The organism is Nocardia sp. CY41 (assembly GCF_009829325.1).
Lineage (GTDB): Bacteria > Actinomycetota > Actinomycetes > Mycobacteriales > Mycobacteriaceae > Nocardia.
Genome location: NZ_VUOS01000027.1, coordinates 1 through 56,524 on the forward strand (window position 1 = coordinate 1; position 56,524 = coordinate 56,524).

Here is a 56,524-nt window from a genome sequence, read left to right on the forward strand (position 1 = left end):
CCGTGAGACACGAGAACCTCCGGGTCCGTGGGCGTGACCTTCGACAAGCCACACCCCACCCGGAGGTTCTCGCCATATCAACCCGACACGCTGTCACCAACGTCCTGACCGGGTACAGCTAGGCGCTGTCCGATTCGTTCAAGACGGTCCTCCACGCGCCTGCCTACGCTGCCGGCATGACACCACAACTCGACGTCGTCGGCATCGTCGTCAGCGATATGGCCGCCGCGATCGCCTTCTATCGCCGCCTCGGACTGGACTTTCCGGAAGGGGCGGCACAGGAAGGGCACGCCGAGGCCGCCCTGCCCAACGGCATGCGGCTCACGCTGGACACCGAAGCGGTCATCCGGTCGTTCCACGCCGATTGGTCGCCGCCGGTCGGCGGCGGCCGGATCGGACTCGCCTTCCGCTGCGCCGATCCAGCGGAGGTCGACACCGTCTACGCCGAACTCGTGGACGCCGGGTACCACGGCGAACTGAAGCCGTGGGACGCCTTCTGGGGCCAGCGCTACGCGGTGGTGCTCGACCCGGATGGCAACGGCGTCGACCTGTACGCCGCTCTCCCGTCCACGAGCAAGTAGCGCCATCGAGCGGTCCGCGCGCAGCGGCTAGGACTCGGCGAGCAACTCGCCCAGCGGGATTCCCGCCAGCGCGCGCACCTCGCGGGAGAGGTGCGCCTGGTCGGCGAAGCCGGCCCGCAGCGCAGTGTCGGCGAGCGGCACGCCGCGGCGCGCCGTGGCCAGCGCGCGTTGCAGGCGCAGCACCCTCGCCAGGGCTTTCGGGCCGTAGCCGAAGGCATCCAGGCAGCGGCGGTGCAAGGTCCGCTCGTGCAGCCCGGCCGCGTCGGCGACCGCTGCCACCGGCCATCCGGCGTCCAGCGCGCCCACCACCTTCCGAAGGAGCGCATCGGCCGGTTCGGTCTCGGCGGCGCGGCACCGCACGATGCGCTCCAGCGCTGCCGCCTGATCGTCGGCGGCCGCGATTCGATCGACCAGCGGCCGGACCACCGCAGAGGGCCACACCTGCGCCAGATCGATCCGCATGTTCCGCAATTCGCGCGCGGGGACACCGAGTAAGGCGGGCGCCGTACCAGGAAAGAACCGGATACCGACGTACCGATCACCGGACGACCCACGGGGGCGGTGGGCCCTGGTGTCCGGCCCCGCGACGACCAATCGGCCGTTCATCCAGATCAGATCCATGCAGCCGTCGGGAAGCACCGGCAGCGGCGGGCGACGGCCGTCGACTGTCTTGGTCCACAACACGGCGCCCTCGTACCCCGACGGCCGCTCGCGGTAGGCGGCCTCGTCCATGACGCCGACGCTACTCCGGACCACCGACAGCACGAGCGACGGCGTCTCGAAAATATTGTCTCAATAAGACACACTATTTGAGATAGCGATACAGCGTCGCCCGGGAGACGCCCAACTCCCTGGCGATGTCCGGGACGCTGCGGCGCTCCGTGTCGCGCATCCGCCGGGCGAGGTCGATCCGCTCGGCGGTCAACGCCGCGGGCCTGCCCTTGGACGCGTGCGCCGTCCGGTCCGCGGGCGCCAGCAGCAGACGCACTCCTTCCAGCACCTCGGCACGCAGCTGGTCGACCGGAGCCTCGGCGTACAGCACCACGGGGTCGCTGAGCCCGGCCACCGCCTGGGTGGCCCGAACCCGCTCGGCGAAGGTGGCCTCCGGGCCCGCCACCAGGGTGTTCGCCTGCATCATGACTTTGCTGAACCGCTCGAAGATGCTGCCCGGAGCGGCCAGCGCCAGGTCACGGACGTTGAGCCGCAGCAAATAGCGGTGCGCGAGGAAGACGTCGAGCAATCCTTCGACCACCCTGCGGCGCGCCTCGCACGGATCGGGATGGCCCGCGTCCGCGACGGTGCGTTCCATGGCCACCAGCAATGGTTCGGCCAACCCGGCGAGGATGTCGTACTTGCTCGGATAGTGGTAGAGCACGCCCGCCTTGGAGATACCCAGTTGCTCGGCGATCGCGCGCACCGACGTGCGGTGGTAGCCGTGCGTCCCGAACAAGTCCATGGCCACCTCGAGGATGCGCGCGCGGGTCGTCGCTTCGGTGCTCACAGGCCGGGAGTCTACCCGTTGACTGACCATTGGTCAGTGCCTTACATTCTTGACTGACCAACGGTCAGCCAATTCACGGAGGCACCCCATGACGCACGAACCTCGCATCCTGATTTCCGGCGCGAGCATCGCCGGACCGACTCTCGCGTACTGGCTGGTGCGCAACGGCTTCCGGCCCACCGTGGTGGAGCGGAGCCCGGAACTGCGCCCCGGCGGCAACGGCGTCGACATCCGCGCCGACTCGGTACGCATCGCGGAGCGGATGGGTGTGCTGCCGCGGTTGCGCGAACGGGCCACCGACATCCGCGAGCTCACCTTCGTCGACGCCGCCGACCGCCGCGTCGCCGGGATGAGCACCCGCACCTTCAACGCGGACGGCGATCTCGAGATCATGCGCGGCGACCTGGCGCAGGTGCTGTACGAGGCCACCGCCGACGACGTCGAGTACGCCTTCGGAGATTCGATCGCCGAACTCATCCAGCGCCCGGACGCCGTCGAGGTCACCTTCGACAGCGACAGGCAGGCCGAATTCGATCTGGTCCTCGGCGCCGACGGGTTGCATTCGCGAACCAGGAATCTCGCCGTCACACCCGAGGCGGACGCACTGCACCACCTCGGCGTGTACTTCGCCACCGCCCGCGTCGACGCCGAGCTCGGACGTCCGCACTCGGTGACGCTGTACAACACGCCGGGGAAGGTGGCGGGCGTCTACCGGTCGGGGACACACGACACCGCGACGGCGTTCTTCGCCTTCCGTGCGTCCCGCACGCTCGAGGTGGATCACCGCGACCAGAACGCACAGAAAGATCTGCTGCGCGACTATTTCGACGACCGGGATTGGCAGGTGCCCGCGCTGCTCGACCAAGCCGTCGCCGACGACGGCTTCTACTTCGACGCGGTGAGCCAAGTCCGCATCCCGGCCTGGTCGAACGGGCGGGTCGCCCTGGTCGGCGACGCCGGTTACTGCGCGACGCTATTGTCCGGCGCGGGAGCGGCGCTGGCCATCGAGGGCGCGCACCTGCTCGCGACGGAGCTCGCCGCGGCGGCCGGCGATCACCGGATCGCGTTCCGTCGCTATGAGCGAACCTTGCGTCCGACGGTCCTGCGAGCGCAACGCTCGGTGCGGGTGAGCAGTGCCATGCTGATTCCGGCCACCGGCGGCCACATCCGGTTGCGCAACCAGCTGACCCGCCTCATGGTGCTGCAGACGCTGGCGTCCCGGGTCTACCGGCCGGTCACCGTGCGCGCCGCCTGAGCCGGGCGCCGGACCGCGGGGTCAGCGCTGCGGCGCGGCGATCGGAACAATTGCACGCGGTACCACACGCAGGTACGGATCGCGTTGTGCCGCAGCAATTTTCGACTCGGGATCGCGGCAGCCGACGGTGACGTCGGTGTTCGGCACGGAAGAGAACGTCCACACCGTCACCCATTCCGTTCCCCCGAACGCGTCGGTCTTCTTGGCGTCCGACGAACGCAGATCTTCATTCCGCCCGGAACTATCGGTCACCGTGCAGCGAATGCCGTCGGCGGCCGGACCCCACGCGGCGGGCGCCCGGATATCGAGCACGACATCGGCGGGTACCGGCACCTTTTTCGATTCACCCAGCAAAATGCGAATCCCGCCGTCGGCCACCTCCTCGTCGCGCGCTCCGGACGTCGTCGCCGGGGCGCTCGGGGCGGCCGCGGCACTCGTCGAGGTCACCGTCTCGCTCGCCGGGGTGTCTCCGGAACACCCGGATACGGCGGCGGCGACCAGCGCGGGAAGCGCCATCCAGCTCAGTCTCACAGTCGAAACCTCTCGTCGCGCCCACTCCTCAGGCGGTTGGTTCGGATCAGCCAGGCACTGAGCATGGCAACGGGCAACACGAAAATCTCGGATACACGCCGAGCAACCGGCAATCGGACCGCAATTCCACGAAACAGACCCACAGAGAATGCCGGAAGGTTGAATTGACCACTTCATCGAGCGGCCCCCGATGGTGTGCGGCAATCGTGATGCAGCCGAGAGGCTCCACTCCGGCTGTGCGGGCACCGCGCTTGGTCCGGTCCGGCCGCCGTCGCACCGGTCGTCCGCCGTGGTCCGACGACCGGACACCGCTGACCACGCCCGTGACGTTCGGGCGATCTCGCGCTGTCCGACGACGTCGCCGGCGCTTCTGCCTCACCCGCTGGATGGGCATGGGCCGCCGGCTCGCCCCGCACACCGCGGCGGGCATCACCACGGAACAGTCCTTCGGCGAAGGAATAGAACATCGCCCTCGTCCCCGTGCCAGGTCTCGTTTCGTGCCGCCTACCGGCTGGTTCGAAAAAGGCATTTCCCCTGGACCGGTGGTGCCGCATAGTGTGTTCGGTAGGCGATCATCTGGAGGGCCACCATGGCGAGACTGTCGTGGGTAACGGAGCGCGAGGGCAGGGCGGAGCCCGCTCGTGCCTGACGGTCAGGAAACCTCCGGCCCCCGCACGCTGCGGGCCACCACACTCGGCGGCTACCGCGCGGCCGCCCTCACCACCACTCCCGGCACTCGCGCCGTGCTGGTCAGCGTGGCGCTGCTGATCGCGATGACCTCGACCTACGAAGCCGACCTGACCGCACACGAGGGCGCCGCCCACGGTTGGTTGGTGGGGCTCGCGCTGTCCGGCGTATTCGTCGCGCGCGGGCTGCACCTGCGCAGGCCGATCACGCTTCCGCATGCCACCGCGGCGGTGCTGGTGCTGGCCGTCGCGCATCTGGCCTACCGCGCCGAGCATCCCGACGCCGGTTTCGTGCTGCTGGCCGCCGCCGGCTTCGTCCTGGTGCTGCCCACAGCCAGCAAACCGCAGCCCGACCAGCTGTACCGAGTGGCCGAGCTGGTCGGCCGCACCGAGGACGATCCGCTGGCGCCGTTCTCCTTGCACTCGTCCAAGACCTACTTCTTCAACGCGTCGTCGACCGCCGCGATCGGTTACCGCGCTCGCTTCGGCATCGCCGCCGTCGCGGGCGACCCCATCGGCGATCGCGCGGCGTTCCCCGAACTGGTCGCGGCGTTCTCCGACTTCGCGGTCAACCATGGCTGGCGCGTCGCCGTCCTGGGCGCGAGCCGGGAAATGGCCGAGTTGTGGCAGGTGTGGGCACTGGAGCATCGTGGCCTGCACGCGGTGCCGATCGGCCGCGACGTGGTGCTCGACGTGGGCGAGTTCGACTTGGTCGGACGCAAATTCCGCAATCTGCGCCAAGCCGTGAGCCGGACCAGGAATTTCGGCGTCACCACGGAGGTGGTGTACGAGTCGGCGCTGACCGAGGCGCGGCGCGAGGAATTACTGGCCATCGTCGACGAGTGGCGGCGGGGCAGGCAGATCCGCGGCTTCTCGATGATCCTGGACCATCTGCTCGACGGGCGGAATCCGAACATGCTGGTGGTCATCGCCAGCGACGCGGACGGCAACCCCGTCGGATTCCAGCGCTACGGCATTTCCGGGCGCGGGCGGGAACTGAGCCTGGACGTCCCGTGGCGCCGCAAGGAAGCGCCCAACGGCCTGGACGAACGCATGATCATCGATCTCGTGGACTATGCCGCGGCGCACGACATCCATCGGATTTCGCTCGCCTTCGCCCCGTTCCCGGAGTTGTTCGCCGAGAAGGAGAGATCACGCACGGCCGCGCTGCTCTACCTGGTGGTGCACCTCGCCGATCCGCTGATCCGGCTGGAATCGCTCTACCGCTTCCTGCGGAAGTTCCACGCGCTGTCGGATCAGCGCTATGCCTTGATCCGCTGGCGCGAAGTGGTGATGGCGGCCGCCGCTCTGCTCACCTTGGAGTTCGTGCCACACCGCCGCGAGCATTGAGCGGCGCGGCACGGTAGACGAGGAAGTCGATGGAACTGACCCACAGCGACGTGAAGGCCGCCGCCGAGCGGATGCGCGGCTTGGTCCGGCCGGTGACCGTGGCGCAGGCCGACCATACCGGCCATTTGTGGTTCGCACTGGAATTCCTGCAGCACACCGGAAGCTTCAAGGCACGCGGGGCGGTGAACTTCTTACGCACGCACCGGGAGAACGGCACGCTCCCGGAGGTGGGCGTGACGATCGCCTCGGGCGGCAACGCCGGTCTGGCCTGCGCGTGGGCGGCCCGCAGTCAGGGGGTCCCCGCCACGGTGTTTCTGCCTGCCACCGCCCCCAGAGTGAAAGTGGACCGGCTCACCTCCTACGGCGCCGACGTCCGCCTGGTGGGAACGCAGTACGCGGACGCGCTCGCGGCCAGTCGCGACTTCGCCGCCGCAACCGGCGCCCTGCTCTCCCACGCTTACGACAACCCGCTCATCGCCGCGGGAGCCGGCACGCTCATGACGGAGGTCCACGCGCTGATTCCGGATCTCGACACCGTCGTGGTCGCCGTCGGCGGCGGCGGGCTGTTCGCGGGTGTGGCCACCACGGCGGAGCACTACGGCATCCGGACCATCGCCGTGGAGCCCACCCGATGCCGTGCGCTGCATGCCGCGATCGCGGCCGGAGAGGTCGTGGACGTGGAGGTCGACTCGGTCGCCGCGGACTCGCTCGGCGCCCGGCGGGCCTCGGAGATGGCGCTGACGGCGGCGCGGCAGTACGACGTGCAGTCCGTGCTGGTCGATGATGCCGCGATCGTCGCAGCGCGCGGCGCGCTGTGGGCGCGGCGACGGATCGCCGTCGAGCACGGCGCGGCGACCGCTCTCGCGGCGATCCTCGGCGACGAGCCCGCGTTCCGTCCCGCCGCAGGTGAACGGGTGTGCGTGGTGCTGTGCGGAGCGAACACCGATCCGTCGGATCTGACCGACTGGGACAGCCGCCACGCCGACTGACGGTTCATCGGCGTATTTCCGACGAATCGGACGACGCGGGGTTAGGCTCCCGCTGTCCTGTGCGATCCCGACGGAAGGCACACCATGGCGCATACCTCACACATGGTTCCCATCGGCACACCGCTACCCGACTTTTCTCTTCCCGACCTCGACCAGCGGATCTACTCCCGGGACGACTTCGCGGACGGGCCCGGTCTGCTGGTCGTCTTCGCCTGCAACCACTGCCCCTACGTCAAGCACATCGAGGCCGCGCTCGGCGAGCTGGTCGATTCGCTGCCGTCCATGCCGACCGTGGCGATCTGCACCAACGACGCCACCGCTTATCCGGACGACGCCCCGCTGCGGCTGCGCGACCAAGCGATCCGCGCGGGCTGGACCTTCCCCTATCTCGTCGACGAGCAACAGCACGTCGGGCGAGCCTTCCGTGCCGCGTGCACCCCTGATTTCTTCCTCTACGACGCGGATCTGCGACTCGCCTACCGCGGCGCGTTCGACGAATCCACCCCCGGGAACGGGAAACCCCTGACCGGAGACGACTTGCGCACGGCCGTCGAAGCCGTGCTGGCGGGTGGACCCGCCCCCGAACCGCACCGGCCGAGCATGGGTTGCTCGATCAAGTGGCGGGACGCCTGAGACCTTTGCCCCGTTCCCGCACGCGACGGATCGCGCTGCGCCACGCCAGCTGCGGCACGGCCGCCGACAGCCGCGCGAACTCCCCGACATTGCCCGGTTCGAGCACGGTCCTGGCCTGCTGAGCGGTGGCGGCCAGCCGCACGGCACGCGGTTTGCGCCTGCTGCGCGCCGAACATCTCTCCGACCAGCCACAGCGCCAGATCGATGCCCGCGGAGACTCCTGCGGCCGTGAGAATCTTTCCGTCGCGCACGACCCGCTCGTCCGGGCGGGCGTCCGCTCCGAGTGCCCGCAAGGCGGACTGCGCCAGCCAATGTGTGGTGGCGGGGCGTCCGTGCAACAGCCCGGCCGCGGCCGGCACCAGCGAACCCGTGCGGACCGACGTCGTCCAGAGGGTGTCGCGATGGGCTCGACGCAGCCAGGCCAGTAGCGCGTCGTCGACGGCGGCGGCCGCCGCGCCAGGGCCACCCGGGACCAGCACGATATCCGGCGCGGGCGTCTCGTCGAACGAATGCGTGGCGCCGAGCAGCAGCACACCACTGTCGGTCGTGATCGGGCCTGGCTCGTGCCAGACGAAGCGAACCTCCACCCCGGCGCGAATCGCAGCACCTCGTACGGGCCGATCGCGTCGAGCGCGGTCATCCCCGGATAGGTCACGATCGCGATCCGCACCGTCTTGCCCGGTGCGCGCTCCTCGATCCGGTCATCGTCGACCCCGTTCCGGCATTCGTGAGTTAAAGCAAGAAATATCGTTTTATTGTGTCGAACGTGTGTCAATCGCCGCCGGGCGCGCCATGATGTGCGCAGTGGAGCAACCGCTGCCGCGCGACGACGAGAGGACTATCGGTGACCAACCCAGGCGACCCGGGCGCGGTCGCGCGTCGTTATGTCGAGGCGATCGGCGAGCAGGATTGGCAGACCGCCGCCGACTGCTGGCGGCCCGGTGCCGTCGATGTGTTCGTCGGCGTCGCCGACTTGCGCGCTCCGGACGAGATCGTGGCCTTCTTCCGCGACGTGCACGCCGCGGTTCCCGATCTGGTGGTGGACATCCTCTCGGTCACGGCGCAGGACGAACGCGCCGTGGTGCACTGGCGGATGCGGGGCCGGTTCGATGGCACCGCCATGCTGATCGGACTGGCGCCGAACGGCAGGCGCCTCGACCTCCTCGGCACCGATGTGTTCGTCGTGCGGGACGGGCTGATCGAGTCGAACACCGCGATCGTCAACGGGCTCGACCTCGCCCGGCAGCTCGCCGTCCTGCCGCCGCAGCACTCGGTCGCCGAGCGTGTGCTGTTCGGACTCACGAATTCGATTGCCCCCCTCGGCAAAGCGATCCGCACGCGGAGCCGTCCCGGACGGTGATCCACGCTGCCGAGGCGGCCCCGAATGGGGGACACTGTTCCCGACACCGGGGATCGAAAGGGGTGGGACGTTGGCGACGATCGTCCTCGTTCACGGCATCGCGCAGGAACAGCAATCGGCCGACACATTGGAGGCGCGCTGGCTGCCCGGCCTCGCGGGGGGCGTCCGCAACCACGGCGCGCCGGAACTCGCGGACCGCTTGTGGCGCAACGGCACTCCGGGCGACCTGTCCACCCGCATGGCCTTCTACGGCAATCGCTTCCTGGTCGAGGGCGCCCAAGGTACCGGGACCGAACTCGACGAGACCCAGCTCGACCTGATGGAGCAACTGGCCGCCGAATGGCTCGCGACGGCCGCCGCGCACGCCGGCGACGAGCGTGACCGCGCGACGGCCCGCAGGCTCGGCACTGCGCCACCGCCGGACGCGGTGGCGCAGGGAGCCCACGCGCGACTGCGGCCCGCGCTCAACGCGCTGATGCGGTTGCGCTGGTTCGCGCCGTTCGGTTTCGGGTTGGCGCAGAAGTTCGTCATCGGCGCGCTGTCCCAGGTCGCCCGGTACTTCACCGAGGACGAGGTGCGGGAGTACGCCCAGCGGCAGGTGCTCGACCAGATCGGTCCGGACACCCGCTTGGTCATCGCGCACTCCCTCGGCAGCGTGGTGGCCTACGAGGCGCTGCACCGCACCGACCACCCGGTGACCCTGCTGACCATGGGCTCGCCGCTCGGCTTGCGCACGGTCGTGTACGACAGGCTGCGGCCCCAGCCGAGCAGCGTGCCGAAATCCGTGACGAACTGGCACAACCTGGTCGATGAGGACGACCTCGTGGCGGCGCACCTGGACCTCACTCCGTTCTTTCCGCCCTATCCCGGCAGTGCCGTCGTTCCGGTCACCGAGCAGCACTTCGACAACGGCGCGGCGCCGCACGACTCCACCGGTTACCTCACCAAAGCGGTGACCGGGGGCATCGTCGCGAAAGCGCTCGGATATTAGATTTTGTCGAGTTCCTTCGCGCGAGATCGCTTCTCCGCGTTCACTCGAATCCGGTGGTCGCGCCACAGCAGATAGGCCGCCAGTGCGACTCCGAGCCCGGTGAGCGCCGCGCCGACCGGATAGAGCGACGACAGACCCGCCCCGTCGCCGAGAACCGCGCCGCCGATCCGCCCCGCGCCCGCCGCGGCGAGCTGATAGCCCGACGCGTTCACCGCGACGGCCAGGGTCGGAGCCGCCGTCGCCGCCGCGATCACCCTGGCCTGCATACCGGGGATGATCGCGAAGGCGAGCGCGCCGAGCAGGAAGATCAACGGCACCACGAGGATCCGGACGTCACCGGCCAGCCGGAGCAGCACGAGCACAACGGCGAGCGCGGCCAGCAGCGCGGTCACCGAAGGCAGCAACGCCCGGTCGGCGAGCTTGCCGCCGAGCTGGTTGCCGACCACCGCGCCGAGACCGTAGACCAAGAGCAGGACGGGCACCGCGGCCGCGGGAAACCCGCCGACCTCGGTGAGCAGCGGTGCGATGTAGGTGAACACCATGACGCCGCCGAGGTTCCCGACGGCGGTGAGCGTCAGGGCCCAGAGCACAGCGCGATCGGTGAACACGCGCAACTCCCCGGTGATCGAGCCCGCCGCCGATCCCGGCATGTCCGGCATGAACCGCAGCACCAGCGGAAGCGCCGCCGCCACGCACAACGCCACGGTCGCGAACGTAGCTCGCCAGCTGAGACTTTGGCCGATGGCCGCGCCGAGTGGAGTACCGAGCACGATGCCCAGGTTCATCCCGAGGGCCACCCGCGCCACCGCCGCCGCTTCGGAGCCCGGCTGCGCGGTCGACACGGCGGTGGCGATCGCGACCGCGAAGAAGGTGGCGACCACAGAGCCCGCCGCGCACCGGGTCGCCAGCAGCACAACATAATTCGGCGCGAGCGCCGAGCCCAGATTCGCCAGCATCGACACCAGCATCAATCCGATGACCAAAGGCTTGCGCGCCACTCGCGCGGTCAGCACCGTGACCACCGGTCCACCGCCGATCATGCCCACGGCATAAGCCGTCACCAGCGCACCCGCCGCGCCCACCGAGACGCCCAAGCCGTCCGCGACCTCGGGCAGGATGCCCGCGATCACGAACTCGCCGGTGGTCAGGCAGAACACCACGAACATGAGAGAGAACACCGTGGACCGCATCACACGCCTTCCATGTAATTCGAACTGTAATGATTTGAACTAGAACTATCACAGTTCGAATCGAAAGCGCTAGACTCGGAGCAATGACGCGGCAGCCGAATCCCGTGGTGGACACCGAACTCGACCGCGACGTGTGCAAGCTGGTCCATCGGTTCACGCACCGGCTCGACGTGCACGTCCGCCGCGTCGCCGAGCAGCTCGAGCTCACCCCGTCGCAGGTGATCGCCCTGCGCGAGTTGTCCGAGCCGATCACCGCCAGGGAACTGGCGGCGCGGATGTCGTGCGAGCCTTCCAACGCGACCTTCGTGCTGGACCGGCTGGAGCAGCAGGGCTTGATCCGCCGCGAGCCGCATCCCACCGACCGGCGCGCCAAACAGATCGTGCTGACACCGACCGGCCTGCGACGGCGCGAAGACGCCGTGGAATTGCTCGGCGCGAACTCACCCTTGACCTCGCTGACCGACGCTCAGCAACAGACCCTGCGCGACCTCTTGCTCACCATGGCCGCGGATTCCCAGAGCTGACCCCCTACTGAACATTCTGGGGCAGATGGACTTTCGCGTCCGCATAGCTTCCGGTGAGCGCGGCCTCGTCCCGGGCGTAGACCAGATGCAACACGCCGGTGTCGAAGGTCTCCGAGGACAGCAGGCGCAGCGGGATCGTGGCTGCGCCTGCTTCGAACAGGCGCTCCCCCCTACCGACCGCGATCGGGTGCACCAGCAAGTGCAGTTCGTCCAACAGCCCGGCGGCCAGCAGCTGACGGACGACCGAGACCGAACCGCTCATGCCGATGTCGCCGCCCGGCTGATTCTTCAACGCCGTCACGGCCTCGATCAGGTCGCCGTCGAGGACTTCGGTGTTGCGCCAGGAGAAGTCGCGGTGCCTGCGGGTCACCACGATCTTGCGCGCGTCGCCCAGTTTCTTCGCGAACGCCGCGTCCGGACCGCCCGCTGCTTCGCGCTCCGGCCACGCGCCCGCGAAACTGTCATAGGTTCTGCGGCCGAGCAACAGGGTGTCGGCGGTTCCGAGCTGGGCGTCGACCGCCGCGCCCATGGCATCGTCGAAGTAGGGGAAATGCCAGTCCTGCGGGTCCTCGACGACGCCGTCGAGGGCGATGAACAGACCGGCGGTGATTTTCCTCATGCGCGTGGCTCCTGGATCGGTGTTCGCGGGGTTGTCGCTTGATCCGACGGGGTGACCCACGAGAACTCATCGGTCGGCCCGGCGCGCCCCCGCGCTAGCCGAGCCGATTCCGGCCGGAGCCGTGGAAAGCCGCTCGGTAGCTGTGCGGACTCGTCCCGACCACTCGCTTGAAGCGGTCGCGGAACGCGGTGGGCGACCCGAAACCGACCTGGCCCGCGATCCGGTCGACCGAGTGGCTGGTGGCTTCGAGCAGATGCTGGGCCTGCCGGATCCGCGCGCGTAGCAGCCACTGCAAGGGTGTGGTTCCGGTCTGCTCGCGAAACCTCCGGTTGAGCGTGCGGGTGCTCATCCCGGCGTGGGCGGCTATGTCGTCGAGGGAGAGATCCCGTGCGGAGTTGTCCTGGATCCACCGCAGCACCGGCTCCAGCGCGGAGCCGCGCGGCGTCGGCGGCAGGTCGTGCACGATGAATTGCGCCTGTCCGCCTTCCCGCTCCAACGGGACGACCGACTTCCTCGCCGCGTCGGCCGCGACCGCCGATCCGTAGTCCCGGCGGACCATGTGCAGGCACAGGTCGATCCCGGCCGCGGCGCCCGCCGAAGTGAGCAGCGCGCCGTTGTCCACGTACAGCACGTCGGGGTCCACCTCGACCTCCGGATAGCGGGCCGCGAGTTCGGCGGCGGCGAGCCAGTGCGTCGTCGCGCGGTGGCCATCGAGCAATCCGGTCGCCGCCAGGATGAAGGCGCCGGAGCAGATCGATGCGATACGGGTGCCCGCGGCCGCGGCCCGGCGGAGCGCGTGGACCACCTCGTCCGGCACCGGCACGGTCGGGTCGGCACAGCCCGGCAGCACGATCGTGTCGGCTTCGGCCAGTGCTTCGAGCCCGCGCGGCGCGCGCATCGTGAACACCCCGGCGTCGACCGCCGGTGTGCCCGCGCAGACCAGCACGCGATAGGCGGGCCTGCCGTCGGGGAGACAGGTCCGCCCGAACACCTCCACCGGCGTGGCCAGATCGAACGCCACCACCTGGTCCAGCGCGAGGACGACCACGGTGTGCATGGCAATAGGGTAGACATCCGGTCGATTCCAGCCAAGCAGCCGTATCTGGCAGTTCATGTCATACCCGCTGTTCACCGTCTTGGCGGGAATCAAACGGTATATGGCACTTTCGCCAATTCCGTCGGCACGCCTCCGTCGTTAGTGTCGACCGCCGTGACGAAGTTCCTGCTCTCGGTCCACGTGCTCGCCGTGATCATCGCCGTCGGCCCGGTAACGGTGGCGGCCAGCATGTTTCCCGCCACCACCCGCCGCGCCCTCGCCGTCTCCGCGACCGGCCACGACCCCGCCGTCCTCGGCACGTTGCATCGCATCTGCCGGGTCTATGCCCTGCTCGGCGTCGTGGTCCCGGCCTTCGGCCTGCTCACCGCGCTGAGCCTGGGCGTGCTCGGCGACGTCTGGCTGGTGGTGTCGATCGGATTGACCGCGGCCGCGGCGGGCGTGCTCGCTTTGCTCGTGCTGCCCGGCCAACAGAAGATCCTCGCCGACCTGACGGAAACCACCCCGGCGCTGATCCGCCGCCTGGCCATGGACACGGGAGTGTTCAACCTGCTGTGGACGGCGGTCACCATCCTGATGATCGTCCGGCCGGGCTCCACGACGGGAGCGTGACGCTCAATCCGGCAGGTAGCGGACCGCCATCGAGACATCGCGAACGACCATGATCGGGCACGCCACCGACAGCAGCAGTGCCTGGCTGGTCGAGCCGAACAGCATGCCGGCGAAACCGCCCCGGCCCCGGCTGCCGACCACGAGCAGCTGAGCCTGTCCGGAGCGTTCGAGCAGACAGCGCTCGGGCCGGTCGGTCACGATCTCGCGCCGGATCTCGACATCGGGAAAGCGCTCCTGCCATCCGGCGAGACTTTCCGCGAGCACGATCTGCTTCTCGGTATCCACCGCGAGTTCGGCGCTCACGGAGGGCATTTCGACACCGGTCCAGACATGCAGGGCCAGCAGCGGCGCACCTCGCGCAGAAGCCTCGTGCAGCGCCGCTTCGATCGCGGGTTCGCTGATCTCCGTGCCGTCCACCCCGACGACGATCAGTCGCTTCCTGGCTTCCGCGGTGAGCGGCGCGCCTTCCCGGACCACGACCATAGGGCAACGGGCGCGCCGCGCCAGCGCGGCACTGACCGATCCCAGCAGAGCGCGCCGCACGGTCCCGCGCTCGCGGGTGCCGACCACCATCATCCGCGCAGCGCCGGTCCGGTCGAGCAGCGCGGGACCGACCGGCTCGTGCACCAGTTCGGTGCTGATCTCGATGTCCCGCAGTGCCCGGACCGCGATACGCGCCTCCTCGGCCGCGGTGTCCAGCACCCAGCGACCGTGCGTCTCCAACCGGGCGTAATCGGTGCTGGTGAGCGGTTCGGTGACGCCAGGTCCGTAGTCGGCGACCGGATCCAGCACGTGCACGAGGCGCAGCGGCGCCCGATGCTGCGCGGCGGCCTGCGCTCCCCACGCGACCGCCGCCCCCGAACCGGCGGACCCGTCCACACCGACCACGATCGGCCCGTTGCTTCGCATGCCGACTCCTTCCCTGCCGAAAAGATCGAGCTCAGCACCGCCGATTCGACACTACCGGCGCCGCGGACCGCCGACCGTCGGCGTCAACCGCCCAGGACGACGCACGCGTAGCCCAGATGGACGCCTTCGCCGACCCGGAGGTCGATACCCGCCACGTAAGGCGCGACCGGCTCCTGCACCGCGCTGACCGTGTGCGGCCCCGGCGTGGCCGGCACCCAGTCGATCAACGCGACTCCGCCGGACGGGCGGACCACCCCGAACGCAATACCGTTGTCGTAGAACGTCACCGGGGCGACAGTGTCGGTCACGGTGGCGCGCGCGGTGTAGGTGCAACCCGTCCCGTAGTTCGTCACCAACCCGAAGTTGATGCCGGGATACATCCCTACCTGGGTCACCGTGGCTCCGGCCGCGCCGGCCGATGCGACTGCCGCGCCGGTTCCGATTGCCGCCGCCACAGCGGCCACTCGTTTTCGCATGCGGTGGTCCTATCGCTCGTGAGTCGCTCTTCGTCGAACGGACGCCGGCCGCGCACCGGCGCGATAACTAGATACTCACTCCCCCGCGCCTTCGGCGGGGTGCGAACCGCCGAATCTCGATCGGACCGCCGCCTCGGTCCGGTCTCGGCACCGTCGTCCGGCGTCACCGCCGCACCGCTGGACTGCGTGTAGTCCCCGGCGATGACGGCCGCGCGCCCGCACGACCGCCGCTCACCCGTCGACCTCATGAGCCCTGTCTGAAGAACGCGGCAACCTCCTGGCGCTGGGCACCCGCCCGCTGCGGGCCGGTTTTCCGGCGGCACGACCCCGGACTGTTCGCGCTCGATCCGACGCCCGATCTGCCGTCTGCCGACATCGATACCGCGCCGCCGAAAGGTCATGTCGGCCCGGCGTGATTGTGTGTCCGAAGGTCTTCCCGAAACGACGGAGGTGCGACGTGGTGGCGATCGACTTCGAGCGGATGGTGCGCGGAGCGAGGCCGGTGTCGGTCTGGCGTTCGGTCGCCGCTCAGGGGCTCGGTGGCGTGCCGCCGACGGCGCTGGTGCTGGCGGGCATCGTCAGCGTGCAAGTGGGCGCGGCGGTGGCGAAGCAGCTGTTCGCGGCGACCGGCGCGGCCGGGGCGGTCACGCTGCGGCTGGTCTTCGCCGGAATCGTCCTGCTGGTGATCTGGCGATCTTCGCTCCGGGTGGCGCGCGGCGCCCTGCCGGTCGTGCTCGGGTACGGGGCGGTGCTCGCGCTGATGAACCTCTCGTTCTACGAGGCGATCGACCGGATTCCGCTCGGGATGGCGGTGACCATCGAGTTCCTGGGACCGCTGACCGTCGCGCTGGCCGGATCCCGCCGCTGGATCGACCCGCTGTGGGCGCTGCTCGCAGGCGCGGGCGTGCGGCTGCTGACTCGGGCGGACGGCGACGTGAACTGGGCCGGTGTGCTGTTCGCGCTCGCCGCGGCGGCATGCTGGGCGGGCTACATCCTGCTCAGCGCCGCGCTCGGCGAACAGACCAGTGGCGGCGGCGGACTCGCGCTGGCCATGGCGTTCGGCGGACTGGTCATGCTGCCGGTCGGCATCGTCGACGCGGGGGCGGCGCTGCTGGAGCCGACCGTGCTCGCCGCCGGATTCGCGGTGGCCGTGCTGTCGTCGGTGCTGCCATATTCGGTGGAGCTGGAAGCGTTGCGGCGGATCCCGCCCCGCGTCTTCGGTGTGCTGATGAGCTTGGAGCCCGCGGTCGCGGCGATCGCGGGTCTGGCCGTCCTGGGTCAGGTCATGAATCTCGGGCAATGGGCGGGCGTGGCGTGTGTGGTCGCGGCATCGGCAGGGGCGACACGGACCGAAGGGAAGGATTGAGTCGGCGCGCGCTGCGCGACTCCTCCGCGCTCAGCCCTTCTGCCGAGACGCGCCCGGTTGCCCGGCATCCTGGCGCTGTTCTCCGGTGGTCTCGGGATCGTCCGCGATCAAGCTGCCGAGCAGGGCCAGAGACCGCTCCGAGGGTGAGCCCGGTTCCGCGTGGTAGGCGATGAGCATCTGTCCCGGCGCGCCGTTGACGCTGAACGTCTCGTAGGACAGCGTGAGGTCCCCGACCATGGGGTTGCGGAACTGTTTGACGCCGGCGGTCTTCACCCGCACGTCGTGGCGCGCCCACAGCTGCCGGAACTCCTCGCTCTTCAGCGACAGCTCCCCGACCAGTTCGGTCAAGCGGGGATCATCCAGGTCCGCGCCCGCGGTCGCGCGCAAGCTGGCGACGGTGTCCGCCGCGATGGTCGGCCAATCCTGGTAGACGTCGCGCGCCTCGGGATCGAGGAACACCATCCGCACCTGATTGACTCCCGGAACAGAGCACGAATTGACGGCGACCGCCAAGGGATTCGCGGCCAGCACGTCCAGGTATCGGCCCAGCACCAGCGCCGGAGTATGCGGCCAGGCGTCCATCAGGCGCAGCAACCCCGGGGCGACGCGTTCGGGCCTGCGCGGAGCCCTCGATCGCTTGACCGTCGGCCGGGCCAGTTCCCGCAGATGCGCCGTACCCTCCTCGTCCAGCGCGAACACCCGCGCCAGCGAAGCGATGACCTGCTCGGAGGGGTGCCGGTCGCGTCCTTGCTCCAGCCGCACGTAATAGTCGGCGCTCACCCCCGCGAGCAAGGCGATCTCCTCCCGGCGCAGCCCCGCCACCCGCCGCTGGCCGCCGCCCGACATCCCGAAATCCTCCGGTCGGACCAGCTCGCGGCGCGCGCGCAGGAAGGCGCCCAGTCGATTGTCGGAATCCATGCATCGAGCGTAGGTCAGCCGCACCCGCCCTGGGTGGCCCCGCGACTACCAGGAAGTCCGCAGCCTGTCAGGCGCGCCCGCCGGGCCGGAAGGTAGTGGACATGACGAACAACCTCACCGACCGCGTCGCGGTCGTCACCGGAGCATCGAGTGGAATCGGCGCCGCCACCGCGCGGCGGCTGGCAGACGAGGGCGCCAAGGTCGCCCTGCTGGGCAGGCGCAAGGATCGCATCGAGGAACTCGCCGCCGAGATCGGCGCGGACGCGCTCGCGGTGGTCGCCGACGTCGGCGATCAGCTGTCCCTGCGCGACGCCGCCGCCACGGTGCGAGCTGCGTTCGGCCGCGTCGACCTCGTCGTAGCGAACGCGGGCGTCATGCTCGCCGCACCGTTCGAGTCGGCGCTCACCGACGAGTGGGACCAGATGGTCGGCACCAACATCACCGGCCTGCTCTACACCGGAAGAGCTTTCATCGACGACCTGCTGGCCGCCGCGGCCGAGGGCGCGAAAGCGGATCTGGTGCTGGTCGGCTCGATCGGCGGGCACACGGTCTTCCCCAACTACGCCGTCTACACCGCCACCAAGGCCGCGGTCGCGCATCTGACTCGCAATCTGCGGGCCGAGTTCGGGCCGCGCGGCGTCCGGGTGAAGAACATCGAACCCGGTTTCGTCGGCACCGAACTCGGCGCCGGGATGCAGGACGAGCAGCAGCGCGCCGGGCTGGAGCAGTGGCGCACGGCGATCGAGATCCTGACAGCCGGCGACATCGCCGACGCGATCGCCTACTCCGTCGCCGTACCCGAGCACGTGAACATCGCCGAACTCGTCGTCGTCCCGACCCAGCAGGGCTGAGACCCGGCCCGGTCGCTGCGACAGTCCGGCGGATGACGGACGTTGCCCCGGTTCTGCGCCGCGCCCGGCCCGAGGACGCCTCGGCGATCGCCGAGATCTGGTACCTCGGCCGGCGCGACGCGCACCTGGGCAACGTCCCCGACACCCTGCTCGCCGTCCGTCCCCGCGACTCGTTCGACGTTCGCGCGGCCGAGCGCGTCGGCGAGAACGTCGTCGCCACCGTGGACGGCATGGTGGGCGGGCGCTAGTCGAGGTCCGCCCACCCGGGCCAGGGTCGCATGCCCTCGTCACCACGGATGTAAGCGAGGCGGCGCAGTGCCTGCCGCTGATAGGCGGGATCGGTGGTGGCCGCTCGCATCGACTGCAAGGCCATGCGGAACTCCTGGATATCGCGTAGCAGGTAGAAACCGTCCCAGCGCATCACGTCACGTCCGTAACCGGCGCAGAACTCGGCATACTGTGCGGCGGTGATCTTCGCGGCGGTCCAGCACTCGATCGCCGTGTGCACCAGATCCCACTCCGGCGGGCCGATCATCGCCCGCCCCAAGCCGACCAGGATCACCTCGCCGTCGTCGCCGACCACCACGCCGTCGTCCCCGCCCTGCACCACCGACCACGGCAGACCGCGCGGCAGCGCCTTCCAGCGACCGCACAATTCCTCCAAGTGTTTGTGCAGCCACCGCCGGTCGTCTTCAGTCACCGTCCGCGCGGCGTCGATCGCGTCCGCCATCCGAGCCAGGGGCGACATCCGGCGTAGCTCGAACCCGGGCAGTGGCAGCCGGTGCAGTTGTGCGAGCGCCCTGGCGACCTCGCCCGGTTCCCCGGGATGATGCGGCGGCAACTCCTGCCAGAAGGTCACCGGACGGCCGTCGACCACGACCGGCTGCGGGATATCCGGGACGACGCGCGCCGCGGGCACACCACAGCTCTCCAGCCATTGCGCCACGGCGACTTCCCGCCCGGTCGCGAGCTTCTGTCCCCGCCCACCGATGCGCACGACGATCCCGCCGTGCAACCGGTAGACGCCCTGCACCTCGATCGGCTCGGCGTCGCTCGCATCGATCCCGACGCTCACACATGCGGCACGCAGGATCGACCGCATGCCGTTACCCGCCACCCCGGCGGTCATGTCAGACCCCCGAGCCCTCTGTTCCCGCTCCGGGAGCAGAGGTACCGCATCTCGGCTTCGAGCATCATGGCAGCCATCCAGATACCGGGGGGCTAACACCCCATTTTCCCTGCTCAGTGGACATTACCCCCGGCATTCCACCACAGTCAGCAACCAAACAGAATCCGCCCGATTCGCCGCAATTAACCCTTTCGGCCGTATCGAGCCCGGCTGCCCCGAACGACGGGAGCCACCCGCACCCGGGGATGGCGCCCGACGAGCAGCGGTCACCGATGAGTTCTGTGGGCGGGCCCGGTCTACACCCGTACAACCCGCAACTCGTGATTACGGCCAGGGAGGACCCCATGAGCACTACGGCACTGCCGCCCGTCGTCGACGCGGACACCTGGCAGCGCGAACTCGAAGCGCTGCGCGTCCGGGAGAAAGCCGCGACCAGGGAACTCGACGCGATCGCCGCCCAGCGTCGCCGTCTGCCGATGGTCCGGATGCCCGACTACACCCTCGAAGGCGAGGAGGGACCGGTCCGGTTGGTGGACCTTTTCGACGGCAGGTCCCAGCTGATCGTCTACCACCACATGTGGTTCCCGGGCGAGCAGTGGCAGTGCGGGGGCTGCACCGGCTTCACCTCGCAGTTCACCCGGCTGGAGTTCCTGAACAACTACGACGCCCGGTTCGTCATCGTCACCCAGGGGCCGATCGAGGAGGCGCTCGCCTACAAGCGGCGGGTCGGAAACAAGATGACCTGGTACTCCACGGCGAACAGTTCCTTCGGCGCCGATGTCGGCGCACCGCCCGGCGGCGGATTCGCGGTCAACGTCTTCCTCCGCGACGGCGACACCGTCTACCGCACCTGGCACACCAACGGCCGCGGCACCGAACAACTCAGCCACTCCTTCGCCCTGATCGACCTGCTGCCCTACGGCCGCCAAGAGGAATGGCAGGACTCCCCCGCCGGCTGGCCGCAATCCCCTACCTACAGCCGCTGGAGCAGCTCCCAGGACATCGCCGCAGCCTACGGCGATCCGGATGCGTGAAGTCAGCAGGACAGCGCAAAACACCCAGCTCCACCAAAAAGGCGAGTGCTCTCCGTGAGCACTCGCCTCCTGTTGGTGGACCTTGCGGGAACTTACTCGAACCATGACCGCCCAACGCAACCACAGGATCGGGGGTCCGGGGGCGAAGCCCGCCGGGCGGGGCGTGGGGGTTGCACCCCCACAAAACACTCAGCGGAACGAGAAAGGCCCATGCCCTCCATGGGCATGGGCCTCGCACTCGTGGAGCTGCCGGGAATCGAACCCGGGTCCTCCGCCGCGTCTTCAGGGCTTCTCCGTGTGCAGTCCGCTGTGCCTCTACTCGGATCTCCGGGTCCCGCGAACAAGCCCGGATGACGATCCCAGTCGCTGTTCGATGTCCCGTCCTACTCCGCGACCGAGTAGGACGGTGAGCCCTCTAGCTGATGCCGGCACCGGAGCCGAGGGCATGCCCCGGGCCGACAGAGACGCTTCGCTGGTTAGGCAGCGAGAGCGTACTCGCGCTGATGAGAATCGGCGCTTAATTGGTTGCAACGACGCTTACGGTGGTCTCTTGCCTGCACCGACACGCTTCCCCTGAATCAACGTACGCAGTCGAAACCGTTCAGCCCCGTACGCCCCGGCGCCTTGCCGGGCTGTTCATGTTAACACCGCCGAGAGCGGGGATCATCCCGATAAAAGCGGTGGCGCCGACCACACCCGCGACCGTCCCGGGAAGAGGCAGTCACAGGACGACGGCGCAGGTCAGCGGCGTGTTACGGGTCGTGACCAGTAGGGCGGGTCGCTGTCATCCCCGGGCGTCTTGGTCCAGCGCCCCGGCGGGATCGTGCACGAAGCAGGGCCGACGATCACAAGCGATCATCCGCGCGGTTCAGCGGTCCGCCGGCCGGACCAGGCTCCGCCGAGATCGCATGAGCACCGCACCGTCGGCGGTGCGCCCGAGCCGGCACGAGGGCCCCACGGTCCTGGCGATGACATCCGACGCCACACACCACATGTGTCGGCACCCGAACGCCATGCGTGCACTACTGCGGCGCAGCACGCAGATACTCGCCGCGTAGGCCCGCGGCGGGCGGACACTCGACAATCTCACCGAGGCAGGCCCAGCAGCCGACCCCGCACGGTCGTGCCCGAACCACAGCGCCGCCATCCCTCGGGGGAACCGCGCCTTCGAGCACCCCCACCCTTCCCGGATGCTGGTAGTCGATTCCCCGGGCCAGGCGACGAACCCGACTTACACTGCACGAGCCGTACGATCGGCTCTGAGCAGCGGATCTCGATTTCAGACTAAGGAAACACTTTGGCAGTTCGCACCATTCGAGACAGGTTGCTGCGCCTGTCCGCCCTCACCGTCATCGCCGGGCTCGTCCTGACCGGATGTTCCGCCCTGCGCGACAAGTCGACCGAAGCGATCGAACCGGGCGTCACCGCGGAACCGTGTCCGAACGCCGTGGACTCCCGCAAAGGGTGTATCTACCTCGGCGTGTTGTCCGATCTGACGAGTGGGCCGTTCGCCGCGCTGGGCAAGGACATTCACAACGGACAGCTGGCGTTCTGGCGAGCGGTGAACGAAGCGGGCGGAATCGGCGGCAAATACGAGGTGGACATCGCCACCTACACCGAGGACACGAACTACGATCTGCAGAAGCACGCCGAGGCCTACCGGCGGATCGAGCCGCATGTCCTCGCGCTCTCGATGAGCTTCGGCACCGTGCAGACGCAGAAGGTACTTCCCGAGATGGACGCGGCGAACATGATCGCCATTGCCGGCACCCTGTGGTCGGGGTGGCAATTCGAAAACAGCGACAAGGGGCTACTACTGGAGTCCGGCTATTCCTACTGTTCCGAGGCGATCATCGCCCTGGACTGGATCGCCGAGCACGACGCGAAGCCGAACTCGATCGCTACGGTCAGCTATCAGGGCGATTACGGCGGCGACTACGCCACCGGTGCCAAGAAATGGGCCTCCGCCAACCGTGTCGACATGGTGGCGCAGATCGACACGGAGCCGAACACCCAGATCGGCAACCAGGATGCCGCGGTCGCCAAGATCCTCAATGCCCGGGCAGACCTCGTGCTGCTGGCCACGGGCCCCGCGGAAGCGGGCGAGATCATGGGCAAGGCGGCATTGGCCGGCTTCTCGGGCAGGTTCCTCGGCTCGGGCCCGACCTGGAACGGCGGGCTGCTGAAAAGCCCCGCCGCATCGGCGATCACGGCTCGCTACAACATGACTTCGCCGCTGGACGGCTGGGACGGCACCAGCGCGGGCGCCAAGAAGGCCAGGGCCTCGGCCACCAGGGAGCCCTCCACCTGGGGTTACAGTGCCGGCTGGATGTTCTCCTATCCGTTGAAAGCGCTGCTCACCCGAGCGGTCAACGAGGGCAAGCTGACTCGCAAGGGCGTCCGTCAAGCCGTGCGCGGCCTGCGCGTCGACTACGAGGGCGCGATTCCCGAACACACCTACGGCACGGCGAAACCCGACCTCGCCCGCCAGCGGGCGGTCATCGAAGCGCCCGATCAGACCGCGCCGCTGGGCGCGAAGACCCTGGCCACCAATTATCACGGCCCGACGCAGGACCGCATCACCCTGACCGAGCCCTGCGTGCAGCCGTAAGCGAGCGAGATATGCCTTTTCACCATGATTTTCGACGGCTGCTACGTCTCGTAGCCGCTCCCCTCGCGCTCGGGCTGGTCCTGGCCGGCGGCTGTTCGACCTCCTCGCCCGCCGCCGCCCCCGGCGTCACCCGTGAAGCCTGCCCCCACGCGATCCACCCCGACAAGGGCTGTATCTATCTGGGCGTGCTGTCGGACCTGAACAACGGACCCTTCGCTCCGCTCGGGAAGTCCTTGCAGGAAGGGCAACTCGCGTTCTGGAACGAAGTGAACAAGCAGGGCGGCATCGGCGGCTACGAGATCGACATCGCGACCTACAGCCGCGACACCGCCTACGACCCGCGCAGGCATGTCACGGAATTCGAGAACATCGCGCCCCATGTGCTGGCCCTCGCGATGAGTTTCGGCACCGCGCAGACGCTGGCTGTCCTGCACGAAATGGACGAGGCGGATCTGGTGACCGGGGCGGGCACACTCTGGTCGGGTTGGCAGTACCGCTCCACCGACCGCGATCTGGTGCTCGACGACGGGTTCTCGTACTGCACGGAAGCCGTGCTCGGACTGGACTGGTTCGCGCAGAACCACTACCAGCCGCGCACGCTCGGGGTGGTCGCCTACCGCGGCAATTACGGCGGTGACTACGCCAGCGGGGCGCTCAAGTGGGCGCTGGACAACGGCGCGACGATCACCGCGCGGGTCGACACGGGACCCAATCCCGAAGTCGGCAACCAGGACTACCCGGTCGCGGAGATCATGGCCGATCCGCCCGACGTGGTCCTGTTGGCCACCGGGCCGGCCGAGGCCGCCGAAATCGTCGGCAAATTGGCGAGAGCCGGCTACACCGGCCGGTTCCTCGGGTCCACCCCTACCTGGAACAGCGCGCTGCTCAAGACGCCTGCCGCGCCCGCGCTCACGGCGCTCTACAACTACACCTCGCCGTTCGACGGCTGGGACGGCACGAGCACCGGAGCCCAGCGCGCCAGGAACGCCGCGCCGAGCGAACCGACCAATTTCGGCTACAACCTGGGCTGGGCGATCTCGTATCCGATGAAGGCGCTGCTCACCAAGGCAGCCGAGACGGGCGTCCTGGACCGGCCGACCCTGCGCAAAGCCCTGGCCGGGCTCACCGTCGATTCCGAGGGGATGGCCGCGCCGCAGATCTACGGGCGGGAAGAACCCGACGTGGCGGCGCAGCGCGCGGTGGTCAATGTGCCCGACACGTCCACGTCACTGGGTTCGCGCACCGTGGTCGCCGACTACCGCAGTCCCACCCTGAAGCGGATATCGATGCGCGAGCCGTGCACCCGGTGATCCGCGGGCTCGGCTCGCGTCGGTGACGACTCGAGATGTCGGGTCGGGCTCTCGGGTCGGCACGGTCGCTCAGGCGGCGGCGATTCACGGCGTCGCCTGGGTGCCCGGCCTCCGCTGCCACCCGGCCCGGTCCTGGGCGACGGCGCTCACCCTCGACGTCGCGACCTAGGCCGCGGCGATGAGCGCGACCGCGGCCAGCGCCAGCACCAAACCGGCCTGCTGCTGCCGGTGGACCCGCTCGCCGAGCAGCACCATCGCCATCAGCACGGTCACGGCCGGATAGAGCGAGCCGATCACGCTCACCAGTGACAACAGCGACCCGTGGAAGGCGTACAGCAGCGCCGCGTTGCTGATCACGTTCAAGGCGCTGATATAGCAGGCCAGCCGCAGCGGCTCGCCACGCAGCCGCCCGAGGTCTCGGGCCGTCAGAGCGGTCAGCCATACCACCGCGGTGGCCGCGAGGCGTTGCATGAGCAGCGGCCACAGTCCCGAGTCCGTCGAGGTCTCGTGCAAGAAGACGAAGGCCCAACCGTACGCGACGCCGGAACCCACGGTCAGCGCGGCGACCTTGCGGGTGAATCGCAGTTCGCGTCCGCCGGTGATCTCCTCCGTCACCTCGTCCGGTGACTCCCGGCTCACCAGGAGCACCGCGACCAGAGCGAACACTATGCCCGCGAAGGCGAGCGGACCGGGACGCTCGCCGGTCACCAGTCCCGCGAGTACCGGGATGCCCGCGACCAGCACCGCGGTCAGCGGAGACACCACCGCCATCGGACCGTTGGCCAGCGCCGCGTAGAACCACCACACCGCGACGCCGCTCGCGACGCCCGCGGCCGCACCCCACCACAGCGACGCGGCGTCCGCGCTCCCCGGCACGAACGGAAGCAGCGCGAGAACGAGCAGCACCGAGAACGGATAGGAGTAGATGACGACGCGCAGCGCGGTCACCCGCCGCGACGCCACCCCGCCGTAGAAATCGCTCACGCCGTAGCCCACCGCGGCTGCCAGCGCGAGCAGGACGGCCGTCACCGCATGCCTTTGACCCGCCGTCCTAGTTCACGGGTGACCTCGCGCTCGGCGGTGCGCCGAGCCAAGTCCTGGCGCTTGTCGTAGTCCTGCTTGCCCTTGGCCAGGGCCAACTCGACCTTCACCTTGCCGTCGGAGAAGTACATCGACAGCGGCACCAGCGTCTGATTGCCCTCCCGCGACTTGCCGACCAACCGCTCGATCTCGCGCTTGTGCAGCAGCAGCTTGCGCACCCGGCGCGGGGCGTGGTTGGTCCAGGTGCCGTGGCTGAACTCGGGGATGTGCAGCCCGCGCAGCCACACTTCGCCGTTGTCCACCGTCGCGAACGCGTCCACCAGCGAGGCCTTGCCCTCACGCAGGCTCTTCACCTCGGTGCCGACCAGCGCGATCCCGGCCTCATAGATGTCCAGGATCGTGTAGTTGTGCCGCGCCCGGCGGTTGGTCGCGATGACCTTGCGCCCCTTTTCCTTCATAACGGTTCACTCTAAGTGACCCGGCAACCGGATTATTCCCGCAGGTCGCGGACGCCCTAACCGCCCTGATGCAGCACGACGTAGAGCGCGAGGACGGCAAGGAACGCGGCGAGCAGCGCCACGGTCGACATCCTGGGTACGCCGGGACGCGGGGGCGGCGGGCTGCGCCGCAGCCGCACGTTCTCGACCGCCGGATCGGTTCTGCTGCGCACATACGGCGGCGCGTCCGGGGTCTCACCCCCCGCCGAGCCGATGGAGACGTCGTCGCCCGCGTCGCTGGAACCCTCACCCGGTGCCATAGCCAGAACGGTAGCCGTCACGAGGGCGCCGCGCCGCAATTCCGGCGCGGCGCAACATAGTTGGAACTCAGGCCAGACGCCGCTGGAAAGCCTCGGCGGACGCGCCGGTCGCCAGGTCGACCGTGTGCACCTGGAGATCGACTCCGTCCTCGGTGAGCTCGAGGACCATGAAGCCCAGCTCGTGGTAGTTCTCGTAGAGCGCGCTGTGGCCGGCGCTCGCCGTGAGCTGTGGCTGGGCACCGACCGTCTTCGCGGCCGCGCCGGACACGATCTGCCTGGTCCCCTTCGAGGTCGCGGTGGGCTCGAGCACCTGGAGCGAGTGGTCGTGCCCGGAGAGGATGAACTGGCACCGGCCGATCACGTGGTCTTCGATGAAGCGCCGCACGTGCACACCGTTGATCGGCTCCAGCGTCAGGCCCTCGTAGCGGCCCGCGTCCCCGTGCGGACCATTGTTCAGGTAGGGGTGATGGGTGCAGGCGATCTTCCAAGTGGCGGGCGACTCGGCGAGGGCGCGATCGAGCCAGTCGCGCTGCTCGTTCATGAACTGGCCGTCGACCGCCCAATAGGGCGAGAAGACCGGCGGCACGTAGGCGGCCAACGGGTTGACATCGAGGACGAAGAATTCGACGACCGGGTTGCGCTCGGGAATCCGCACCGAATAGTAGCGACTCGGCATCCACCAGCGGCGGGAGTTGGCGTGGTACTCCACCTCTGCGTTGCCGCGCAACAGCCACCCACCGTCACCGCCGAGCACCGAACTGTTGTCGTGATTGCCCAGCACCATCAACCAGGGGAAATCCAGCCCGGCATTGGGATGCTCGAATTTGTCCGCGAATTGGACGTCGGCCGCGCCGTCGGGCCCGTGCTCGTAGATGTTGTCACCGAGCCCAAGCGCCAGCGATACGGGGTCGCGGCCGTGGATGGCGCGCATGGCGTCGGCGACCGCCCATTGGGTGCGGGTGCCGGTTCCCGCGTCGCCGGTCACCAGCACCCGCACCCGGCGCTCGCCCGGGAAGGGGAACTTGGTGACCCCCTCGGCGACGGGGACCGCGTGCGCGGGCGTGCGCCCGACCACTGTCGCCCCGGCCGCGAGAGTGGCCGCACCGGTCAGGAACGCCCGGCGTCCGATCGTCTCGCTCCGACTCACGCTGTCCTCCACAGTCTTCGACGGCCGTCGCCGTCGACCATCCTCACCGACCGGTGACCCGCGTGACGGTAGCGGCTCATCCGGCGGCGAGCACTTCGAGCACCTGTTCGCCGTACTTCGCGAGTTTGTTCTCGCCGACACCGCTGACGCCGCCGAGCTGGGCGAGGCTCGCGGGCTTGCGGGCCGCGATCTCCCGCAGCGTGGCGTCGTGGAAGACGACATAGGCGGGAACGCCTTGTTCCTTCGCGGTGGCCGCGCGCCATTCGCGCAACTTCTCGAACAGCGGCAGGTCGGTGGGTGTCAGGTCGACGGAAGCCGCCTTGGCGGCCTTCGCCGCCCGCGCGGGCTTGGTCGCGCGCTCGGGCTCGCGGCGCAGCAGGACTTGCCGTCCGTCGAACAACACTTCGCTGCTGGCCTCGGTGAGCGTCAGCACCCCGTAGTCGCCGTGGACGGCCAGCAGCCCGTGCGCCAGCAGTTGCCGCACCACCCCGCGCCACTCCGTGTCGCGCAGGTCGGTGCCGACGCCGAACACCTTCAGCTCATGGTGGTCGTGCTGCAGGACCTTGGGGTTCTTCTTGCCGAGCAGGATGTCCACGATGTGGCCGGCCCCGAAGCTCTGACCGCGTTCGCGCTTCAACCGCAGCACGGTGGACAGCAACTTCTGCGCGGCCACGGTGCCGTCCCAGGAGTGCGGTGGGGACAGACAGGTGTCGCAGTTGCCACACGGCAAGCCGGGCTCGCCGAAGTAGGCCAGCAGCTGGGTGCGCCGGCAGCCGACCGTCTCGCACAGCGCGAGCATCGCGTCCAGGTGCAGCTGGAGCTGGCGGCGGTGGGCGGCGTCCCCTTCGGAGGAGTCGATCAGCTTGCGCTGCTGCACCACGTCGCTGAGGCCGTAGACCATCCACGCGGTGGAGGGCAGCCCGTCCCGGCCGGCGCGCCCGGTCTCCTGGTAGTACCCCTCGACCGATTTCGGCAGGTCGAGGTGGGCGACGAAGCGCACATCGGGTTTGTCGATGCCCATACCGAAGGCGATGGTCGCGACGACGACCAAACCGTCTTCGCGCAGGAAGCGCGACTGGTTCTCCGCACGGGTGCGATTGTCCAACCCCGCGTGGTAGGGCACCGCGGTGACGCCGTTCTCGGTGAGGAACGCCGCGGTCTTCTCCACCGAGTTGCGCGAGAGGCAGTAGACGATGCCCGCATCGCCGGAGTGTTCGGCGCGGATGAATTCCAGCAACTGACTCTCGGGGCGGTTCTTCGGTTCGATCCGGTACTGGATGTTGGGGCGGTCGAAGCTGGAGACGAACCGGCGGGCGGCACCGAGATCGAGCCGCTGGATGATCTCGTCGCGCGTCTTCTCGGTGGCGGTCGCGGTCAGCGCGATCCGGGGGACGTCCGGCCACCGTTCGTGCAACACGGAAAGGCCCAGGTAGTCGGGCCGGAAGTCGTGGCCCCACTGGGACACGCAGTGTGCCTCGTCGATGGCGAACAGCGCGACCTTGCCGCGATCCAGCAGCTGCGCGGTGGAATCCAGCCGCAGCCGCTCCGGCGCGAGATAGAGCAGATCGAGTTCCCCCGCGACGAATTGTGCCTCGATGGTCCGGCGCTCGTCGGGGTACTGGGTGGAGTTGAGAAAGCCGGCGCGCACGCCCAGCGCGCTGAGCGCGTCCACTTGGTCCTGCATGAGGGCGATCAGCGGGGAGATCACCACCCCGACGCCGGGGCGCACCAGCGCGGGAACTTGATAGCACAGCGACTTGCCGCCGCCGGTCGGCATGAGCACCAGCGCGTCGCCGCCGTCGATCACGTGCTGGACGATCGCCTGCTGGTCGCCGCGGAAGCTGTCGTAACCGAAGACTCGGCGTAGAACCTGTTGTGCCGCAAGGGATCCGGCGTCCGAGCCGGATGCGGCTTCGGTCGCTACAGCCGCGAAATCATCGGGGGGAGTCACCCGGCCCATCCTACGAGCGCTCGGACGGCCGGTACCCGTTCGGCCGGGCGTTCGCCCTGCTGAGCCACCGAGTTGTCCACATGGGGACAACCCGTGACCGCTGCTTCCGGCGCAGCGCGCGGACCTGTGGTTTCCTCCACTCGGGGGCGAATTCCGCGGCTTCCGGACCGATTCGGCGCTGTATGTTGTCGCTCATGGCGAAAGGGACAGGGATTCGGGCCCACGCGGCGGTGCTGAGCGCCGTCGCGGTGGTCGCCGGAGTCACCGCGGCGATGCCGGCAGCGCGGGCGGAGACATTTCCCGCCCGGTGCTCGGACGGCTGGGAAACCACGACAGTCGTCGAGGGCGTCGGCAATCTGGAGAATCTCGATTCCGACGGGCGGGGCGGCTTCTACGTGACCGGGCTCATGGACGGCTACCTGGCGCGCGTCGACCGCGCGGGACGGATGGAGAAGCTGGTCACCGACCTGCATCGCCCGGCGGGCGTGCGGGTCGCCGGGCACTACGTCTACTTCCTCACCGGGGACGGGCTCAGCGAACCGCCGGGCACGTTGCAGCGCTACGACATCGAGACCGGCGCGGTACGCGTTCTGCTGACCGGGCTGAACGGGCCCAATGGCCTGTTGTCGCTGCCGGACGGCAGCCTGCTGTTCACCACCATCGGCCTGAGCGGTCCGAGCGGGATCTCGCGCTACTGGCCCGAGACCGGCGAGTACGAGCGCGATTGGTCGACGCTGCCGCCCGCCAACGGTCTCGCGCTGGCCGCGGACGGCGAATCCGTCTACGTCGACACCATGGCGCTGCAGATCCTGCGCATCCGGCTGGACGACCCGGCTCATCCCGCCGTCGTGTCCGGCATCCCGGACCTCGTCGCGCTGCCCGACGACATGGAGGCCACCCGGGCGGGGGCGCTGTTCGTCGCCGATCACGTGCTCGGCGCCGTCTATCAGGTCGATACGACTACCGGCGCCACCTGCGCGATCATTACCGGTTTGATCAAACCCGGCCCGATGCGCAACCCACCCGACGGGGCTACCTCGGTGCGCATAGACCGCGACGGGGACTCCTGGGCGCTGTTCGTCACCAGCATGGACGGCACCCTGCGCCGCCTGCGCCCGCCGCCGGGGATTGATCTCACTCCCGCGACTGCGCCAGGAACCGGTTAGTCCGGCCGCCGCACCCCCAGCTGAGTGGGTGGCCGCAGCCCTGGTAACGCGATCACCGGTCCGGCGCTGTCGGCGTCGCCGTGGTCGACACCATGTGGACGGCGGGATGAAGAGCAGTTCGAACGAGCGTCCCGCGTCGCACGCGACTTCTTGCACGCCGAGTTCAGCGCCTGACGCTCGAACCGGGTCACCGAGTTCGCGCCAGGCCGGGCGGGTCTAGCCTCCACGCGCGGGAAGCTCGACCCCCGACCACCGCCCAACCCGCGGACTGCCGTGCGATCGGCACACCGCGGGCCATCTCGCGGACGTCCGTCGGCGGACTATCAGCAGGACATGGTGGCATCCGCCATAGGTTCGAGAAGCACCGGGAGGGCGAGCGGTCCGCAGGTGATGAACTGCGGGCTGAGCGGGATGGAGTCGGGGTCGCACGCCAAGCGCAGCCGAGGGAAGCTGCCGAACAGCATCGACAGTGCGACGCGGCCCTCCAGTCGCGCCAGAGGCGCGCCGAGACAGAAATGCGGTCCTCGGCCGAAAGCCAATTGGTCCCGGTGATCGTGATCGATGTCGAAGATATCGGCGTCCGGGTGCCGTTGCGGATCCCGTCCGACCCCGGCGTACCAGCCCACGATCGCCCCCGCGGGAATATCGATTCCGGCGATGGTGACGTCCTGCAGCGCGTACCGATTGAACATGACACACGCCGACGAACGAAAACGCAGAATTTCCTCCACGACGTCCGGCCACCGGTCCTCGGCGGCGGCTCTGGCCAGTTGCGCAGGGTGCGAGCACAACGCGATAACCGCGTTGCCCAGCAGGTGCACCGTCGTCTCGTGGCCGGCGATGAGCACCAACCACAAGGTTCGGACCAGTTCCTCGTCGGACAACCTGCTCTCGCGGTTGGCCTGCACGAGAGCCGAAGTCAGATCGTCACCGGGAGCGCGGCGCTTGCGGTTCAGCAATTCGCTGAGGTACGCCAGCATTTCCTCCACCGCTGCCTGAGTTTCCTCCCCTGTGCTGGTCTGAGAGACCACCGTCGTGGCCCAGCGCCGGATCTGGGATTGTTCGTCTGCCGGCACACCGAACAGCTCACAGATCACCCGCACCGGGAGTGGTGTGGTGAAACAGGAGACCAGGTCGAGCTCACCGGCGTGGTCGCGGAGACCGTCGATGAGTTCGGCAGTGATCTGCCTGATGCGGGCTTCGAGCGCGGTTACGCGACCGGGGGTGAACGCTTGGCCGATCGTCTTGCGCACTCTCCGGTGATCGTCGCCATCCTTGTTGAGCATGTGATCGATGTCGGTCAACGCACGTAGTGGCCAGTCCGGCGGTATGGTCCCGTCGTGGAGCGCGGGGCAGTTACGGGCGTTCTTACTGAAGAGCGTGCCGTCGCCGGCGAGGATCTCGCTCACCGCCTGGTGACCGACCGCCAGCCATGCCTCCACTTTTCCAGGCAGTTCGATCGGAACGACCGGCCCGCGCCCGCGGATCCGCTCATATGTCTGGAACACTGACTCTCCAGCGGTGGGCAGCTGGATTATGGACTCGGTCACAACGTCTCCCCATACATCCGAACAGTGGTCCCGCACGCACGAGAACCGGGTGCGGTGCAGGTAAGTCTGAGCCGCCCGGTCCAACTGGGACGTGGAACCGGAATCCTCTGCCCCAGAACCGAATTCCTCGTAACCAAACCAATGGAACCTGGGTCGTCGGGAGTAACCGCCACGAGGGAACCACCGCAACGATGTGCCACCACGAGGCACAGACCTCGCTCGACGACGTCGGCCAGGCTGGACCGGCGAGGAGGCTGCGGGCACGGCGGTCGGTTCTCCGAGACGGCGAGCAAGGGACTCGCGCTCCATCAGGCGCTGAGCGCCGAGGCCCGATTGCCCGTTCGCCGAAGTGCGAGCCGGGTTCACCGCGCGGTGGCGCTGCCGCGGTGGCGAGTGGGGGGAGGCTCCGGCGACGGCCTGAGGCGTGCGGAGGTTGACGCTGCCGGTGTAGCCGAGGGCGTCGAGCTCGTGGAACTCAGCCGCGCAGGCGGTCGAGGACCTCGTCGTGCAACAGGCCGTTGGTGGCGATGGCGTCGCCACCATGTGGGCCCGGCTTGCCGTCCAGCGAGGAGAATCGTCCGCCCGCTTCGCGGACCAGGATGTCCAGAGCGGCCAGATCCCACAGGGAGACCTCCGGTTCGGAGGCGATATCGACGGCGCCTTCGGCGAGCAGACAGTAACTGAAGAAATCGCCGTAGCCTCGCACGCGCCACACATCGTCGGTCAGGGTGATGAACTGCTCGCGCAAGCCGCGATCGCGCCATCCGGACAGACTGGAGAACGCCAGGCTGGCCGAGCCCAGCTCACCGACGGCGGAGACGGAAATCCGCTCGCCCGCCCGCCCTTCGAAGCTCGACCACGCCCCTGATCCCGCGGCAGCCCACCAGCGCCGGGCCAGCGCCGGAGCGCTCACCACGCCCACGACCGGTTCGCCGTCCTCCAGCAGCGCGATCAACGTCGCCCAGATGGGCACGCCCCGCACGAAGTTCTTCGTGCCGTCGATCGGGTCCACCACCCATTGCCTTCCGCTGAATTCGGCCGCGCCGCCGAATTCCTCACCCAGCACCGCGTCGTCCGGCCGGGCCTCGGCCAGCACCTGCCGGATCGCCTGCTCCACGGCGAGATCGGCGTCCGACACCGGCGTCAGGTCCGGCTTCGCGTCGACCTTCAGATCCAGCGCACCGAAGCGAGCCCGGGTGATCGCGTCGGCGGCATCGGCCAGTCGCAGGGCGAGTTCGAGATCGGAGGAGTACACAGCCACGCCCCGCACCCTATCGGTCCGCCTGGTCCCACCCCTTCCGTCCCGGTCTGGTGCGGGCCCTGCCGCGGTCGCCCGGCTAGGGCAACGGCAACGGCAACGGCAACGGACGCCGACACAACGTGCGTCCGAGGCCCGAATGGACCTCGCTGTACCCGGCGCAACACCGGAACGCTGTCTACGCCGCCTCGATGATGGCGCCTGACCGGCTGCGCGTAGTCACCGATTGAAGCCACATCGCATCGGCTGCCGTGCGCGGCCCGCTTTCGCAGTCGGCAGCTGCACCGGCCGCGCCGTCACCCCACAGTCTCGAGCGACCGCGCCGCTGCCAACGCGCTCGCCCACCAGTGCAACTGGTCGAGCATCGCCGTCGCGGCGGCCGCCGGCTCCTCGGGCTCCCGAAGCCTGCCCTCCTCGTCGAAAAGCAGGTAGTACCGAGGGAACGACACGTAGTTGCGGACGGTGTGCGCGTTGAGTTCGTTGAAGATCTGCCGCATGTGCTCGATGGCGAGCAGGCCACCGGAGGCTCCGCTGTAGCCGACGAAACCGATCGCCTTCGCGTCCCACTGCGTGAAGTGCCAGTCGATGACGGCCTTGAGCGAGGCGGGGATGCTGCGGTTGTAGTCGGGCGTGACGACGACGAAGGCATCGGCGGCCGCCAGCCGCCGCGTGAGGTCGGCCATGCCGTCGGGACGCTGGGGGTTCGGGTCCATCGCGGGCGGCACGGCGGGCAATTCCAACGGAATGTCCGCCTCGGCCAGATCGATGACGTCCACCTCGAACAGACCGTGCCGCCGTGCCTGCTCGGTGAACCACGAGGCGACGACCGGTCCGAAACGGCCTTCCCGGACACTGCCGATGATCACCGCGAGCTTCAATGGTGCGTGGGACATGCTGTTCCTCCTCGAATGACGACGGCCCGGCCGGGCCGCTCACTCAATCTGCTGGCCCGCGCACCGCGCAGGGAGACCGCCGTAAGAGTGGTAGTGGCAGGGACACCCTGAGGGCGTTTCGTCTTGTTAGGTTCGAACGGTGAGCGACAACGAACTAGGGCTCTTCCTGCGCACCCGCCGCGAAGCGGTGACACCCGCCCAGGTGGGTCTGCCCACCGGTGCGCGGCGACGCACCCCGGGATTGCGCCGCGCCGAGCTGGCTACGTTGGCCGGAGTGAGCGTCGAGTACGTCACGCGCCTCGAGCAGGGGCGCGACCGGCGCCCCTCGCCCCCCGTGCTGTCCGCGCTCGCGGACGCCTTGCGGTTGAGTCCCGCCGAGCGCGTTCACCTACACCGGTTGAGCAAGTCGGTGGACAGCGGGTTCACCTGCATGGGCGACGCGCAACCGCTGCGCGAGGTGCGGCCGACGGTGCGCGCGATCCTGGACCGGCTCGAACCCGCGCCCGCCGTGGTGGTCAACCGCCTGACCGAAGTCCTCGCCCACACCGACGGTTACCACCGGCTGATGGCGCCGACCGGACTTTTCGACGGAACCCACGCACCGCCCAACCTGGCTCGTTTCGTCTTCTGCCGACCCGGCGCACGGGATCTCTACGCGGATTGGGATCACGTCGCCGATGAGACGGTCGCCACATTGAAGCAGGGCCCATTCCGCGCCGACGCGCACATCGCCGCCTTGGCCGACGAGCTCACCGTCACCGTTGGCCCGGCCTTCGCCGACCGGGTGGACACCGTCCCGAGCCTGGCCGCGGCCACCGGCATCACCCGTCTCACCCATCCCGAGGCCGGATCGCTGCGCCTGGCCTACGAGTCCCTCGAGCTCTCCGCGGACGACGACCAGCGCGTCATCGTCTACCTCCCGGCCGACGACGCCACCGCCGCCGCCCTCGACGCACTCGCCGGACGACGTCCGGGCGGTTTGCGCGCGGTCTCGGGCTGAGCGGAGATTCGCGGGACGGATGCCCCTCGGAAGACCCGCAAACCACGGTCGGGGGCGCGGGCGCATATCCGGCCGAACGCCATCGGCGAGCGGCCTTCCGCGACTCGAGCACGCGGCCGAAAGAGTGGGTTTCCACACACCGCCCGGAACCGCGCGTTCGGCGAGACGCCCGAGGCGCGCGACCGGCATCACCGGCCGGAGGCGCGGTCACCTCCGCCGCGAGATCCAAACACGAACTGCGCCAAGCACCGTCGCCGTTTAGGGTAGGAACCCATGAGGCGTACGTCACAGCACACCCGTCCGGCGGCGGCCGGGAAGCGCGTGCGTGACGTCCCGGCGATCCGCCGTTTCGGTCCGCGCCCGGCCCGGGCCGCCCGCCCCGACGCCGCCCCCGGTCATCCCGCGTGCACTCGTGTGCTGCCGTCACAGAGGGGCAGCTAGGCTTGACGATCGTGCATCCTGACGTTTCCGCTGATCTCGCCGAACTCGACGCCACCCTGAAGACGGTCGAATCGGTCCTCGACATCGACGAGCTCCGCCGTCGTATCGACGAGCTCGAACATCAGGCCGCCGACCCCGACCTGTGGAACGACCAGGACCACGCCCAGCGGGTGACCAGTGAGCTGTCGCACGCCCAGGGTGAACTGCGCCGGGTGGAGGAGCTGCGCCAGCGGCTCGACGACATGCCGGTGCTCTACGAGCTGGCCGAGGAGGAAGAGGGCGAGGCCAAGACCACCGCGCTCGTCGAGGCCGACGCCGAGCGCGCCGCGCTGCGCAGCGACGTGGAGGCGATGGAGGTCCGCACGCTGCTGTCGGGCGAGTACGACAAGCGCGACGCGCTGGTGAACATCCGCTCCGGCGCCGGTGGCGTGGACGCCGCCGACTGGGCCGAGATGCTGATGCGCATGTACATCCGCTGGGCCGACCGGCACAAGTACGGCGTCGAGGTCTACGACACCTCCTACGCCGAGGAAGCGGGCATCAAGAGCGCCACCTTCGCGGTGAAGACGCCTTACGCCTACGGCACGCTGTCGGTCGAGATGGGCACGCACCGGCTGGTGCGGATCAGCCCGTTCGACAACCAGGGCCGCCGCCAGACCTCCTTCGCCGAGGTCGAGGTGCTACCCGTGGTCGAGACCACCGACCATATCGAGGTGCCCGAGACGGAGATCCGCGTCGACGTGTACCGCTCGTCCGGTCCGGGTGGCCAGAGCGTCAACACGACCGACTCCGCGGTCCGCATCACCCATCTGCCCACCGGCATCGTGGTCACCTGCCAGAACGAGAAATCCCAGCTGCAGAACAAGATCTCGGCCATGCGCGTGCTGCAGGCCAAGCTCTTGGAGCGCAAGCGGCAGGAAGAGCGCGCGGAGATGGATGCGCTGAAGACCAACGAGGGCGCGTCCTGGGGCAACCAGATGCGCTCCTACGTGCTGCACCCCTATCAGATGGTCAAGGACCTGCGGACGAACTACGAGGTCAACAATCCGTCGGCGGTGCTCGACGGCGACATCGACGGGTTCATCGAGTCGGGTATCCGCTGGCGAATGCGAGAGCAGGGAAGCTAGATGAATGTCGCGGGAATCCAGGCGATCGCTTCCACCGGTTTCACCACGTGGCTACGCGGTTCGGGCCTGGAGATCGTGCTGCTCATCCTCGGCGCCATCCTGTTCAGCCGGCTCGCCACCTACCTGCGCGACCGGGTCACCCGCCGGATCGACGCCGGATTCCGCAGCAGCGACGCGCTGGTGCGCACCGAGGCGGCCAAACATCGGCACGCGCTGGCTCAGGTGATCACGTGGGTGGTGCTGACCATCGTCTACGTGCTGATCACTATGGAGGTGCTGCGGCGGCTCGGCTTCGCCGTCACCGGGTTGGTCGCGCCCGCCGCGGTGCTCGGCGCCGCGCTCGGTTTCGGCGCGCAGCGCATCGTGCAGGACATCCTCGCCGGGTTCTTCCTGATCACGGAGCGGCAGTACGGGTTCGGCGATGTGGTCCGGATCGCGGTGACTGGAGCCGCGGAGCAGGCGGAAGGTACGGTCGAGGACGTCACGCTGCGGATCACCACGTTGCGCAACGCGGACGGTGAGGTGATCACGGTGCCCAACGGGCAGATCGTCAAGGTGACGAACTTGTCCAAGGACTGGGCGCGCGCCGCGATCGACGTGCCGGTGGCCGCCAGCGCTGACATCACCAGGGTCAACGAGATCCTGCACGAGGTCGGTACAAAGGCGTACGAGGATGCTCGTTTGAAGCCGTTGCTGCTCGACGAGCCCACCGTCATGGGTGTGGAAGACCTCACCGTCGACCAGATGAACATCCGAATGGTTGCCCGAACGTTGCCGGGCAAACAGTTCGACGTCGGACGCGAGCTGCGGGTACGCATCGCCGCGGCGCTGCGCCGGGAGGGAATCAGTGAGACCACGTAGATCCACGGCGATCCTGATGGCAACCTGGGTCGCCACGTTCGTGCTGTACGTCTTCGTCAAACCCGAGGAGACCACCACCGCTCCGGCCACCTTGGTCAACGCTGTTCCGGCAGCGGTGTTCACCGACCCGCCGACCCGCTGAGTAGAGCGGGACGGACCGCCGCCGCGCTGTCTCCCCCGGTTGACGACGCAGGCCGCGGCCGGTTGCTGGTTACACTGGCTCCCCGTGATCACCATGCGGAACGTGACCAAGTCGTACAAGACGTCGACGCGACCCGCGCTGGACAACATCACCGTCGATGTGGGCAAGGGCGAGTTCGTCTTTATCATCGGACCGTCCGGCTCTGGCAAGTCGACCTTCATGCGCTTGCTGCTGAAAGAGGAGACGCCCACGGCGGGCGAGATCCGGGTGTCGGATTTCCGGGTCGACCGGTTGCCCGGCCGCAAGGTGCCCAAGTTGCGGCAGCGCATCGGGTGCGTCTTCCAGGACTTCCGGCTGCTGCAGCAGAAGACGGTGTACCAGAATGTCGCGTTCGCGCTGGAGGTGATCGGCAAGCGACGCCAGTTCATCGACCGCACCGTCCCGGAGGTGCTCGATATGGTCGGCCTCGGCGGCAAGGCCGACCGGTTGCCCACCGAACTCTCCGGTGGTGAGCAGCAACGGGTCGCGATCGCGCGCGCCTTCGTGAACCGGCCGCTGGTGCTGCTGGCCGACGAACCGACCGGCAACCTCGACCCCGACACCAGCGGGGACATCATGATGCTGCTGGAGCGGATCAACCGCATCGGCACCACGGTGGTGATGGCCACCCACGACAATCACATCGTCGACGCGATGCGCAGGCGGGTGGTGGAACTCGACCACGGGCGCCTGGTTCGGGACGAGGCGACGGGCGTGTACGGGGTGGGCCGATAATGCGCGCGAGCTTCCTGTTCGGCGAGGTCGCCGCCGGCCTGCGCCGCAACGTCACGATGACCATCGCGATGATCCTCACCACCGCGGTCTCGCTCACCATGCTCGGTGGCGGTCTGCTGGCGGTGCGGATCGCGGACAAGACCGAGCAGTACTTCCTGGATCGGCTGGAGGTGCGGCTGTACCTCACCGAGGACGTGTCGGCCAACGACCCGGACTGCTCGCAGGACCCGTGCCGTGCGCTGATGGCGGACCTGAAGGCGACCAGCGGCGTGGAGTCGGTCCAGTTCCTCAACCGGGAGGAGGCGGTCCGCGAGGCCAAGGAGAAGACCTTCAAGGACCAGCCCGAGCTGGCCAAGTACGTCAGCGAGACGCCGCTGCCCGCATCGTTGCGGGTGAAGATGGCGGACGCGGAGCTCTACCCCACCATCTACGAGAAGTACTACGACCGCCCTGGCGTCGGCATGGTGCGCAACGACAAGGACATCGTGGACCGGTTGGTCAGCCTGTTCGACGGGTTGCGCAACGCGGCGTTCGGCCTGGCCGTGCTGCAAGCGCTGGCCGCGGTGATGCTGATCGCGAACATGGTGCAGATCGCCGCGTTCACCCGCCGCACCGAGGTCGGCATCATGCGATTGGTCGGCGCGACCCGCTGGTACACCCAGTTGCCGTTCCTGCTCGAGGCCGTGGTCGCCGCACTGGCCGGTTCGGTGCTCGCCATGCTCGGCCTGCTCATCGCCCGCCCGCTGGTGATCGATCGGGCCCTCGGCGACCTCTTCGCCAGCAAGGTCTTCCCCCGCATCACCGGCGACGACATCGCGATGACCGCGCTGGTCATCGCCCCGGTCGGCATCGTCTTCGCGGCGATCACGGCCTACGCGACACTGCGGTACTACGTGCGCGAGTGATCGTCCGGGCCGGTGGCCGCGGTGCCACCGGCCCGCCCGGACAGCGACCGAACCCGCGTGTGGGCCCGACGGCGACTCACAACACGAGGTCGGTCAGTTGGTCCCAGTCGAGTTGAATCCGGATCGGCAGGTCGACGGCGAACGCCGTCTGCGGCTTCAGGACCCGGGCGAGCCGGTAGTGACCGACGCTGTGGTCGAGGCCGTAGGTCTCGATGGCGGTCACCTCGGTGTCCGACACACTGACCAGCCAGTACCACGGAATTCCGGCAGCCGCGTATTCGCTCATCTTCTCGAGCCGATCGGTTTTGACATGACTGGGCGAGATGATCTCGACAGCGATCTTCAGATGACGCGCGGGCATCGGCCGGACATCCGCAGGCACGCACTCGAACAGCGCGATGTCGGGGCGACGAATAGTCGCCCGGGGCACTTCCCAGAGCACCACGTCGAAGTCATGGTTGGCGTCCAGGCATGCCGACGGATCTTCGGCCATGTATTCGCCGGCGGCCGATTCGAGCATTGCCAGTAGTCGGTGGACGGCTTTCTGATGTGCCCTACTCGGGGATTCGCAACGGACCGCATCCCCGTTCACCACCTCGACCAAGCGGCAGAACTCTTCGGGCAGCTCGCGCCAGATGTCGACTGTGATCGGCTCGGGCTGCACGTTGTCCGGCCTGGCCCAGTCGAAGATCGCTGACATGCGTCGGATTGTAATCACGGCAACACTGTCACCCGACGTCCGTCGGCACCCCTGTCGCCACGATGCGTGAGCGCGCCGCTGCCCATGGCACCGGCGCCGTGTTCGAGCCTGCGCGCCGGGCACGAACCGCATCGCTCACAGACCTTCGTGGGACGGGAGCTACCCCTGCTCGATCCGTAACGGTTCCGCATCGATCACCGCCATGGCCTTGGAGCGAGGCGAACATGCGGCGGTAGATCCGGCTATCCGGGCCCTACACGTCATCCGTTTTTCGAAAGCGCAGCTCATCGCGACAGGAGGCATAGCACGACGCGCGGCGGGGAAGCCTACCGGCCCCGGGACGCAACTTTGGGCACTTGTCCAGCAAGGCGTGGATTCCCCGCGTATGCTGCACCTCGACGCGCTTCTTACTCGGCAGTAAGATAGTCTTACTCCGGAGTAAGATAGCTGGGGACAGACCGCACCAACCCATCCGAGAAAACAGGTGATGATGAGCACTCGAGACAGCGCAACGAAGCGACGTCCAGATACGTCCGCGGTCGGCCTGAACCAACCCAAGCGGGATTGGATGGGCGCGGCGATGCGGGTCATGACGACTCTCACCGGGTCGGAACTGGCCGAGAAATACAACCTGCGCAAGCCGATCGAGCGCGTCACCTACGAGGGCACCAAGACCGGCTTCCGCACGCTCGGTGCGGCGACCCGCGCGTTCGCGAAGGTCGCGGGCACCGGCGCGCCCAAGCGCCTGGCGGCCAACGAGACGAAGAACAAGGACTTCTTCGACCTGACACCGACCGACGAGCAGCAGATGATCGTCGAGACGGTGAAGGAATTCGCCGCCGAGATCCTGCGCCCGGCTGCCTACGAGGCCGACAACGCCGCCAAGGCGCCGCGCGACCTGCTCGAGCGCGCCGCCGAACTCGGCATCACCCTGATCAACGTGCCCGAGGAACTCGAGGGTGCGGCCTCCGAGCGTGGTGCGGTGACCAACTCGCTGGTCGCCGAGGCGCTGGCGCACGGTGACATGGGCCTGGCCCTGCCCATCCTGGCGCCCAGCGGCGTCGCGGTCGCGCTCTCGCAGTGGGGCAGCGACGCGCAGCAGAAGACCTACCTGCCCTCCTTCACCGGCGAGAACGTGCCGCAGGCTTCGGTCGTGATCAGCGAGCCGCGCGCCCTGTTCGACCCGTTCGCGCTGGAGACCAAAGCGGTGCGCTCGCCGAGCGGCTACCGCATCTCCGGCGTGAAGAGCCTGGTGCCCGCCGCGGCCGACGCCGAGCTGTTCCTGATCGCCGCCGAGCTCGACGGCCGTCCGGCGCTGTTCATCGTGGAGTCGGACGCGCCCGGCCTGGTCGTGGAGGCCGACCCGAGCATGGGTCTGCGCGCCGCCGGCCTCGGCCGGCTGATCCTGGACAACGTCGCGGTCGGCGCCGACGCCGTCCTGGGCGACGGTGACGCGGCGACGCGCGCCGAGGAGTACGCCGATGCCGTGCGCTTGGCCCGCCTCGGGTGGGCTTCGCTGGCCGCGGGCACCAGCCGGGCCGTGCTGGACTACGTGATCCCCTACGTCAACGAGCGGGAAGCGTTCGGCGAGCCGATCTCGCACCGCCAGGCGGTGGCGTTCATGGTCGCCAACATCGCGATCGAACTCGACGGCCTGCGGCTGGTGACGCTGCGCGGCGCTTCGCGCGCGGAGCAGGGCCTGTCCTTCGGCCGGGAGGCGGCGCTGGCCCGCAAGCTCGCCACCGACAAGGGCATGCAGATCGGCCTCGACGGCGTGCAGCTGCTCGGCGGTCACGGCTTCACCAAGGAACACCCGGTCGAGCGCTGGTACCGCGACCTGCGGGCGATCGGCGTCGCCGAAGGTGTCGTGCTCATCTAAACCGGCTCGTTCCGTTCTCCAGGAGACCTTCCCCATGATCAACCTCGAACTCCCCAAGAAGCTGCGGGCCAGCGCGAACCAGGCACACCAGGTCGCGCAGGAGATCTTCCGCCCGATCTCGCGCAAGTACGACCTCGCCGAACACGACTACCCGGTCGAGCTGGACACCATGGCCGCCATGGTCGAGGGCCTGGCCGATTCCGGCACCCAGAAGATCGGCGGCGCCGCCGGTGGCCGCTCCGACGACAGCGCCGCCGACCGCCACGCCACCGAGCTGCTCGGCAACACCAACGGCGGCAACATGTCCGCACTGCTGAACGCGCTGGAGACCTCCTGGGGCGACGTCGGCCTCATGCTGTCGATCCCCTACCAGGGCCTGGGCAACGCGGCCATCGCCGCCGTGGCCGCCGACGAGCAGCTGAAGCGCTTCGGCAAGGTGTGGGCGTCGATGGCGATCACCGAGCCGTCCTTCGGCTCCGACTCCGCCGCCGTGTCCACCACCGCCGTGCTCGACGGTGACGAGTGGGTGCTCAACGGCGAGAAGATCTTCGTCACCGCCGGTCAGCGCTCGACGCACATCGTGGTGTGGGCGACGGTGGACAAGAGCCTCGGCCGCGCGGCGATCAAGTCGTTCGTCGTGCCGCGCGACGCTCCCGGCCTGTCGGTGGCGCGGCTCGAGCACAAGCTCGGCATCAAAGCCTCCGACACCGCCGTGCTGCTGCTGCAGGACTGCCGGATTCCGAAGGACAACATCCTCGGCAGCCCGGAAGTCAACGTGGAGAAGGGTTTCGCCGGGGTCATGCAGACCTTCGACAACACCCGTCCGCTCGTCGCCGCGATGGCGATCGGCGTCGCGCGCGCCGCGCTCGAAGAGCTGCGCTCCATCCTGACCGCCGCAGGCGTGGACATCTCCTACGACGTCCCGGTCAACAACCAGCACGCCGCCGCCGCCGAATTCTTGCGGATGGAGGCCGATTACGAGTCCGCCTATCTGCTCGCCCTGCGCGCCGCGTGGATGGCCGACAACAAGAAGCCGAACTCGCTCGAGGCGTCCATGTCCAAGGCGAAGGCGGGCCGCACCGGCACCGACGTCACCTTGAAGGCCGTCGAACTGGCCGGCGCCATCGGCTACTCCCAGCGCACCTTGCTGGAGAAGTGGGGTCGTGACTCCAAGATCCTCGACATCTTCGAAGGCACCCAGCAGATCCAGCAACTCATCGTCGCCCGCCGCATCCTGGGCAAGACCAGCGCCGAGCTGAAGTGACGCCGAGCTAGTCGAGCGTGACGAAAATCCGGTGCGAGCTTCTGGGACTCGCACCGGATTTTCGTTTCCGCGCCCGGCGCAAAGCGAATGACTTGTCCTGGAACACTTTCGGCGATGGGGAACTATGGATTTCGTACCGAATGTTCCGTACCCTTCGCCCCCATGTGGAGCATCGTTCTCATTTCGATTGTGAGTTGTTTCGTGATAGCCGCTGGATTCGCGTGGGGGCTGCCCGGCGACTGAGGCGCCTCATCGGCGCGTTCACTCGCGGGCGTCGTCCGGTGTGAGATCACCGTGGGGCGAGCCCCGCGGTGGTTTCCGGACGGTCGGCCGCTCTCCCCGCTGCTTGCCGCATACGTCGATCGGCGAGCCGGGGTTCGGTGTCGGCGGGGATCACCAAGAGGGTCAGGCTGGTGCCGTTGGTCCCGACCAGTCGCATGGTGTCGGAGGGCTGGCCGGCCACCGGGCCGTTGATGTGGATGCCGTCGTCGTCATCGATACGGCGTTGCGCGAGACTGATCGCGTTCCAATCGAATCCGATGCGAGCGAGTTCGCCGAGTCTGGGCGTGAGAGCGGTGACCAGGTCGTGTAGCTCGGTGGTGAGATTCGATGTCCATGGCCACCACGCCCCGCCGAGCTGTTCGGGTTCGTCGCCGGCTGGTCGCAGGAGTACACGCGGCGTGCGGGTAGGGGTCGGGAAGGGTTGCCGGTCGCCAGGGAACGCGACGGCATGAGCGCCCATCGCGGCGTGGTTGGTGATCGGGCGTAGCTGTTGCGTCATCAGACGCTCCTGTCACGGTCCGCCGATGGACCGGGATGCCGAATCGGGGACGGCGCGACCTCGAGTGGCCGACGCGCGGGGTGCCTCCGAATACTTCGATCGTACTCGGTGCGGCCACTCGTTCGCAGTGGTCGTGCCGGCTGTGCGCCCGCCGACCAGCTCAGTTCGGCGGGGTCGAAGTCCGGCGGGCGAGCTGGGCGGCGGTGAGGTCGGCCGTCCACAGCGGCTGGAGCATGTGCCAGTCGGCGGGGTGGGCGGCGATGCCCGCGGCGAATCGGTCGGCCAGCGCCTGGGTGGCCTCGCGCACGCCACCACTCGTGTCGACAGGGGGACTCACGTGGAATCCCCAGCCGCCGGGGGTGTACCAGCAGTGCACGGGAAGCAGTGGCGCGCCGGTGTCGATCGCCAGCCGAGCCGGACCGGCAGGCAGCCGAGCGGGCTCACCGAAGAAGGTGACCGATACGCCCGTGCCGGACAAGTCTCTTTCGCCGAGCAGCCCGACTATCCGCCCCTGCCGGATCCGGGCGACCAGCTGGGGGAACGGCGGCGTCGCGGTACCGGTGAGCGGGATGATCTCGAATCCCAGCCGTTCACGGAAACGCACGAACCGCCGGAACAACGATTCCGGCGCGAGCCGCTCCGCGACGACAGTCGGCGAGCCCACGCGCTGCACCAGCCAGACGCCCGCGAGGTCCCAATTACCGCTGTGCGGTAGAGCGAGCACCGCACCGGAGCCGCGTTCGACCGCCTGGTGGATGTGTTCGAGCCCGGTCGCCACGGATTCGATGGCGTCGGCCAGTCGCACCGGATCCATCGACGGCAGCCGGAAGGCTTCGCGCCAATAGCGGGCATAGGAGCGCAAACTCGCCCGGATCAGCGCCTGCGGCACTTCGTCCGGCGCTGCGCCCACTACTCGAGACAGGTTCCGGCGCAATTGATTCGGGCCACCGTTCCGGGCCGCTCGTTCGGCTCCCGCGTCGAAGAGGCGGACCGCCAACGGTTCCGGCAAGGCACGGACCAGCCGCCAACCGGCGGCGTAACCCAGGTCCCATGCCCGGCCGGAGAGGTGCACTAATCGCCGCCGGACTCGACCGGCCCTGCTTCGTCGGTCACCGCGGACGGCGTCGCGCCGACGACGTCACTGAAGACGGGCATCCGAACCACTCCGACCGCGGGCGCGCCGACCTCGGACGGCTCGTTCGGATGGCTGAACAACGGGGACCGCTCACTTCGATGCATTTCTGGATTCTCCGCTCACTCGCGATCGATGACGTCCGAATGGGTGGCGCACCGTACAGACACGGTCATCGCCGCCGCGGATTCGGCGGTCGCCTCGATACCCACCCTACCCTGACGAGACCATACGGAACGGTTTATCGAGAATGCTCCGTTCAGGGCAGCGGTCGACAGACCGGCGCTCACGCCATGACGTCGATGGTGGACCTCCGAGCACGGTCGGCGACCGGTTCGCCGAAGCCCGCAGAAAACTGAATTTCCTGCGGCCCCTCAGATCCGTGCACTCGGCCACTGACAAGCACGCGGTTGCATCGATGCGTCAACGACACGATCACGCCATTCGGTGTTCCCCCCTGGACAGGCGCGTACCTGACCGGGCAGCCTATCGCCCTGTCGCTGGATCGACGAATCAGCGGACGTATTTCACTCGCCATCGCCGCCTCCGCGGTGTTCGTAGCACCGTTCGCCGGGCACGCCGCCGCGCAGCCGGCCACGGTGGACTGGACCGCTGCCGCACAGCAACTGCGTGCCGCCGCGGCCGGGAATCCGGCAGCCGAGCAGGCGATGGATCGGCTGATCGCCTCCGGGCAGCTGGGGAGGGCCGAGCAGGTGGCCTTGCCTGCGCAACCGTTCCAGATTCCGGCGCAGTCGGACATCGGACGCGGTGCGGGCCCGGGTGTGTACGGGTCCGGAATCGCCCTGGGAATGGACGGATTCCGCCTCGGGTTCTTCGGCGGGCCGGGGACCATCTCGCCCAACCAGGGCGGCGCGAAGCTCGAGGTGCTCTGGATCAACCTGGCCAATGGGCGTAGCGGCACCGAACTGCATTACGAGCACAACGACGTTCCGGTGGACACCACCATTCGCACACGCGCCCTGGACACCGGCGCGGGCCCGGTGGTCGCCGCCGTGTACGGGTCGCTGTGGCATCGCTGGTCGGTGCCCGTGAGCGAGGAGCACCCCGACGGGTTCGCCTACCGGCTGGGCACCATCTCGGTGCCGTCGTTCGGCGCGGTCTACAACTGAGGGCGACGGCTCCGGCTCCCGCCGCCACGGGAGCCGGGCCGTCGGTTTGTCGGACATTACGTACTTCCGTAGCTTGTGGATTCGTGAGTCTGGAAGACCGAGTTGCCGAGTTGGAGCGGCGGCTCAGCGCGCTGGAAGAGAACCTACGACCGGACAGCCGCGAGGCCGGCACCGGAGACTGGGCGGTGGCGCGCCTGCAGGAGGAGTTCGCGGCGGCCGACGAACCCGATGGCGGCGTCGTCTTCGCCGGGTCGGTCCGCTTGCCCAACGACCAGCAACGCGAGTGGCAGGCCCGGTTCACCACCGGCGACCTCATCGAGGACGACTGGGCCGAGACCGCGGAATGCCTTGCGGCGCTCGGCAGCCCGGTCCGGTTGCGGCTGCTGCGCGAGATCATGGGCGGGCGCAGGACCGCGGCCGAGCTGGCCGGGGTGGACGGTGTCGGCACCTCCGGCCAGATCTATCACCACCTGCGCCAGCTGGCCGCGGTGGGCTGGCTGCACACCGCGGGCCGTGGCCGATTCGAGGTCCCCGCCGCCAGGGTGGTTCCCCTACTGGTCGCGCTGGCCAGCGCCCGGCGCTGACTCGGGCGGCACGCCGGCGGCCACGTATCCGGCGGTGGCGAGCATGCCGCCGATCTGCTCATACGTGGCCCGCTCCCGGGGCGCGACCGTCGCCAGGCCGTCCACATAGCGGTTGAACATGCAGAACGCCGCGGCGACGAGGACGGCGTCGTGGATGTCCTCGTCCTTGGCGCCCGCGGCACGTGCGTGCTCGACGTCCTCGGCGGTCACCTCGAGCCCCGACCGGCGCACCTTGTCCGCGATGCGCAGCAACGCACGCAGTTTCGGCTCGATCGCGGCGGACTCCACGTCCTCGATGACGGCGTCGATCACGTCCCGGCCGCCGTCCACCAGCACCGCCGCGGTCGCCGCGTGCGACTGCGTGCAGAAGTACGTTTCGTTGCGCGAGGAGACGTAGGCGGCGATCGTCTCGCGCTCCCCCGGTGTCAGCGGAGAGGTCCCGCGCAACAGGGTCTGCGCGAATTCGCTCAGCGCGGATCCGGTTTCGGGCTTGAAAGCGAACAGACCCCGGATGCCGGGCAGATCGCCGGGAATGTCGATGAACGGTGCACGGTCCTTCGGATCGGACATTGGCCGCGTCTCCCTTCGAGCGGTCTCGAGACGCTGCGAGGGTAACCCTACCGACCGGTAGCCGAGAGCGGAAAGGTCGGAATCGGCACGCGGACAGCTCCCACCTGGGGCGGACGCAACCGAACCGAGACTGATTTGTCCGTTTCAACTGTGACCTGTCACACTCCGCACTGCTACGGTGGCAAGTCAACACGCCGTACCGGTTCGCTAGGTCGAGGACCGACGCGAGGGTTTTGTGGAGGTAATTCGACATGAACTTGGCCCACACGCTGGAGGCCGTCAAGGCGCTAGGGGTGCTGCGCAGCCGGGGTGTCACCGACCCCAAGAAGCCGCTGGAGACGCTGCGGACGATGAAGGAGTCGCGCATCCTCGGCCCCCAGGCGACCCTGATCCGGCATTCCGCGCGCGTGGCGCCCGACGCTCCTGGCATCGTGGACGACGCGGGCGAACTGACCTACCGCGAGCTGGACGACCGGTCGACGGCCGTCGCACGCGGCCTGCAGGCGGCCGGCATCACCGAAGGCCAGGTGATCGGCTTGCTCGCGCGCGACCACCGCGGGCTCATCATCTCGATGGCAGCCGCGGGCAAGCTCGGCGTGCGAGTGGCGCTCATGAACACCGGGTTCGCCAAGCCGCAGTTCGCCGAGGTGTGCCAGCGCGAGAAGGTCAAGGCCGTGCTGCACGACAGCGAGTTCGTGGGCCTGCTCGACGCACTGCCCACCGACTTGCCGCGCTACCTCACCTGGGTCGACGAGGGCGCCGTGCTGCCGGAGGGCGCGCAGACACTCGACGACCTGGTCGCCGCGAACTCCACCGAGCCGCTGCCCGCGCCGAGCAAGCCGGGTGGCTTCATCATCCTGACCAGCGGCACCACCGGCCTGCCCAAGGGCGCCCCGCGCACCAAGGTCACTCCGCTGTCGACGGCGCAGCTCGTCGACCGGATCCCGTTCCCGCAGCGCGGCACTCAGGTGATCGTTTCGCCGATCTTCCACAGCACCGGTCTGGCCACCTGGCTGGTCGGCGCGGCCCTGGCCAACAAGGTGGTGGTGCGCCGCCGGTTCGACGCCGAGGCGACGCTCGCGCTGGTGGCCGAGCACAAGGCCGACATGCTGGTGGCGGTGCCCACGATGCTGCACCGGATGGTCGAGCTGGATCCGGCGATCCGGGCGAAGTACGACACGTCCTCCCTGAAGGCGATCGTGCTGGCCGGTTCGGCGCTGTCGCCGGAGCTGACGATCAAGGCCACCGAGGCCTTCGGCCCGGTGCTCTACAACCTCTACGGCTCCACCGAATGCGCCGTCGCGACCGTGGCGAACCCGGAGGACCTCGCGCTCGCGCCCGGCACCGTCGGGCGTGCGCCGATCACCTGCGAAGTGCGGCTCTACGACGACAACGACCAGCGCGTCACCGCGATCAACACCACCGGGCGCATCTTCATCCGCAGCGGCGCGCCGTTCGAGGGCTACACCGACGGCAGGAACAAGCAGATCATCGACGGCTACATGTCCAGCGGCGACGTCGGCCACTTCGACGAGAACGGCCTGCTCATGGTGGACGGCCGCGATGACGACATGATCGTGTCCGGCGGCGAGAACGTCTTCCCGCAGGAGGTGGAGAACCTGCTGCTGGAGCGGCCCGACGTCTTCGACGTGGCAGTGGTCGGCGTGGACGACGTGGAATTCGGTAAGCGCCTGCGCGCCTTCGTCGTTCCGGAGCCGGGTCACTCGCCCGACGGCGAGGAGCTCAAGGCGTACGTGAAGAACAACCTGGCGCGCTACAAGGTGCCGCGCGATGTCGTCTTCCTCGACGACCTGCCGCGCAACGCGACGGGCAAGCTGCTGCGCCGCGTGCTGGTGGAGTACGAGGTCAAGGCCTGACCGACGGCGGGCCGGGCCTCCGCGCCCGGCCCGTTACCAGCGGGTATGAACTCGATGAGATACATGACACAACCGGTTACACACGCTTGCTACTGTTAGCACCAGCACTGGGTATATCGAATTGCGGTCCGCACCACCCGGAGGATCACCGGGTGCCACCGCCGGAAGGTTGTCGTCGATGTCTCTTTCCCTCCCCGCGTTGGGCGGTACCGCCCGCAAGGCGGGCGATCTGGCCCTTGGCGTGAACGTGATGGTCAAGCGGCGGCTGTTCAATCCGCTGCGGCCCGACCATGCGGCACGGTCGGCCTTCAATATCTTGAAGTTCGGCCCGTTCGCGGGTGTCGTCATGCACGCCGCGCAGACCAGGCCGCACGCCGTGGCGATCGTCGACGAACGCGGGGAGTTGACCTTCGGCCAGCTCAACGAGCAGTCCAACGCCCTGGCGCGGGGCTTGCAGAGCAACGGCGTCGATCCGGGTGACGTGGTGGCGATCCTGGCCCGCGACCATCGCGGCATGGTGCTGAGCCTGCTGGCCACCGGCAAGCTCGGCGTGCGCGGGGTGCTGATGAACACCGGGTTCGCCAAGCCGCAGTTCGCCGACGTGGCCGAGCGGGAGAACGTCAAAGCGGTGCTGCACGACAGCGAGTTCATCGACCTGATGAGCGCCATCCCCGCCGCGATCCCGCGCATCCTCACCTGGGTGGACGAGAAGGACGGCGCCGATCCCGCGATCCCGACCCTCGACGCGCTGATCAGCGGGCAGTCCGGCGCCGCGCTGCCCGCCCCGGCCAAGCCGGGCGGCATCGTCATCCTGACCAGCGGCACCACCGGCACCCCCAAGGGCGCCCCGCGCGACCGGGTCAGCCCCTTCGCCTCGGCCCAGTTCATCGACCGGGTGCCGCTGCCGAACAACGGCACCATGATCATGGCCGCGCCGATCTTCCACGGCACCGGCTTGTCGCAGTTCACCCTCGGTCTCGCGCTGGGCAACCGGGTGGTCTTCCAGCAGCGCCGGTTCAACCCCGAGCAGACGCTGGCGAACATCCAGAAATATCGGGCGGATTCGCTGGTCGTCGTCCCGACCATGCTGCAGCGCATCCTCGATCTGGAACCGGACGTGCTGGCGAAGTACGACGTCAGCAGCATCAAGGTGATCTTCGCAGCGGGCTCGGCCATCGCACCCGACGTGGTGACCCGCACGCTGGACCACTTCAACGACAGCCTCTACAACCTCTACGGCTCCACCGAGTGCGCCGTGATGACCGTGGCGACCCCCGAAGATCTGCGCAAAGCCCCGACCACCGCGGGCAAGGCTCCGGTCGGCATCCGGATCGTGCTGCTGGACGAGAACCGCAAGCCGATCACCGAGCCGAACGTCACCGGAACCATCTTCGTGGACAACGGTTTCGCCTTCACCGGCTACACCGACGGCCGCAGCAAGGAAATGGTCGACGGCATGATGTCCAGCGGCGACGTGGGTCATTTCGACGCCGACGGCCTGCTCTACATCGACGGCCGCGACGACGACATGATCGTCTCCGGCGGCGAGAACGTCTTCCCGCTCGAGGTGGAGAACCTCATCGCAGGCCGCGACGACATCTTCGAAGCCGCTGTCGTCGGCGTGGACGACCGTGAGTTCGGCAAGCGACTGCGCGCGTTCGTCGTGCCCGGCCCCGAGTGCAAGCGCGACCCGCAGGAGATCAAGGACTACGTCAAGGCGAACCTCGCCCGCTACAAGGTCCCGCGTGAGGTGATCTTCCTGGACGAGCTGCCGCGCAACGCGACCGGCAAGCTGCTGCGCAAGCCGCTGATCGAGATGGAGGTCGATGCGGGTTGAGCGGTTCGCGTCCCGGGTCTTCCTGGCGGTGCGCCGGTCGCCCGCCCGGAAGGCCGGAGTAGTTCCCGTCGGAAGCGGGTTTCGGTGCGATCCGATGCGGTCGGACGCGTGCAATCGGTCCGCTATCATCAGCGGGTGAGTTACGAGTTCGACCGGTCTGCCGCGGAACGTCGCGGCGCCGTCGCGCGGGTGCGCGGTGGCTCGGCCGGTGCGATCTCGGGGGCCATCGCCGTCGCGGCACACGGCTGGGCTTCCGGCGGCATGCTGCCGGACACCACCGCGCTGGCGCTGCTGACCGCCGCGTCCGCCGTGGTCGGCGCGTCGGTCGCGGGTCTGGCCCCACTGCGCAAGACGTCGTCCGGGCTGGTCGCGGCGCTGATCGCCGGGCAGCTGCTCGGCCACTTCACCATGGGGATCGGCTCGGGACACCTGCATCACGGTGACGCCCAGCTGACTCCGGCCATGCTCGTCGCGCACGTGTGCGCCGCGTTCGCGGCGGCCGTCGTGATCCGCGGCGCGGAAGCCGCGTACCGGATCGGCACCGCGGTGCTGCACCGCGTGCTCCCGCTGCGGCACACTCCGCCCGTAGTCGCGGACCGCGTTCCCCTGCGGACGCTCCACCGCGACCGGGTCGTCCTCCGTGTGTTCGCCGCCGAGGCGCTGCGCACCCGGGCCCCGCCTCTCGCGGTCGTTCTCTGAATTCTTCCTACACCCGGTGCACCCGCGCTGTGGCGTGAGTTGTCGCTCACCGTCACGGTTTTCCGTGCAGCGCGGTGTCGCCGCGCACCCTCGTGCCCACGCCTGAGCGTGCCGACGCGACGCCGTCGTCCGGGTCGCAAACCCTCCTCCGCATCCGGCGATGCCATCGCCTCCATGACGGAACTGTCGACGCTCCGCGCAGCTCCGCGGCGAACATCCGCGAGGTACGTGCGGTCGCGTGTGCCATCGGGACGTGGTTTGTGCCCCAACCGGGTTTCCGCCGTCAGAAACGAAACGACCGTGAGTACAACAGAAACCATTTCCGACGCCGACTTATCGGAGCCGTCGGACTCCCCCGGCCCACGCCGGACCACCGCGCGTAACAGCCTGCACGCGCTGGCCATGCGACTGCACTTCTACGCGGGAGTGTTCGTGGGGCCGTTCGTCCTCATAGCGGCCGTCACCGGCGCGCTCTACGCGATCTCGCCGACGTTGGAATCGATCGTGTCGCGTGATCTGTTGACGGTCACGCAAAGCGGAACGCCGAAGCCGCTGTCGGAGCAGGTCGGCGCGGCCGTCGCCACCCGGCCGGACCTGCCGCTCGTCGCCGTCGCCCCGGCCGCGGGCACCGAAGACACCACCCGGGTGCTGTTCAGCGACCCGTCGCTGGGCGAATCCGAGCGGCTGGCGGTGTTCGTGAACCCGTACACCGCGCAGCCGGTGGGCGATGCCGTCGTGTACGGCAGCTCGGGGGCGCTGCCGATGCGCACCTGGATCGATCGGTTGCACCGGGATCTGCACCTGGGCGAGCCGGGCCGGCTCTACAGCGAGCTCGCCGCGTCCTGGCTGTGGATCGTCGCGCTGGCCGGACTTGTGATCTGGGTGCGCCGGGTGCGCAGCCGCCGGGCCCGCAACGGCTGGGGCCGGCTGTGGGCGGTTGATCGGTCGCAACGCGCACGGGGCCGCACCCTGAACTGGCACGGCGCGGTGGGTATGTGGGTGCTTCCCCTGGCGCTGCTGCTGTCGGCCACCGGCGTGACCTGGTCGACCTACGCGGGCGAGAACATCACCGCATTGCGTGAGCAACTGAGCTGGACCACACCGGCGGTCAGCACCACGCTGCCGGGAAGCGCTGCGCCGAGCCATGACTCGAGTTCGGATCATCATGGCGGCGGCCATACGGAGCACGCGCCCGCCGACCCGGCCGACCGGATCGCCCAGCTGGATCGGGTGTACGCGACGGCCCGTGACGAAGGCATCACGCAGGCGGCCGAGATCGCCGTCCCGGCCGCGCCGGGGAAAGCGTTCGCGGTGAAGGAACGCCGGATGTCCGGCACGTACACCGTCGACTCCGTCGCCGTCGACGGCGCCACCGGCGCGGTCACCGATCGGCTCGCCTACGCCGACTGGCCGCTGATGGCCAAGCTCACCAACTGGGGCATTCAGTTCCACATGGGACTGATGTTCGGGCTGCTCAACCAGTTGCTGCTGCTCGCGGCGATGATCGGCCTGATCACCGTGGTCGTGCGCGGCTACCTCATGTGGTGGCGCAGGCGGCCCACCCGGGAGGCGGGCCGGTTCGTTCTCGGCCGGGCTCCACGGCGCGGCGCGTTGCGCAAGATCCCGCTGTGGCTCGTCGTGCCGCTGGTGGCCGCCGCGCTGGTGGTGGGCTGGTTCGTCCCGCTGGTCGGGGTGAGTCTGCTCGTCTTCCTCGCGATCGACGTGCTGCTCGGCCTCGCCGGACGGTTCCGCGCCGCCGCTTAACCGCACATCCACGGGCGAAGGCCCGTTACTTCCACGACCTACCGAACGTCATTGGTATGGCCGTCACTTCGCCATGCCTCCGAAACCAAGGATTCTCCATGCAGATCACGAAACTTGCCCTGGCCGCCGCGTTCACCACCGCTGCCATGAGCATCGCCGCGGGCACGAGTTCCGCCGCTCCCGAAGTCCCTGCCGCCGACAGCACGTCCGTCGAAGCCACGTCCACGGAGGCCGCCGAGGCCGTCGGTTTCACCGCCCACGCCACCGAGACCGCCAGCGTCATCACCATCGATTCCGGTTCGCTCGTCGTCGAGGACCAGGTGCTGAAGATCAAGGCCGCCGACGGCACCGTCGTCGCGGGCACGCCGCTGACCTTCCTGGTCGACGAGTTCGAATTCCCCATCACCGCGGAGATCTCGGGCCGCACCGCCACGCTGACTCCGCAGTTCGACTCGGCGCACGCGACCTACAAGCCGGTCGCCTTGCCGTTCGAGGACAAGGCGCCATGGAAGACGGAGTACGACCGTGAACAGGCCGCTTGGTCCCGGATGACCAGCACCCTCTCCATGGGCGCCACCGTCGGCACCCTGGTCGGCGGCATCGGCGGCGCGGCGGTGGGCTGCGTGCTCGGCGGCATCGCCGGAGCGACCATCGCCGCCGCCACCATCGTCGGCATGTTCGGCCCGTTCATCCCCGCCGCGGCCGTCGGCTGCCTCGGCGGCATCGTCGCGGTCGGCGCCCTCGGCACGGTAGCGGGCCAGATCCTGGTGACGGCCCCGGTCGCCATCGGCGCGGCGATCATGTACTTCTCCACGATCAACTCGCCCATGCCCACTCCGCAGAAGTGATTCCTGGCCCGGCATCGGGAGCGACACTCGATGCCGGGCTTTCTCGGCCGTGTGAGCCGACAGGTGAGCTCGCCATTGGACAACAACCCCTTCCGTGTTGCGGGCAGGTTCGGGCCTCAGGCTCCCCTGCGGGGGGTTGCTGTGCGGCGCCGAGGATATTCCCCTGTCGCTAACCATCTATGTCACATTGACAGGTTAGCTTCATGCGGACACTCTTAACCACTGAAATTTATTTAGATGGTTAGAAGTGGTACGGGCGCGAAGCCGGGTCGGCGACACCTCCGCTGCCACGACCGACCCCGAGTGTCCGTTCGATGAACACGACCAGGAGAAACACGATGAACGCAGTGCGTCACAACACCGTCGAGATCCAGGGCCTGCCGGTCTTCTACCGCGAGGCGGGCGATCCGAGTAAGCCGACGCTTGTCCTCCTGCACGGCTTTCCGACGAGTTCGGCGATGTTCCGCAATCTGCTGCCGGAGCTGGCCGCGGATTACCATCTGATCGCGCCGGACCACATCGGGTTCGGGCAGTCGGCCATGCCGTCCGTGCTCGCCTTCGACTACAGCTTCGAGAAGCTCACCGAGATCACCTCGGAACTGCTGGACGTCTTGGGCGTGCAGCGGTTCGCCCTCTACATTCAGGATTACGGCGCACCGATCGGGTTGCGCATCGCCTCCCGCAATCCGGATCGTGTCACCGCGATCATCACCCAGAGCGGCAACGCCTACCTGGAGGGCTTCACCCCGTTCTGGGAGGTGCTGTTCGCACATGCCAACGACCGGGCGGCACATGAGCCCGAGGTGCGGAAGCTGCTCGAACTCGACGCCACGAAATGGCAGTACACCCACGGCGTCCCGGCCGACCGGCTGACGCGGATCAGCCCCGACACTTGGACCTTGGATCAGCACTACCTGGATCGTCCGGGCAACAAGGAGATTCAACTCCAGCTCTTCGCCGACTACAAACTGAACCTCGATCGCTACCCCGAGTTCCAGAAGTACTTCGCCGAGCACCGGCCTCCCGTCCTGATCACCTGGGGCGAGCACGACGAGATCTTCGGAGCCGACGGCGCGCGCGCCTACCTGCGCGATCTGCCGGACGCCGAACTGCACCTGCTGAACACGGGCCACTTCGCCCTGGAAACGCACGGCACCGAGATCGCCGCACTGATCCGCGACTTCCTCACCCGCACGCTCGACTGACAGCGCGCTGGAGCGAGACCGCGCTGAGCGCCGAATGCGGACGGGGTATGCCCAGGAACGGACATACCCCGTTCCAGCGCCGGGGTCCACGTCCAGCGCGTCGAACCGGTGGAATCGTCGGTTGCCGGATTCTTCCGACGAGGATTGGTCCGGCGGCGTGCGGTGAGATCCGGTGAAAACAGCCCGGCGACGCGACGAAGCGCTGCCGATGGTGTCGGACACCGGTGCCAGACTCGGGGACGTGAGGTGGGCGGTGGCGGAATCGGGCGAGGGGGGCGCGTATCTGTGTCCACTCGATCCGGACGGTCGGCCCGCCGGGGCGGTGGTCTACGAGCCGTCGATCGCCGAGGCAGTGCGTTCCCGCCCCGAGGTCGAGCGGTGGGTGTGGCGGTCCACCGCCGCGATCTATCGACCCCTGCTGGCAGCGGGCGTGCGGGTCGAGCGCTGCTACGACGTGGAGGCCGCGGAGGCATTGCTGATCGGGTATGAGGAGGGGCAGTCGGGTCAGCCTCGTTCGCTGGCGGCCGCTTGGGCTCGCCTCCACAATCTGCCCGTTCCGCCGGACGCCCCGGCACGGGCCGCCGAGAGCCAGCCGTCGTTGTTCGAGTCGGGCCCGGTGCCGCTGCCGGCCGGGACGAATGAACTCACCGCCCTGTTGGAGGTCTACGCGGGTCAGATCGCCCGGACGGCGGCCACCGAGCATCCGGAGCGGATGCGACTGCTGCTCGCCGCCGAATCGGCGGGCATGCTGGTTGCCGCGG

General features: G+C 68.7%; 57 protein-coding genes, 1 other RNA gene and 1 pseudogene (1 of these 59 cut by a window edge). 34 read left to right on the top strand and 25 right to left on the bottom strand.

Annotated features, from left to right (window positions below):
• Positions 1-176: 176 nt before the first annotated feature.
• Positions 177-581 (top strand): VOC family protein, encoded by a 405-nt coding sequence (locus tag GVY64_RS28170; RefSeq protein ID WP_159847829.1) that lies wholly within the window; start codon positions 177-179, stop codon positions 579-581.
• A 27-nt stretch (positions 582-608) separates the two neighbouring features.
• Here the strand turns inward: GVY64_RS28170 and GVY64_RS28175 are convergent, their stop codons facing one another.
• Together GVY64_RS28175 and GVY64_RS28180 are read right to left on the bottom strand one after the other, a co-directional pair.
• On the bottom strand, positions 609-1,313 hold the full coding sequence (locus tag GVY64_RS28175; RefSeq protein WP_159847832.1) for a helix-turn-helix transcriptional regulator: 705 nt from the start codon (positions 1,311-1,313) through the stop codon (positions 609-611).
• A 73-nt stretch (positions 1,314-1,386) separates the two neighbouring features.
• On the bottom strand, positions 1,387-2,082 hold the full coding sequence (locus GVY64_RS28180) for a TetR family transcriptional regulator (RefSeq protein WP_201298194.1): 696 nt from the start codon (positions 2,080-2,082) through the stop codon (positions 1,387-1,389).
• 88 nt (positions 2,083-2,170) lie between these two features.
• On the opposite strand from GVY64_RS28180, the gene GVY64_RS28185 reads away from it, so the two are divergent.
• The gene (locus GVY64_RS28185) at positions 2,171-3,337 is read left to right on the top strand and encodes an FAD-dependent monooxygenase (RefSeq protein ID WP_159847838.1); all 1,167 of its coding nucleotides are present in this window, start codon (positions 2,171-2,173) and stop codon (positions 3,335-3,337) included.
• Between the two features lie 21 nt (positions 3,338-3,358).
• Here GVY64_RS28185 and GVY64_RS28190 read toward each other — a convergent pair whose 3' ends face one another.
• Entirely contained in the window at positions 3,359-3,715 is a 357-nt protein-coding gene (locus tag GVY64_RS28190; protein ID WP_159847841.1) for a hypothetical protein, read from the bottom strand.
• 794 nt (positions 3,716-4,509) lie between these two features.
• Here GVY64_RS28190 and GVY64_RS28195 point away from each other — a divergent pair.
• The 3 genes from GVY64_RS28195 to GVY64_RS28205 all read left to right on the top strand — a co-directional run bounded on the left by GVY64_RS28195 (position 4,510) and on the right by GVY64_RS28205 (position 7,526).
• A complete protein-coding gene (locus tag GVY64_RS28195) occupies positions 4,510-5,904 on the top strand; it encodes a bifunctional lysylphosphatidylglycerol flippase/synthetase MprF (protein ID WP_236567293.1) in 1,395 nt (464 codons plus the stop codon).
• A gap of 29 nt (positions 5,905-5,933) precedes the next feature.
• A complete protein-coding gene (locus GVY64_RS28200) occupies positions 5,934-6,893 on the top strand; it encodes a threonine/serine dehydratase (protein WP_159847844.1) in 960 nt (319 codons plus the stop codon).
• An 84-nt stretch (positions 6,894-6,977) separates the two neighbouring features.
• Positions 6,978-7,526: a thioredoxin family protein gene (locus tag GVY64_RS28205; RefSeq protein ID WP_063024188.1), complete on the top strand. Its 549-nt coding sequence runs from the start codon at positions 6,978-6,980 to the stop codon at positions 7,524-7,526.
• Here the strand turns inward: GVY64_RS28205 and GVY64_RS28210 are convergent.
• A pseudogene (locus tag GVY64_RS28210) lies at positions 7,507-8,166 on the bottom strand (DJ-1/PfpI family protein). The gene GVY64_RS28205 and the pseudogene GVY64_RS28210 sit on opposite strands and share 20 nt — an antisense overlap.
• A 204-nt stretch (positions 8,167-8,370) precedes the next feature.
• Here GVY64_RS28210 and GVY64_RS28215 point away from each other — a divergent pair.
• Together GVY64_RS28215 and GVY64_RS28220 are read left to right on the top strand one after the other, a co-directional pair.
• A complete protein-coding gene (locus tag GVY64_RS28215; protein ID WP_159847847.1) occupies positions 8,371-8,886 on the top strand; it encodes an ester cyclase in 516 nt (171 codons plus the stop codon).
• Between the two features lie 70 nt (positions 8,887-8,956).
• Positions 8,957-9,877 carry a hypothetical protein gene (locus GVY64_RS28220; RefSeq protein WP_159847850.1) on the top strand — a complete coding sequence of 307 codons (921 nt, stop codon included), beginning with the start codon at positions 8,957-8,959 and terminating at the stop codon, positions 9,875-9,877.
• Here the strand turns inward: GVY64_RS28220 and GVY64_RS28225 are convergent.
• Positions 9,874-11,067 carry an MFS transporter gene (locus tag GVY64_RS28225; protein WP_159847853.1) on the bottom strand — a complete coding sequence of 398 codons (1,194 nt, stop codon included), beginning with the start codon at positions 11,065-11,067 and terminating at the stop codon, positions 9,874-9,876. The two genes, GVY64_RS28220 and GVY64_RS28225, sit on opposite strands and share 4 nt — an antisense overlap.
• Positions 11,068-11,150: 83 nt before the next feature.
• On the opposite strand from GVY64_RS28225, the gene GVY64_RS28230 reads away from it, so the two are divergent.
• The gene (locus tag GVY64_RS28230) at positions 11,151-11,591 is read left to right on the top strand and encodes a MarR family winged helix-turn-helix transcriptional regulator (protein ID WP_159847856.1); all 441 of its coding nucleotides are present in this window, start codon (positions 11,151-11,153) and stop codon (positions 11,589-11,591) included.
• A 4-nt stretch (positions 11,592-11,595) separates the two neighbouring features.
• On the opposite strand, the gene GVY64_RS28235 is transcribed toward GVY64_RS28230, so the two are convergent.
• Both GVY64_RS28235 and GVY64_RS28240 read right to left on the bottom strand, forming a co-directional pair.
• Positions 11,596-12,210, bottom strand: coding sequence for a dihydrofolate reductase family protein (locus GVY64_RS28235; protein ID WP_159847859.1), 615 nt, complete (start codon positions 12,208-12,210; stop codon positions 11,596-11,598).
• A gap of 94 nt (positions 12,211-12,304) precedes the next feature.
• Complete coding sequence (locus tag GVY64_RS28240) at positions 12,305-13,267, bottom strand: GlxA family transcriptional regulator (RefSeq protein WP_159847862.1); 963 nt, start codon at positions 13,265-13,267, stop codon at positions 12,305-12,307.
• A 153-nt stretch (positions 13,268-13,420) separates the two neighbouring features.
• Here GVY64_RS28240 and GVY64_RS28245 point away from each other — a divergent pair, with 153 nt between their 5' ends.
• Complete coding sequence (locus GVY64_RS28245; protein WP_159847865.1) at positions 13,421-13,876, top strand: hypothetical protein; 456 nt, start codon at positions 13,421-13,423, stop codon at positions 13,874-13,876.
• A 3-nt stretch (positions 13,877-13,879) separates the two neighbouring features.
• Here the strand turns inward: GVY64_RS28245 and GVY64_RS28250 are convergent, their stop codons facing one another.
• Both GVY64_RS28250 and GVY64_RS28255 read right to left on the bottom strand, forming a co-directional pair.
• Positions 13,880-14,785: a universal stress protein gene (locus GVY64_RS28250; protein ID WP_159847868.1), complete on the bottom strand. Its 906-nt coding sequence runs from the start codon at positions 14,783-14,785 to the stop codon at positions 13,880-13,882.
• Positions 14,786-14,868: 83 nt separating this feature from the next.
• Positions 14,869-15,261, bottom strand: a complete 393-nt coding sequence (locus GVY64_RS28255) for a hypothetical protein (protein WP_159847871.1) — start codon at positions 15,259-15,261, stop codon at positions 14,869-14,871.
• 457 nt (positions 15,262-15,718) lie between these two features.
• Here GVY64_RS28255 and GVY64_RS28260 point away from each other — a divergent pair, with 457 nt between their 5' ends.
• Positions 15,719-16,627, top strand: coding sequence for an EamA family transporter (locus GVY64_RS28260; protein WP_236567294.1), 909 nt, complete (start codon positions 15,719-15,721; stop codon positions 16,625-16,627).
• A gap of 30 nt (positions 16,628-16,657) precedes the next feature.
• Here GVY64_RS28260 and GVY64_RS28265 read toward each other — a convergent pair whose 3' ends face one another.
• The gene (locus GVY64_RS28265) at positions 16,658-17,545 is read right to left on the bottom strand and encodes a helix-turn-helix transcriptional regulator (RefSeq protein WP_159847873.1); all 888 of its coding nucleotides are present in this window, start codon (positions 17,543-17,545) and stop codon (positions 16,658-16,660) included.
• Between the two features lie 101 nt (positions 17,546-17,646).
• Between GVY64_RS28265 and GVY64_RS28270 the strand changes: the two genes are divergently transcribed.
• Positions 17,647-18,396 (top strand): SDR family oxidoreductase, encoded by a 750-nt coding sequence (locus GVY64_RS28270; protein WP_159847876.1) that lies wholly within the window; start codon positions 17,647-17,649, stop codon positions 18,394-18,396.
• A 32-nt stretch (positions 18,397-18,428) separates the two neighbouring features.
• Positions 18,429-18,644, top strand: a complete 216-nt coding sequence (locus GVY64_RS28275; RefSeq protein WP_159847879.1) for a hypothetical protein — start codon at positions 18,429-18,431, stop codon at positions 18,642-18,644.
• On the opposite strand, the gene GVY64_RS28280 is transcribed toward GVY64_RS28275, so the two are convergent.
• Positions 18,641-19,525 carry a phosphotransferase gene (locus GVY64_RS28280; RefSeq protein ID WP_236567295.1) on the bottom strand — a complete coding sequence of 295 codons (885 nt, stop codon included), beginning with the start codon at positions 19,523-19,525 and terminating at the stop codon, positions 18,641-18,643. The genes GVY64_RS28275 and GVY64_RS28280 overlap by 4 nt on opposite strands.
• 344 nt (positions 19,526-19,869) lie before the next feature.
• On the opposite strand from GVY64_RS28280, the gene GVY64_RS28285 reads away from it, so the two are divergent.
• Positions 19,870-20,559 carry a DUF899 domain-containing protein gene (locus tag GVY64_RS28285; RefSeq protein WP_159847882.1) on the top strand — a complete coding sequence of 230 codons (690 nt, stop codon included), beginning with the start codon at positions 19,870-19,872 and terminating at the stop codon, positions 20,557-20,559.
• Positions 20,560-20,797: 238 nt separating this feature from the next.
• On the opposite strand, the gene ssrA is transcribed toward GVY64_RS28285, so the two are convergent.
• Positions 20,798-21,168: a transfer-messenger RNA gene (ssrA, locus tag GVY64_RS28290) on the bottom strand.
• Between the two features lie 688 nt (positions 21,169-21,856).
• Here ssrA and GVY64_RS28295 point away from each other — a divergent pair.
• From GVY64_RS28295 to GVY64_RS28305, 3 genes are read left to right on the top strand one after another with little or no spacing between them, the layout of a single operon-like run.
• On the top strand, positions 21,857-23,170 hold the full coding sequence (locus GVY64_RS28295) for an ABC transporter substrate-binding protein (protein WP_159847885.1): 1,314 nt from the start codon (positions 21,857-21,859) through the stop codon (positions 23,168-23,170).
• Between the two features lie 11 nt (positions 23,171-23,181).
• Positions 23,182-24,480: an ABC transporter substrate-binding protein gene (locus tag GVY64_RS28300; RefSeq protein WP_159847888.1), complete on the top strand. Its 1,299-nt coding sequence runs from the start codon at positions 23,182-23,184 to the stop codon at positions 24,478-24,480.
• 22 nt (positions 24,481-24,502) lie between these two features.
• Positions 24,503-24,649 carry a hypothetical protein gene (locus GVY64_RS28305; RefSeq protein ID WP_159847891.1) on the top strand — a complete coding sequence of 49 codons (147 nt, stop codon included), beginning with the start codon at positions 24,503-24,505 and terminating at the stop codon, positions 24,647-24,649.
• On the opposite strand, the gene GVY64_RS28310 is transcribed toward GVY64_RS28305, so the two are convergent.
• The 5 genes from GVY64_RS28310 to recQ form a co-directional block, all read right to left on the bottom strand.
• Positions 24,646-25,509, bottom strand: coding sequence for an EamA family transporter (locus GVY64_RS28310; protein ID WP_201298195.1), 864 nt, complete (start codon positions 25,507-25,509; stop codon positions 24,646-24,648). The genes GVY64_RS28305 and GVY64_RS28310 overlap by 4 nt on opposite strands.
• Complete coding sequence (smpB, locus tag GVY64_RS28315) at positions 25,506-25,979, bottom strand: SsrA-binding protein SmpB (RefSeq protein WP_062969387.1); 474 nt, start codon at positions 25,977-25,979, stop codon at positions 25,506-25,508. The genes GVY64_RS28310 and smpB overlap by 4 nt, the downstream gene beginning before the upstream one ends.
• Before the next feature lie 56 nt (positions 25,980-26,035).
• Entirely contained in the window at positions 26,036-26,278 is a 243-nt protein-coding gene (locus GVY64_RS28320) for a hypothetical protein (RefSeq protein WP_159847894.1), read from the bottom strand.
• Positions 26,279-26,345: 67 nt separating this feature from the next.
• Positions 26,346-27,425 (bottom strand): metallophosphoesterase, encoded by a 1,080-nt coding sequence (locus GVY64_RS28325; RefSeq protein WP_159847897.1) that lies wholly within the window; start codon positions 27,423-27,425, stop codon positions 26,346-26,348.
• 76 nt (positions 27,426-27,501) lie between these two features.
• On the bottom strand, positions 27,502-29,376 hold the full coding sequence (gene recQ / locus GVY64_RS28330; RefSeq protein ID WP_159847899.1) for a DNA helicase RecQ: 1,875 nt from the start codon (positions 29,374-29,376) through the stop codon (positions 27,502-27,504).
• Between the two features lie 194 nt (positions 29,377-29,570).
• Between recQ and GVY64_RS28335 the strand changes: the two genes are divergently transcribed.
• A complete protein-coding gene (locus tag GVY64_RS28335; protein ID WP_159847902.1) occupies positions 29,571-30,542 on the top strand; it encodes an SMP-30/gluconolactonase/LRE family protein in 972 nt (323 codons plus the stop codon).
• Between the two features lie 323 nt (positions 30,543-30,865).
• Here the strand turns inward: GVY64_RS28335 and GVY64_RS28340 are convergent, their stop codons facing one another.
• The 3 genes from GVY64_RS28340 to GVY64_RS28350 all read right to left on the bottom strand — a co-directional run bounded on the left by GVY64_RS28340 (position 30,866) and on the right by GVY64_RS28350 (position 34,243).
• Positions 30,866-32,092 (bottom strand): cytochrome P450 family protein, encoded by a 1,227-nt coding sequence (locus GVY64_RS28340; protein ID WP_159847905.1) that lies wholly within the window; start codon positions 32,090-32,092, stop codon positions 30,866-30,868.
• A gap of 475 nt (positions 32,093-32,567) precedes the next feature.
• On the bottom strand, positions 32,568-33,353 hold the full coding sequence (gene hisN / locus GVY64_RS28345) for a histidinol-phosphatase (protein WP_159847908.1): 786 nt from the start codon (positions 33,351-33,353) through the stop codon (positions 32,568-32,570).
• A gap of 293 nt (positions 33,354-33,646) precedes the next feature.
• Positions 33,647-34,243, bottom strand: a complete 597-nt coding sequence (locus GVY64_RS28350) for an NADPH-dependent FMN reductase (RefSeq protein WP_159847911.1) — start codon at positions 34,241-34,243, stop codon at positions 33,647-33,649.
• A gap of 139 nt (positions 34,244-34,382) precedes the next feature.
• Here GVY64_RS28350 and GVY64_RS28355 point away from each other — a divergent pair, with 139 nt between their 5' ends.
• The 6 genes from GVY64_RS28355 (at position 34,383) to ftsX (ending at position 39,493) form a co-directional block, all read left to right on the top strand.
• Positions 34,383-35,243, top strand: coding sequence for a helix-turn-helix transcriptional regulator (locus GVY64_RS28355; protein ID WP_159847914.1), 861 nt, complete (start codon positions 34,383-34,385; stop codon positions 35,241-35,243).
• A 452-nt stretch (positions 35,244-35,695) separates the two neighbouring features.
• Positions 35,696-36,811, top strand: a complete 1,116-nt coding sequence (prfB, locus tag GVY64_RS28360) for a peptide chain release factor 2 (RefSeq protein ID WP_159847917.1) — start codon at positions 35,696-35,698, stop codon at positions 36,809-36,811.
• Positions 36,812-37,672, top strand: coding sequence for a mechanosensitive ion channel family protein (locus GVY64_RS28365; protein ID WP_159847920.1), 861 nt, complete (start codon positions 36,812-36,814; stop codon positions 37,670-37,672).
• A gap of 16 nt (positions 37,673-37,688) precedes the next feature.
• The gene (locus GVY64_RS38775) at positions 37,689-37,814 is read left to right on the top strand and encodes a hypothetical protein (protein WP_267470323.1); all 126 of its coding nucleotides are present in this window, start codon (positions 37,689-37,691) and stop codon (positions 37,812-37,814) included.
• 84 nt (positions 37,815-37,898) lie between these two features.
• Positions 37,899-38,588 (top strand): cell division ATP-binding protein FtsE, encoded by a 690-nt coding sequence (gene ftsE / locus GVY64_RS28370; protein ID WP_159847923.1) that lies wholly within the window; start codon positions 37,899-37,901, stop codon positions 38,586-38,588.
• Positions 38,588-39,493 (top strand): permease-like cell division protein FtsX, encoded by a 906-nt coding sequence (gene ftsX / locus GVY64_RS28375; protein WP_159847926.1) that lies wholly within the window; start codon positions 38,588-38,590, stop codon positions 39,491-39,493. The genes ftsE and ftsX overlap by 1 nt, the downstream gene beginning before the upstream one ends.
• A 76-nt stretch (positions 39,494-39,569) precedes the next feature.
• Here the strand turns inward: ftsX and GVY64_RS28380 are convergent, their stop codons facing one another.
• Entirely contained in the window at positions 39,570-40,325 is a 756-nt protein-coding gene (locus GVY64_RS28380; RefSeq protein ID WP_159847929.1) for a Uma2 family endonuclease, read from the bottom strand.
• A gap of 352 nt (positions 40,326-40,677) precedes the next feature.
• Here GVY64_RS28380 and GVY64_RS28385 point away from each other — a divergent pair, with 352 nt between their 5' ends.
• Together GVY64_RS28385 and GVY64_RS28390 are read left to right on the top strand one after the other, a co-directional pair.
• Positions 40,678-42,072: an acyl-CoA dehydrogenase family protein gene (locus GVY64_RS28385; RefSeq protein WP_442939639.1), complete on the top strand. Its 1,395-nt coding sequence runs from the start codon at positions 40,678-40,680 to the stop codon at positions 42,070-42,072.
• A gap of 34 nt (positions 42,073-42,106) precedes the next feature.
• Positions 42,107-43,336 carry an acyl-CoA dehydrogenase family protein gene (locus GVY64_RS28390; RefSeq protein ID WP_159847935.1) on the top strand — a complete coding sequence of 410 codons (1,230 nt, stop codon included), beginning with the start codon at positions 42,107-42,109 and terminating at the stop codon, positions 43,334-43,336.
• Positions 43,337-43,625: 289 nt separating this feature from the next.
• On the opposite strand, the gene GVY64_RS28395 is transcribed toward GVY64_RS28390, so the two are convergent.
• From GVY64_RS28395 to GVY64_RS28405, 3 genes are all read right to left on the bottom strand, one after another.
• Positions 43,626-44,117, bottom strand: coding sequence for a DUF5994 family protein (locus GVY64_RS28395; protein WP_201298196.1), 492 nt, complete (start codon positions 44,115-44,117; stop codon positions 43,626-43,628).
• 160 nt (positions 44,118-44,277) lie between these two features.
• Entirely contained in the window at positions 44,278-45,189 is a 912-nt protein-coding gene (locus GVY64_RS28400; RefSeq protein WP_159847938.1) for a phosphatidylinositol mannoside acyltransferase, read from the bottom strand.
• A complete protein-coding gene (locus tag GVY64_RS28405; protein ID WP_159847941.1) occupies positions 45,189-45,356 on the bottom strand; it encodes a hypothetical protein in 168 nt (55 codons plus the stop codon). The genes GVY64_RS28400 and GVY64_RS28405 overlap by 1 nt, the downstream gene beginning before the upstream one ends.
• A 444-nt stretch (positions 45,357-45,800) precedes the next feature.
• Between GVY64_RS28405 and GVY64_RS28410 the strand changes: the two genes are divergently transcribed.
• Together GVY64_RS28410 and GVY64_RS28415 are read left to right on the top strand one after the other, a co-directional pair.
• Positions 45,801-46,379 carry a hypothetical protein gene (locus GVY64_RS28410; protein ID WP_236567297.1) on the top strand — a complete coding sequence of 193 codons (579 nt, stop codon included), beginning with the start codon at positions 45,801-45,803 and terminating at the stop codon, positions 46,377-46,379.
• A gap of 83 nt (positions 46,380-46,462) precedes the next feature.
• Positions 46,463-46,963 (top strand): ArsR/SmtB family transcription factor, encoded by a 501-nt coding sequence (locus GVY64_RS28415; protein ID WP_159847944.1) that lies wholly within the window; start codon positions 46,463-46,465, stop codon positions 46,961-46,963.
• On the opposite strand, the gene GVY64_RS28420 is transcribed toward GVY64_RS28415, so the two are convergent.
• Entirely contained in the window at positions 46,931-47,533 is a 603-nt protein-coding gene (locus tag GVY64_RS28420; protein ID WP_159847947.1) for a carboxymuconolactone decarboxylase family protein, read from the bottom strand. The genes GVY64_RS28415 and GVY64_RS28420 overlap by 33 nt on opposite strands.
• 251 nt (positions 47,534-47,784) lie before the next feature.
• Here GVY64_RS28420 and GVY64_RS28425 point away from each other — a divergent pair, with 251 nt between their 5' ends.
• The 7 genes from GVY64_RS28425 to GVY64_RS28455 all read left to right on the top strand — a co-directional run.
• The gene (locus GVY64_RS28425) at positions 47,785-49,410 is read left to right on the top strand and encodes an acyl-CoA synthetase (RefSeq protein WP_159847949.1); all 1,626 of its coding nucleotides are present in this window, start codon (positions 47,785-47,787) and stop codon (positions 49,408-49,410) included.
• Positions 49,411-49,588: 178 nt separating this feature from the next.
• Positions 49,589-51,247, top strand: coding sequence for an acyl-CoA synthetase (locus GVY64_RS28430; RefSeq protein ID WP_159847951.1), 1,659 nt, complete (start codon positions 49,589-49,591; stop codon positions 51,245-51,247).
• A 135-nt stretch (positions 51,248-51,382) separates the two neighbouring features.
• Complete coding sequence (locus GVY64_RS28435) at positions 51,383-51,946, top strand: hypothetical protein (protein ID WP_201298197.1); 564 nt, start codon at positions 51,383-51,385, stop codon at positions 51,944-51,946.
• Between the two features lie 300 nt (positions 51,947-52,246).
• Positions 52,247-53,710, top strand: a complete 1,464-nt coding sequence (locus GVY64_RS28440; RefSeq protein WP_236567298.1) for a PepSY-associated TM helix domain-containing protein — start codon at positions 52,247-52,249, stop codon at positions 53,708-53,710.
• Between the two features lie 98 nt (positions 53,711-53,808).
• A complete protein-coding gene (locus GVY64_RS28445) occupies positions 53,809-54,558 on the top strand; it encodes a hypothetical protein (RefSeq protein WP_159847957.1) in 750 nt (249 codons plus the stop codon).
• A 338-nt stretch (positions 54,559-54,896) separates the two neighbouring features.
• Positions 54,897-55,763, top strand: coding sequence for an alpha/beta fold hydrolase (locus GVY64_RS28450; RefSeq protein ID WP_159847959.1), 867 nt, complete (start codon positions 54,897-54,899; stop codon positions 55,761-55,763).
• Positions 55,764-56,004: 241 nt separating this feature from the next.
• Positions 56,005-56,524, top strand: the 5' portion of a protein-coding gene (locus tag GVY64_RS28455; RefSeq protein WP_201298198.1) for a bifunctional 3'-5' exonuclease/DNA polymerase. The gene runs 1,154 nt beyond the window's last position; the window shows 520 of its 1,674 coding nt (coding positions 1-520); the start codon lies at positions 56,005-56,007; its stop codon lies off the right edge, out of view.

Coding starts and splice junctions, on each gene's coding strand:
- GVY64_RS28420 (WP_159847947.1), bottom strand. CDS start 47,533: ATGTCCGATCCGAAGGACCGTGCACCGTTCATCGACATTCCCGGCGAT.
- GVY64_RS28175 (WP_159847832.1), bottom strand. CDS start 1,313: ATGGACGAGGCCGCCTACCGCGAGCGGCCGTCGGGGTACGAGGGCGCC.
- GVY64_RS28265 (WP_159847873.1), bottom strand. CDS start 17,545: ATGGATTCCGACAATCGACTGGGCGCCTTCCTGCGCGCGCGCCGCGAG.
- GVY64_RS28395 (WP_201298196.1), bottom strand. CDS start 44,117: ATGACGCAACAGCTACGCCCGATCACCAACCACGCCGCGATGGGCGCT.
- GVY64_RS28285 (WP_159847882.1), top strand. CDS start 19,870: ATGAGCACTACGGCACTGCCGCCCGTCGTCGACGCGGACACCTGGCAG.
- GVY64_RS28230 (WP_159847856.1), top strand. CDS start 11,151: ATGACGCGGCAGCCGAATCCCGTGGTGGACACCGAACTCGACCGCGAC.
- GVY64_RS28200 (WP_159847844.1), top strand. CDS start 5,934: ATGGAACTGACCCACAGCGACGTGAAGGCCGCCGCCGAGCGGATGCGC.
- GVY64_RS28270 (WP_159847876.1), top strand. CDS start 17,647: ATGACGAACAACCTCACCGACCGCGTCGCGGTCGTCACCGGAGCATCG.
- GVY64_RS28450 (WP_159847959.1), top strand. CDS start 54,897: ATGAACGCAGTGCGTCACAACACCGTCGAGATCCAGGGCCTGCCGGTC.
- GVY64_RS28445 (WP_159847957.1), top strand. CDS start 53,809: ATGCAGATCACGAAACTTGCCCTGGCCGCCGCGTTCACCACCGCTGCC.
- GVY64_RS28405 (WP_159847941.1), bottom strand. CDS start 45,356: ATGCATCGAAGTGAGCGGTCCCCGTTGTTCAGCCATCCGAACGAGCCG.
- GVY64_RS28280 (WP_236567295.1), bottom strand. CDS start 19,525: ATGACCGCCGGGGTGGCGGGTAACGGCATGCGGTCGATCCTGCGTGCC.
- GVY64_RS28350 (WP_159847911.1), bottom strand. CDS start 34,243: ATGTCCCACGCACCATTGAAGCTCGCGGTGATCATCGGCAGTGTCCGG.
- GVY64_RS28250 (WP_159847868.1), bottom strand. CDS start 14,785: ATGCGAAGCAACGGGCCGATCGTGGTCGGTGTGGACGGGTCCGCCGGT.
- GVY64_RS28430 (WP_159847951.1), top strand. CDS start 49,589: ATGTCTCTTTCCCTCCCCGCGTTGGGCGGTACCGCCCGCAAGGCGGGC.
- GVY64_RS28225 (WP_159847853.1), bottom strand. CDS start 11,067: ATGCGGTCCACGGTGTTCTCTCTCATGTTCGTGGTGTTCTGCCTGACC.
- smpB (WP_062969387.1), bottom strand. CDS start 25,979: ATGAAGGAAAAGGGGCGCAAGGTCATCGCGACCAACCGCCGGGCGCGG.
- GVY64_RS28255 (WP_159847871.1), bottom strand. CDS start 15,261: ATGCGAAAACGAGTGGCCGCTGTGGCGGCGGCAATCGGAACCGGCGCG.
- GVY64_RS28300 (WP_159847888.1), top strand. CDS start 23,182: ATGCCTTTTCACCATGATTTTCGACGGCTGCTACGTCTCGTAGCCGCT.
- GVY64_RS28380 (WP_159847929.1), bottom strand. CDS start 40,325: ATGCGGTTCGTGCCCGGCGCGCAGGCTCGAACACGGCGCCGGTGCCAT.
- ftsX (WP_159847926.1), top strand. CDS start 38,588: ATGCGCGCGAGCTTCCTGTTCGGCGAGGTCGCCGCCGGCCTGCGCCGC.
- GVY64_RS28425 (WP_159847949.1), top strand. CDS start 47,785: ATGAACTTGGCCCACACGCTGGAGGCCGTCAAGGCGCTAGGGGTGCTG.
- GVY64_RS28320 (WP_159847894.1), bottom strand. CDS start 26,278: ATGGCACCGGGTGAGGGTTCCAGCGACGCGGGCGACGACGTCTCCATC.
- GVY64_RS38775 (WP_267470323.1), top strand. CDS start 37,689: ATGGCAACCTGGGTCGCCACGTTCGTGCTGTACGTCTTCGTCAAACCC.
- GVY64_RS28335 (WP_159847902.1), top strand. CDS start 29,571: ATGGCGAAAGGGACAGGGATTCGGGCCCACGCGGCGGTGCTGAGCGCC.
- GVY64_RS28235 (WP_159847859.1), bottom strand. CDS start 12,210: ATGAGGAAAATCACCGCCGGTCTGTTCATCGCCCTCGACGGCGTCGTC.
- GVY64_RS28365 (WP_159847920.1), top strand. CDS start 36,812: ATGAATGTCGCGGGAATCCAGGCGATCGCTTCCACCGGTTTCACCACG.
- GVY64_RS28205 (WP_063024188.1), top strand. CDS start 6,978: ATGGCGCATACCTCACACATGGTTCCCATCGGCACACCGCTACCCGAC.
- GVY64_RS28240 (WP_159847862.1), bottom strand. CDS start 13,267: ATGCACACCGTGGTCGTCCTCGCGCTGGACCAGGTGGTGGCGTTCGAT.
- GVY64_RS28390 (WP_159847935.1), top strand. CDS start 42,107: ATGATCAACCTCGAACTCCCCAAGAAGCTGCGGGCCAGCGCGAACCAG.
- GVY64_RS28170 (WP_159847829.1), top strand. CDS start 177: ATGACACCACAACTCGACGTCGTCGGCATCGTCGTCAGCGATATGGCC.
- GVY64_RS28275 (WP_159847879.1), top strand. CDS start 18,429: ATGACGGACGTTGCCCCGGTTCTGCGCCGCGCCCGGCCCGAGGACGCC.
- GVY64_RS28185 (WP_159847838.1), top strand. CDS start 2,171: ATGACGCACGAACCTCGCATCCTGATTTCCGGCGCGAGCATCGCCGGA.